The sequence below is a fragment of the Levilactobacillus sp. LN180102 genome, from assembly GCF_050106635.1.
Classification (GTDB): Bacteria; Bacillota; Bacilli; order Lactobacillales; family Lactobacillaceae; genus Levilactobacillus; species Levilactobacillus brevis.
Window position 1 is genome coordinate 1 of record NZ_JBNIIX010000014.1, and the last position, 57,671, is coordinate 57,671.

General features: G+C 46.2%; 50 protein-coding genes, 1 tRNA gene, 1 CRISPR repeat array and 2 riboswitches (1 of these 54 running past the window's edge). Of the genes, 13 read left to right on the forward strand and 38 right to left on the reverse strand.

Annotated features, from left to right (window positions below):
- Window positions 1-141: 141 nt before the first annotated feature.
- The 3 genes from ACP4IT_RS09025 to ACP4IT_RS09035 all read right to left on the reverse strand — a co-directional run bounded on the left by ACP4IT_RS09025 (window position 142) and on the right by ACP4IT_RS09035 (window position 4,783).
- Window positions 142-1,746 (reverse strand): oligosaccharide flippase family protein, encoded by a 1,605-nt coding sequence (locus ACP4IT_RS09025; protein WP_011668911.1) that lies wholly within the window; start codon window positions 1,744-1,746, stop codon window positions 142-144.
- A 429-nt stretch (window positions 1,747-2,175) separates the two neighbouring features.
- Complete coding sequence (locus tag ACP4IT_RS09030; protein ID WP_011668912.1) at window positions 2,176-2,538, reverse strand: helix-turn-helix domain-containing protein; 363 nt, start codon at window positions 2,536-2,538, stop codon at window positions 2,176-2,178.
- 274 nt (window positions 2,539-2,812) lie between these two features.
- Complete coding sequence (locus ACP4IT_RS09035) at window positions 2,813-4,783, reverse strand: S9 family peptidase (RefSeq protein WP_024855350.1); 1,971 nt, start codon at window positions 4,781-4,783, stop codon at window positions 2,813-2,815.
- 161 nt (window positions 4,784-4,944) lie between these two features.
- Between ACP4IT_RS09035 and ACP4IT_RS09040 the strand changes: the two genes are divergently transcribed.
- Window positions 4,945-5,874, forward strand: coding sequence for a ketopantoate reductase family protein (locus ACP4IT_RS09040; protein WP_011668914.1), 930 nt, complete (start codon window positions 4,945-4,947; stop codon window positions 5,872-5,874).
- A 180-nt stretch (window positions 5,875-6,054) separates the two neighbouring features.
- Window positions 6,055-6,339: a hypothetical protein gene (locus ACP4IT_RS09045; protein ID WP_011668915.1), complete on the forward strand. Its 285-nt coding sequence runs from the start codon at window positions 6,055-6,057 to the stop codon at window positions 6,337-6,339.
- Between the two features lie 131 nt (window positions 6,340-6,470).
- Here ACP4IT_RS09045 and spx read toward each other — a convergent pair whose 3' ends face one another.
- Window positions 6,471-6,869: a transcriptional regulator Spx gene (spx, locus tag ACP4IT_RS09050; protein ID WP_011668916.1), complete on the reverse strand. Its 399-nt coding sequence runs from the start codon at window positions 6,867-6,869 to the stop codon at window positions 6,471-6,473.
- Between the two features lie 526 nt (window positions 6,870-7,395).
- Here spx and ACP4IT_RS09055 point away from each other — a divergent pair.
- The 3 genes from ACP4IT_RS09055 to ACP4IT_RS09065 all read left to right on the forward strand — a co-directional run bounded on the left by ACP4IT_RS09055 (window position 7,396) and on the right by ACP4IT_RS09065 (window position 13,540).
- Window positions 7,396-9,474, forward strand: coding sequence for a Na+/H+ antiporter (locus ACP4IT_RS09055; protein ID WP_087609252.1), 2,079 nt, complete (start codon window positions 7,396-7,398; stop codon window positions 9,472-9,474).
- A 433-nt stretch (window positions 9,475-9,907) separates the two neighbouring features.
- The gene (locus ACP4IT_RS09060; RefSeq protein WP_011668918.1) at window positions 9,908-11,485 is read left to right on the forward strand and encodes a bifunctional metallophosphatase/5'-nucleotidase; all 1,578 of its coding nucleotides are present in this window, start codon (window positions 9,908-9,910) and stop codon (window positions 11,483-11,485) included.
- 351 nt (window positions 11,486-11,836) lie between these two features.
- Window positions 11,837-13,540 carry an aryl-sulfate sulfotransferase gene (locus tag ACP4IT_RS09065; protein WP_024855347.1) on the forward strand — a complete coding sequence of 568 codons (1,704 nt, stop codon included), beginning with the start codon at window positions 11,837-11,839 and terminating at the stop codon, window positions 13,538-13,540.
- Between the two features lie 112 nt (window positions 13,541-13,652).
- On the opposite strand, the gene ACP4IT_RS09070 is transcribed toward ACP4IT_RS09065, so the two are convergent.
- The 10 genes from ACP4IT_RS09070 to ACP4IT_RS09115 all read right to left on the reverse strand — a co-directional run bounded on the left by ACP4IT_RS09070 (window position 13,653) and on the right by ACP4IT_RS09115 (window position 22,051).
- The gene (locus tag ACP4IT_RS09070) at window positions 13,653-14,333 is read right to left on the reverse strand and encodes a YoaK family protein (RefSeq protein WP_114684668.1); all 681 of its coding nucleotides are present in this window, start codon (window positions 14,331-14,333) and stop codon (window positions 13,653-13,655) included.
- 125 nt (window positions 14,334-14,458) lie between these two features.
- The gene (gene rihA, locus ACP4IT_RS09075; protein ID WP_015474478.1) at window positions 14,459-15,391 is read right to left on the reverse strand and encodes a pyrimidine-specific ribonucleoside hydrolase RihA; all 933 of its coding nucleotides are present in this window, start codon (window positions 15,389-15,391) and stop codon (window positions 14,459-14,461) included.
- Between the two features lie 16 nt (window positions 15,392-15,407).
- Window positions 15,408-15,791 carry a hypothetical protein gene (locus ACP4IT_RS09080; protein WP_141373211.1) on the reverse strand — a complete coding sequence of 128 codons (384 nt, stop codon included), beginning with the start codon at window positions 15,789-15,791 and terminating at the stop codon, window positions 15,408-15,410.
- An 11-nt stretch (window positions 15,792-15,802) separates the two neighbouring features.
- Window positions 15,803-16,987, reverse strand: coding sequence for a NupC/NupG family nucleoside CNT transporter (locus tag ACP4IT_RS09085; RefSeq protein ID WP_021741592.1), 1,185 nt, complete (start codon window positions 16,985-16,987; stop codon window positions 15,803-15,805).
- A 24-nt stretch (window positions 16,988-17,011) separates the two neighbouring features.
- Window positions 17,012-18,172: an iron-containing alcohol dehydrogenase gene (locus tag ACP4IT_RS09090; RefSeq protein WP_024855344.1), complete on the reverse strand. Its 1,161-nt coding sequence runs from the start codon at window positions 18,170-18,172 to the stop codon at window positions 17,012-17,014.
- A gap of 13 nt (window positions 18,173-18,185) precedes the next feature.
- Window positions 18,186-18,812 carry a YczE/YyaS/YitT family protein gene (locus ACP4IT_RS09095; RefSeq protein ID WP_024526192.1) on the reverse strand — a complete coding sequence of 209 codons (627 nt, stop codon included), beginning with the start codon at window positions 18,810-18,812 and terminating at the stop codon, window positions 18,186-18,188.
- A 19-nt stretch (window positions 18,813-18,831) separates the two neighbouring features.
- Window positions 18,832-19,524 carry a phosphoribosylanthranilate isomerase gene (locus ACP4IT_RS09100; protein ID WP_024855343.1) on the reverse strand — a complete coding sequence of 231 codons (693 nt, stop codon included), beginning with the start codon at window positions 19,522-19,524 and terminating at the stop codon, window positions 18,832-18,834.
- Window positions 19,525-19,540: 16 nt separating this feature from the next.
- A complete protein-coding gene (locus ACP4IT_RS09105) occupies window positions 19,541-20,497 on the reverse strand; it encodes a PfkB family carbohydrate kinase (RefSeq protein WP_426855554.1) in 957 nt (318 codons plus the stop codon).
- Between the two features lie 257 nt (window positions 20,498-20,754).
- Window positions 20,755-21,843 (reverse strand): PfkB family carbohydrate kinase, encoded by a 1,089-nt coding sequence (locus tag ACP4IT_RS09110; protein ID WP_251933111.1) that lies wholly within the window; start codon window positions 21,841-21,843, stop codon window positions 20,755-20,757.
- Window positions 21,844-21,979: 136 nt separating this feature from the next.
- Window positions 21,980-22,051, reverse strand: a tRNA-Gln gene (locus ACP4IT_RS09115).
- A gap of 181 nt (window positions 22,052-22,232) precedes the next feature.
- On the opposite strand from ACP4IT_RS09115, the gene ACP4IT_RS09120 reads away from it, so the two are divergent.
- On the forward strand, window positions 22,233-23,210 hold the full coding sequence (locus ACP4IT_RS09120) for a LacI family DNA-binding transcriptional regulator (RefSeq protein ID WP_015474479.1): 978 nt from the start codon (window positions 22,233-22,235) through the stop codon (window positions 23,208-23,210).
- Here the strand turns inward: ACP4IT_RS09120 and ACP4IT_RS09125 are convergent.
- The 4 genes from ACP4IT_RS09125 to thiD all read right to left on the reverse strand — a co-directional run bounded on the left by ACP4IT_RS09125 (window position 23,202) and on the right by thiD (window position 26,129).
- Window positions 23,202-23,834: a pentapeptide repeat-containing protein gene (locus ACP4IT_RS09125; protein ID WP_011668922.1), complete on the reverse strand. Its 633-nt coding sequence runs from the start codon at window positions 23,832-23,834 to the stop codon at window positions 23,202-23,204. The two genes, ACP4IT_RS09120 and ACP4IT_RS09125, sit on opposite strands and share 9 nt — an antisense overlap.
- Window positions 23,835-24,259: 425 nt before the next feature.
- On the reverse strand, window positions 24,260-24,820 hold the full coding sequence (locus ACP4IT_RS09130) for a TIGR01440 family protein (protein WP_011668924.1): 561 nt from the start codon (window positions 24,818-24,820) through the stop codon (window positions 24,260-24,262).
- Window positions 24,821-24,837: 17 nt separating this feature from the next.
- Window positions 24,838-25,338 (reverse strand): ECF transporter S component, encoded by a 501-nt coding sequence (locus tag ACP4IT_RS09135; RefSeq protein ID WP_011668925.1) that lies wholly within the window; start codon window positions 25,336-25,338, stop codon window positions 24,838-24,840.
- On the reverse strand, window positions 25,335-26,129 hold the full coding sequence (gene thiD / locus ACP4IT_RS09140; RefSeq protein WP_011668926.1) for a bifunctional hydroxymethylpyrimidine kinase/phosphomethylpyrimidine kinase: 795 nt from the start codon (window positions 26,127-26,129) through the stop codon (window positions 25,335-25,337). The genes ACP4IT_RS09135 and thiD overlap by 4 nt, the downstream gene beginning before the upstream one ends.
- Window positions 26,130-26,250: 121 nt before the next feature.
- Here thiD and ACP4IT_RS09145 point away from each other — a divergent pair, with 121 nt between their 5' ends.
- Window positions 26,251-27,648, forward strand: coding sequence for a PLP-dependent aminotransferase family protein (locus tag ACP4IT_RS09145; protein WP_225367593.1), 1,398 nt, complete (start codon window positions 26,251-26,253; stop codon window positions 27,646-27,648).
- Window positions 27,649-27,654: 6 nt separating this feature from the next.
- Here ACP4IT_RS09145 and ACP4IT_RS09150 read toward each other — a convergent pair whose 3' ends face one another.
- From ACP4IT_RS09150 to ACP4IT_RS09170, 5 genes are all read right to left on the reverse strand, one after another.
- The gene (locus tag ACP4IT_RS09150) at window positions 27,655-28,815 is read right to left on the reverse strand and encodes an LCP family protein (protein WP_082265444.1); all 1,161 of its coding nucleotides are present in this window, start codon (window positions 28,813-28,815) and stop codon (window positions 27,655-27,657) included.
- A gap of 12 nt (window positions 28,816-28,827) precedes the next feature.
- Window positions 28,828-29,607, reverse strand: coding sequence for an ABC transporter ATP-binding protein (locus ACP4IT_RS09155; protein WP_011668929.1), 780 nt, complete (start codon window positions 29,605-29,607; stop codon window positions 28,828-28,830).
- Between the two features lie 16 nt (window positions 29,608-29,623).
- Complete coding sequence (locus ACP4IT_RS09160; protein WP_015474484.1) at window positions 29,624-30,433, reverse strand: ABC transporter permease subunit; 810 nt, start codon at window positions 30,431-30,433, stop codon at window positions 29,624-29,626.
- Entirely contained in the window at window positions 30,411-31,283 is an 873-nt protein-coding gene (locus ACP4IT_RS09165; RefSeq protein ID WP_047021131.1) for an ABC transporter permease subunit, read from the reverse strand. Before ACP4IT_RS09165 ends, ACP4IT_RS09160 begins: the two co-directional genes overlap by 23 nt.
- A 187-nt stretch (window positions 31,284-31,470) precedes the next feature.
- Window positions 31,471-31,634: riboswitch (M-box (ykoK) riboswitch) on the reverse strand.
- Window positions 31,635-31,790: 156 nt separating this feature from the next.
- Window positions 31,791-33,002: an FtsW/RodA/SpoVE family cell cycle protein gene (locus ACP4IT_RS09170; protein ID WP_011668932.1), complete on the reverse strand. Its 1,212-nt coding sequence runs from the start codon at window positions 33,000-33,002 to the stop codon at window positions 31,791-31,793.
- A gap of 165 nt (window positions 33,003-33,167) precedes the next feature.
- Between ACP4IT_RS09170 and ACP4IT_RS09175 the strand changes: the two genes are divergently transcribed.
- Window positions 33,168-33,341 (forward strand): winged helix-turn-helix transcriptional regulator, encoded by a 174-nt coding sequence (locus ACP4IT_RS09175; RefSeq protein ID WP_015474488.1) that lies wholly within the window; start codon window positions 33,168-33,170, stop codon window positions 33,339-33,341.
- 136 nt (window positions 33,342-33,477) lie between these two features.
- Entirely contained in the window at window positions 33,478-34,029 is a 552-nt protein-coding gene (locus ACP4IT_RS09180) for a hypothetical protein (protein ID WP_011668733.1), read from the forward strand.
- A 321-nt stretch (window positions 34,030-34,350) separates the two neighbouring features.
- Here ACP4IT_RS09180 and ACP4IT_RS09185 read toward each other — a convergent pair whose 3' ends face one another.
- The 4 genes from ACP4IT_RS09185 to scrK are packed head-to-tail and all read right to left on the reverse strand — an operon-like array spanning window position 34,351 to window position 37,440.
- Window positions 34,351-34,743: a VOC family protein gene (locus ACP4IT_RS09185; protein WP_047021133.1), complete on the reverse strand. Its 393-nt coding sequence runs from the start codon at window positions 34,741-34,743 to the stop codon at window positions 34,351-34,353.
- 1 nt (window position 34,744) lies between these two features.
- Window positions 34,745-35,494, reverse strand: a complete 750-nt coding sequence (locus ACP4IT_RS09190) for a hypothetical protein (RefSeq protein ID WP_035464285.1) — start codon at window positions 35,492-35,494, stop codon at window positions 34,745-34,747.
- A 51-nt stretch (window positions 35,495-35,545) separates the two neighbouring features.
- A complete protein-coding gene (locus ACP4IT_RS09195) occupies window positions 35,546-36,547 on the reverse strand; it encodes a zinc-dependent alcohol dehydrogenase family protein (protein ID WP_015474491.1) in 1,002 nt (333 codons plus the stop codon).
- 17 nt (window positions 36,548-36,564) lie between these two features.
- Entirely contained in the window at window positions 36,565-37,440 is an 876-nt protein-coding gene (gene scrK, locus ACP4IT_RS09200; protein ID WP_011668737.1) for a fructokinase ScrK, read from the reverse strand.
- A 358-nt stretch (window positions 37,441-37,798) separates the two neighbouring features.
- On the opposite strand from scrK, the gene ACP4IT_RS09205 reads away from it, so the two are divergent.
- Window positions 37,799-38,221, forward strand: a complete 423-nt coding sequence (locus tag ACP4IT_RS09205) for a hypothetical protein (RefSeq protein WP_011668738.1) — start codon at window positions 37,799-37,801, stop codon at window positions 38,219-38,221.
- 66 nt (window positions 38,222-38,287) lie between these two features.
- Here the strand turns inward: ACP4IT_RS09205 and ACP4IT_RS09210 are convergent, their stop codons facing one another.
- Window positions 38,288-39,397, reverse strand: a complete 1,110-nt coding sequence (locus ACP4IT_RS09210) for a glycerol dehydrogenase (RefSeq protein WP_426855559.1) — start codon at window positions 39,395-39,397, stop codon at window positions 38,288-38,290.
- 134 nt (window positions 39,398-39,531) lie between these two features.
- A riboswitch (guanidine-I (ykkC/yxkD leader) is annotated at window positions 39,532-39,625 on the forward strand.
- Between the two features lie 82 nt (window positions 39,626-39,707).
- Between ACP4IT_RS09210 and ACP4IT_RS09215 the strand changes: the two genes are divergently transcribed.
- Window positions 39,708-40,034 (forward strand): DMT family transporter, encoded by a 327-nt coding sequence (locus ACP4IT_RS09215; protein WP_011668740.1) that lies wholly within the window; start codon window positions 39,708-39,710, stop codon window positions 40,032-40,034.
- A 1-nt stretch (window position 40,035) separates the two neighbouring features.
- The gene (locus ACP4IT_RS09220; RefSeq protein ID WP_011668741.1) at window positions 40,036-40,350 is read left to right on the forward strand and encodes a DMT family transporter; all 315 of its coding nucleotides are present in this window, start codon (window positions 40,036-40,038) and stop codon (window positions 40,348-40,350) included.
- Window positions 40,351-40,354: 4 nt separating this feature from the next.
- On the opposite strand, the gene ACP4IT_RS09225 is transcribed toward ACP4IT_RS09220, so the two are convergent.
- The 10 genes from ACP4IT_RS09225 to cas9 form a co-directional block, all read right to left on the reverse strand.
- On the reverse strand, window positions 40,355-40,885 hold the full coding sequence (locus tag ACP4IT_RS09225; protein WP_024855339.1) for a GNAT family N-acetyltransferase: 531 nt from the start codon (window positions 40,883-40,885) through the stop codon (window positions 40,355-40,357).
- Window positions 40,886-40,961: 76 nt separating this feature from the next.
- Complete coding sequence (locus ACP4IT_RS09230) at window positions 40,962-41,795, reverse strand: histidine phosphatase family protein (protein WP_011668743.1); 834 nt, start codon at window positions 41,793-41,795, stop codon at window positions 40,962-40,964.
- Between the two features lie 211 nt (window positions 41,796-42,006).
- Complete coding sequence (locus ACP4IT_RS09235) at window positions 42,007-42,243, reverse strand: hypothetical protein (protein ID WP_011668744.1); 237 nt, start codon at window positions 42,241-42,243, stop codon at window positions 42,007-42,009.
- Between the two features lie 611 nt (window positions 42,244-42,854).
- Window positions 42,855-45,065 carry a glycoside hydrolase family 65 protein gene (locus ACP4IT_RS09240; protein ID WP_156646878.1) on the reverse strand — a complete coding sequence of 737 codons (2,211 nt, stop codon included), beginning with the start codon at window positions 45,063-45,065 and terminating at the stop codon, window positions 42,855-42,857.
- Between the two features lie 32 nt (window positions 45,066-45,097).
- Window positions 45,098-46,150 (reverse strand): alpha/beta hydrolase fold domain-containing protein, encoded by a 1,053-nt coding sequence (locus ACP4IT_RS09245; RefSeq protein ID WP_087609247.1) that lies wholly within the window; start codon window positions 46,148-46,150, stop codon window positions 45,098-45,100.
- A 61-nt stretch (window positions 46,151-46,211) separates the two neighbouring features.
- Entirely contained in the window at window positions 46,212-47,591 is a 1,380-nt protein-coding gene (locus ACP4IT_RS09250) for an MFS transporter (protein WP_043022289.1), read from the reverse strand.
- A gap of 655 nt (window positions 47,592-48,246) precedes the next feature.
- Window positions 48,247-49,404: direct repeats of the CRISPR family, unit length 36 nt; unit sequence GTTCTTAACCCTATTGATTTACCAAGATTCTAAAGC.
- A gap of 34 nt (window positions 49,405-49,438) precedes the next feature.
- Window positions 49,439-50,104, reverse strand: a complete 666-nt coding sequence (gene csn2 / locus ACP4IT_RS09255) for a type II-A CRISPR-associated protein Csn2 (protein ID WP_087609245.1) — start codon at window positions 50,102-50,104, stop codon at window positions 49,439-49,441.
- Entirely contained in the window at window positions 50,101-50,406 is a 306-nt protein-coding gene (gene cas2, locus ACP4IT_RS09260) for a CRISPR-associated endonuclease Cas2 (protein WP_065200952.1), read from the reverse strand. Before cas2 ends, csn2 begins: the two co-directional genes overlap by 4 nt.
- Entirely contained in the window at window positions 50,384-51,289 is a 906-nt protein-coding gene (gene cas1, locus ACP4IT_RS09265; RefSeq protein ID WP_087609244.1) for a type II CRISPR-associated endonuclease Cas1, read from the reverse strand. Before cas1 ends, cas2 begins: the two co-directional genes overlap by 23 nt.
- 211 nt (window positions 51,290-51,500) lie before the next feature.
- Window positions 51,501-55,559: a type II CRISPR RNA-guided endonuclease Cas9 gene (cas9, locus tag ACP4IT_RS09270; RefSeq protein ID WP_225364408.1), complete on the reverse strand. Its 4,059-nt coding sequence runs from the start codon at window positions 55,557-55,559 to the stop codon at window positions 51,501-51,503.
- A gap of 576 nt (window positions 55,560-56,135) precedes the next feature.
- Here cas9 and ACP4IT_RS09275 point away from each other — a divergent pair.
- On the forward strand, window positions 56,136-57,671 hold the 5' portion of the coding sequence (locus ACP4IT_RS09275) for a peptide ABC transporter substrate-binding protein (protein ID WP_141268087.1). The gene runs 108 nt beyond the window's last position; 1,536 of the gene's 1,644 nt are visible here — the first part of the coding sequence; the start codon lies at window positions 56,136-56,138; the stop codon falls past the right edge of the window.

Sequence of the window (57,671 nt, forward strand, 5' to 3'; positions counted from 1 at the left end):
TTGGAAAAACTTTGTTTTTCGTATTCAAATTGAATTTAAAATCAGATTAAAGAAAAGGAACCCCGTTCGCAAGTGAACGAAGTTCCACATAAACCCTCCATCAACACCCGTTGACAAAGAGCCCTTAAATGTGAACCAAAACTAACGCCGCACTGTCAGCGGTCGCTTAAAGATCAACTGTGCCACACCAAACCGGTTAGCCAACCAGATGTACAATCCAATGGCGAGCAAGCCCCAAACACCCACATAGATCATGGCCAAGAACTTTCCCGTAAAGAATAGCGGGCCGAGCCACCATTGCGTGCCATCAATCAGCCCCGTTAAGATGACCGCGAACCACACATTGAGCTTTACAATGGGCCAAAGTAGCTGTAAACGCAAGGCATAACTTTGACGGATAATGTGCCAACTACGCCAAATAATCCAGCCAAAGGCCAAGCTAGTTGTCAATAATGCCCCATAACCTTGCCACAAATAGACTAATGGCAATTGCAAAATCAGCTTAATACCTAAGCCACTTAATAAGTAGATGGTCGCTTTTTTACTCATGCGTAAAGCTTGCAAGGTGGTCAAGAGGTCCAGCGCTAATCCTAAGATTAAGCTTTGCCAGCCATTGGCAATCAAGTACGTCGCCCCGGCGCTGTCGAAATTAAAGAAAATTCCGTAAGTCGGATAGGCCAACAAGCTCACCAACACCACTAACGGCAGTAAGACGAAGGTTAATAATTGAAAATTGTTCGTCAACAGCGCCGTAATTCGCTGCCGGTTGGCTTTCAAATCGGCCAGTTGCCCCGCAAGTAACGGTAAGGAAGTTTCTGCTACCGCCATCGCTAACGAGACCAGTACCGTCGTGATCTTATTGGGATTGGCCGAAAAGATGGTAAACACATATTGGGTCATCGTCGCCGTTTGGTGCAGGATTCCTTGCATAATCTGCTTGAAAAATAATTGGTCCACTAACTGACTCAGGGTAATCCCCGATCCCACAATGACAAAGGGAATCGATTCAACCCCGACCATCTTCAAAAGATCCCGGCCAGCATGCTGCTTGCTCGTTTCACTTGCTGCCGCTAACTGGCGATAAGTATGTCGTTGCCGCCACAAATGACTGAGCAAATAGGCATAACTAGCCACCGCCCCCACAAATGCCGCCGCGACACTGATAAAGACGGCCAATACATAACTCTGTTGGCTCCGTTCAATAATCCAGTAGGTTCCTGCCAAAATCACAATGATCCGAATAAATTGTTCCCATAATTGAGAGATACCAAATGGCTTTAAATCACCATTGCCTTGGAACCACCCGCGTAAAATACTCATTGACGGTAGAATCACAATTGCTGGTACTAAACAACGAATCGCGATGGTGGCATTGGCAACCGAACTGACGGGACTATTAGCCGCCAAGATGGGCGCCAATCCATACAACAAAATACCACAAATCACGCCTGACACCGCCATAAAACCAAAACCCGTTAACGCAATTCGCTTGGAATTTAAAAAGCTCCCCTCACCATTAAAGAAAGCCACTCGGCGGGCAATTGCTGAGGGAAATCCCGCCGTTCCTAGTGCAATAAATAACGCATACGGCGTGTAGGCGGTATTAAATAACGCCTGTGCCACAGTCTGATGCTGAGGCGAACCGATCATTGCTAACCAAGGAATCAGGTAGACAACCCCCAAAACCCGTGAAAAAATACTACCAAACGAAAGCCAAAATGACCCCGAAATAATTTTTTTATCCATAAATAACTGCTCTCATATTTAATCTAGCGATTTAAAACCACCACTAGCCAGAATACCCCACTCCTTTGCCTCTGTACATAACCAACGGCTACCAAACGGGGAAGTATTGAGGTCAATGGCACTCCTAGGGCCAGCAAGTCAACTTTCTAAGTTTTCTTAAATTAATGTCTGTTTGCCAGCGGTTGTGGTTATCGCACACTTATCAGCTGTATTGGGCCCATCTTCCAGACACATGACTTCCAAGCTAAGATTGGTTGGAAGTGTTCTTGCCGGGCTTAACTCGTGGTACCATACCACACCACAGTAGCCCGGCGGAAAGCGGCAAATGAGCTCAGTACTGTCATTATCCTTAGGGCGCGTCAGATACATTCCAATTTATTTTATCTCAATCTAATGAGCGTCAGACACTTATTCCCAAACAAAACTGGTTTAATGACCAAAGAACACGCCAATCACGCCAGCCAGCGCCACTAATGCCCACCAGTAATTGGCCAAAAACTCCCAGAAATTCATTGAGTGACCTGTGGTTGCCCCTGCCGGTTCCGGCTGATCGAATGTCGTCTCAGTTTCTGTCTGATGGGTCGCGGTTGAGCGACCACTGACTAGTTCGTCCAGGCTCACCCCCAATACCGTAGCCAGACTAATCAGCGTATCTAAGTCGGGAGTCGTTTCCCCCTGTTCCCACTTTGACACAGACTGACGCGTTACAAATACCTGACTAGCTAACTGCTCCTGTGATAATCCCGCTTGTCGTCGTAACTGGCTTAATTGCGTATTAAACTTATTTTCCATTTGTCCCATCTCCCTTACTTTTCAGCAAGTATACCGGTTATCTTTCAAGCAACCTAGCAACGATCTGCTATTTTTTCGCAATTTGCCTGTGCTCATTGCGCACGTCACAGTTGCCATAATGGTTGCGCGCCTTACAGCAGCAAGCCATCACATATCTTCTTTCATCATACACTCACGAAACAAATATCTAATTTTAAATAACCGGTTAGGTCAGTCGCCAAAATAAAAAAGGCCGTGACCTTCGCCACAGACCTTTCAAAGCCTAACTGTAAACTTAGTGTTTAACTGTTGGGTGCGCCGTAAACCACTCTGTCATATCGTCTAAACGTTGTAGTCGCAGATTGGGCAACCCATTTCGTGACACCCCGTGGAAACTTTGGGGGTACCGAATCATGTCAGCATCCACGCCATGGCGTTTAACGGCGGTAAAGTATTCCTCCGACTGACTGATGGGACAGCGCATATCCCACTCGCCGTGTAACAACCGAATGGGGGTTGTGACCTGCTGGGCGTATGCCAATGGCGATTGCCGCCAGTACGACGCCACGCCACCTTCCGCAAAGAGGTCCGTTCCCAACTCTTCTGGATTGAAATAAAACCCAATATCACTGGTTCCAAACAAACTAATCCAGTTCGTCACTGGTCGTTGGGCAATCGCCGCCGCAAAGCGCTTGGTATGCCCAATCGCCCACGTTGTCATAAAGCCACCGTAAGACCCGCCGGCAATGTATTGGCGGTCCGCATCTAACTGTGGGAACTTCTGTAACGCCACGTCCAGACCCGTCATGACATCCGAAAAATCATGCTCGCCGTAGTGACCATTGACATCACTTTCAAAGTCTTGCCCATAGCTAGTTGACCCGCGTGGATTGAAAAATACCACGCCAAATCCGCGACTCGCGTGCACTTGAAATTCATGGAAGAAAGTTTCGCCATAGTTACCATGTGGTCCCCCATGAACGTACAACAGGACCGGTTGCTTCGGGGCCGTGGTTTGGGCCGGTAAATACCACCCCTCTAACGCCTGCCCATCAGCCGACTCGAAGTCAAATCGTTGGGGGTGAGCAAACGTATGGGTTTCTTCATAAGCCGCATTAGGATTATATAAGACCCGTTCCGTCTGTTGTGTTAAGTCACGGGTCACCAATACACTCGGTTGATCTTGATAGGATACCGCCAAGACCGCCGTGTGCGCGTCAACCACATCGAAGTCCACAATCTGCCGCGCCGTGTTATCTATACGGTCAATGCCATCGGTTGCATTGCCCACATACAGCTGGCTATGGGCATGATAGACTGCTGTGAAGACAACGCGATCAGAATCCAACCATCGTACCAGCTTGCTTCCTTGTTGCTGAATGAAGTCTGCCGCCATTTCCGGCGCTGGGTCAGCCGCTAAGTCTGCTGTCAGGTTTTGCATCTGGTTACCAGTCCGGTCAACCACATAGACATTAGCTACCGTATGCCGACCGAACGTCCCATCATCACCCACTAGTGCGACCCGTTGTCCATCTGGCGATAACGTGGCATCTTCAAAGCGTCCAGCGGCAATACTAGTTGTCAACTCGACGGTCTCGCCGGTTGTCGCATCATAACAATAGGCGCCTCGCGTAAAGTCACGATCGTTGTCGGGTTGGACGTCATGTAAGACTGTGACATAGCGTCCGGCAGCACTGACCGAAGTCACATCAAAGTCAAACCCGTGTTGAAATAGTTCCGTTACGGCGCCCGTTTCTGGCTGATAGCACCGCAAGCGATAGGTCACATTCAGCGGTAACCAACCATAGCCATCGGCCTTGTTGATGAGTCGGTCAACGTGGCGCGTTTGCGGAAAGGCCTGCGGACTAGGTAATTTAGGCCGTTCGGCAGTCGCCGTGGTTTTAAAATAGACATACTGACCGTCAGCACTCGCTAACACCGTCGTCACCGCTTCTTCAGCAGCGGTCGTTAACTGTTCCGGTGTCCCACCAGCTAGAGAAACTCGGAACAATTGGGCCTTAGCGTCACCTACATTGGCAGCATAGTAGACTTGGTCCCCCACAATTACTGGCTGGACAGCCAACTTGCCGGTCGTGGCAAGTGTTTGCTGGTGGCCTTGCAGATCAACGCGCTTTAGATCCGCTAAGTAACTGTTACTAGCCTGATCGACGCGGTTTTCCACAACCACAACTTGACCAGCAGCAACGGTCGGTTGGGTGACTGATTTTAATCTAAATAAATCCTGTGCACTGACGCTTTGTGACATACGTATCGCTCCAATTTTTATTTTCTCATTGTTTTCTCATCAAATAATTGTGTTTCATGTTAGCCCTGTCTATAAGTAATGTCAATTTTTATTTGATTACAGCGAAAATCCCCGAAACCTGCTACACTGAATCTAACTAACGACCTAAGGAGTGAGTTTACATGAAAATTGCAATTGCAGGTGCCGGCGCAATGGGTAGCCGATTTGGTGTCAAATTACAGGAGGCTGGTAATCAAGTCACGTTGATTGATAACTGGTCCGCCCATGTTGACCAGATTAATCAGGCCGGATTAACGGTTACTACGGATGATGGTGTCGATCACGTCTACACCATGACCGCGCAACATCCTGAAGCGGTGACCGATCAATTTGATCTCATTATTCTCTTTACCAAAACCATGCAGATGGACGCGATGCTCCAGCAACTCGCCCCTGTACTCACTAACCATCCTATCGTCTTAACCTTAGCCAACGGGATTGGCAATATCGAAACCATCGAACGTCACGTGCCCAAGAACCAAATTGTCGTGGGTACCACGGTCTGGTCTTCTGGTTTGACGGGGCCTGGCCACATCACCGTCACTGGAACGGGGAGTATTTCCCTACAAGCCGTCGTTCCCGATCAATTCCCCAATTTGGCTGACTTAATCACCACTTTAAATGCAGCTGGATTAAATGCCAGCGCCGCAGATAATGTCTTAGCTGCGATTTGGAAAAAGGCTGGCCTGAACAGCGTCCTCAATACCTACTGCACCCTGTTTGACTGCAATATTGGTGAGTTTGGGGCTCTCAAAAATTGGCAAACCCTAACGGCTACCGTCCTCGATGAATTCCAAGCGGTCGCCGACGCCGCACAGATTCAATTCAGTGCAGCTGCCGTAACTGATTTAATTGCGGCCCAATTTCCAGCGGCAGTTAACGGGAACCACTACCCGTCAATGCATCAAGATATGGCCAACCAGCGACCAACTGAAATTGATTTTCTCAATGGGTATGTCGCTAAATTAGGTCAACAACTCCATGTCCCCACACCTGCCAACGCCTTGTTGACCCAGTTAATTCACAGCCAAGAACAACTGAAACAAATCTAACAAAAAAGTAAGAGAACCACGCTCTGTGGTTTTGCCACTATATGTAGAAATTTAACTATTTTTTGCCCCATATGTAGTTGTTTTTTTCGCAAATTCATCGTACCATAGTTATAAGCTGATTTTGACGAACAAACATAATGCATCAATTAAGGTCTGGCAAACCTAGGAGGGCAAGGATAGATGGACGTCTTACGTAGATCACAGGCAACAATGACTCCCACCGGTCTAACCGTGGAGAATCGAGCAGGAGCACACACACCGTTTAACTCACGGCGCATTCACCAGACACTCACTGCCTTAACGAATGACCCCACTGTCGTTCATCGCGTAGAGAGTTTAACCGTTGCGCAATTGGCCGGCTTCGATGTCGTGGCAACGGGAACCATCGTTGCCACCATTGCCGAAACACTGGAACAATTGGGCTATGCTCACATGGCTCAGACTTACTTAAAACTCAATCGCTAACGCAAAAAGGGCGTAGCCGATCGAATTAATTTCGATCAGCTACGCCCTTTCACATCTCATTCTGTGGTTTACTAATTTTAACGACAATAAAAAAACCGACCAGCACTCCCCCGAGAACTGATCGATTCGATTTATGAGCTTAATTGTGATTCTAAATGGTGTAACTCTGCAGTCCGCACATCACGTGGTAAGAACCGCCGAATCTCTTCTTCGTTGTACCCCACTTCCAAGCGCTTATCATCAAAGATGATGGGGCGTTTGATCAAGTCTGGATACTTCACAACTAGATCAACCAATTGACTAACTGACAAGCTGTCCAAGTCGACGTGTAATTGCTTGAAAACATTCGAACGGGTAGAGATGATATCTTCACTGCCGTTCTCAGTTAACCGCAAAATTTGCTTAACTTCCGCAGCGTTCAATGGTTTGGACTTGATATTCCGTTCCTTAAACGCAATATCGTGTTCCTTTAACCAGGCCCGCGCTTTTCGACTGGATGCACTACTTGGTGCAATGTACAAATTAATCATATTCAGCACTTCCTTATCGTTGGATTGAGTAACGATAACAAACGACTTCAACTGATCCTGTTGCCGATTAATCACAAATCGTACAATAGAACCAACTTATATGTTACCACAATTGAATGAATAATCAACCCCTTTTTGGAAAGTTTCTAAATTAGCTCACCGTTTGTCAGGTGAGTTGGTTGCATTTCCCAACTAGTTCATCCTAAAGACCATTCTTTGTGCATCATTTGTGTAATGACTGGTACATCACTCAATGCCGTTATCACAAACTCGATAAACTGATGAAAGCAGTCTTTTCGGTGCTCCCATAATTAGGCAAATACCCAACCAGGCGTATCATTTTAGCTGTTTTGCATATTAATTTATTAATTATGAATTAATATTCATTAGCGAATTTTAGCCACTTTATTTCCACTAATTAACAATGAGCTCGCACATTCCCATTTTGACAAGAATTCACGTTCCCTTTATATCGCTGATAGCGTAAAATAAAGACCACAATTAGTAATTCTTGGAGGGATTTTTGTTGGCAGTCTTTTACGCTGTACTACTCTTAGTGCTTGCGACCATTGTCGCTAATACGGTTTATCCTTACTTTCCGATCATTCCGCAAGCCTTTTATCAAATCTTTGCTGGCGCCTTATTGTCTTTGGTGCCGCTCTATCACCACTTTGTCCTGGAACCAGAAGTTTTTATGCTCCTGATCATTGCGCCCCTCATGTTTTATGACGGCCGCAACGCCAACGCTAAGGAGCTTCGAGAAAACTTAGGCTCAGTCTTCTCAATGGCCGTTCTACTGGCTATTTTGACCGTTGTTCTAATGGGGTACCTCAGTCACGCTATGCTGACAACCATGCCATTAGCGTTAGCTTTTGCCTTAGCAGCGATTGTGACCCCAACGGATGCCGTTGCGGTTTCCTCAATTACCACCAACATGGCGGTTCCCCAACGCGTGATGGGAATGCTCGAACGCGAATCCCTCTTCAATGACGCTTCCGGCCTAGTCGCTTTTAGTTTGGCTCTAACCGCCTTTACCACTGGTGAATTTTCTTTGGGCAATGGCATTAAGCACTTCCTGATCGTCTTCTTTGGCGGGCTATTAATTGGCCTCATCTTGGGGCTAGTCGCCGTATGGACCCGGTTATATCTGGTTCGGACCGGTAAGGACTCCACCAGCGTCATTGTTCCATTTGACGTCTTGATTCCATTTCTGATCTACCTCGCCGCAGAACACCTCGGATTATCCGGCATCCTTGCCGTTGTTGCCGCTGGCCTGATCTACAGCCTTTCCAATAATCAGTTGCGTCTCTCCAGTACCCAGCTACAGCTTGTTTCCCGCTCGACTTGGCGGATTCTCACCAGTATTTTAAATGGCTTTGTTTTTGTTCTGCTGGGAGTGTCACTCCCCACAGTCTGGGTAAATATTCAACAGGATCATACGAAATCAATTCCTACCTACGTATTACTTGCCGTCATCTTGTATGTGGTCATGCTGGCTTTGCGCTACCTATGGATTCGCTTCGATTGGGCATTGATCCACTCAAAACCAACCGAACGACGCGAAAATGCCTTAATTGGCGCGCTTTCAGGCGTTCATGGAACCATCACGTTAGCCATGGCCTTTTCCCTGCCTTTAACGCTACATGGCAGTACCTTTCCTCTACGGAATTCCATGATTTTTATCGCCGCGGTCGTTATCATTTTAAGTTTACTGGTGCCAACTCTACTACTCCCATTCATTCTACCAACCAAGCAACTACCGGTTGACCCAGCTGAAGCGTTGCAAGAACGTAAAGCGCTCGTTGCCTATGCTACCGACCGGTTAGTCCAGGAAAATCCCGACTATCCAGAACAAGCCCAAAAGGTCGTTGAAATTCTGAATAGTCAAGCGATGACCGAACGACCCGACCGACGTAAAGTCCAGGAGCTGTTACAACAAGCGACCCAGATTGAGGTGGAAACCGTTCAAAAGTTGGCTGACGATGGTGTGATTTCCAGTGGTTTTGCCAACCGTTACGTGCGGATGTTGGTGCTAAAATCGCGGATGAGCAACAATAATCCCTTTACCAATCTAATCTTATGGCTACGCTTTGTGGGCCACCGGATTAGCCATAGTTTTGGTCGACACGGCCGGCGCAAGCGGCGCATTGCCCAACAGCAACAACGCTTACAACGGCACCCCGTTTCACCAGAACAGCAGCGGTTGATTCAGCAGCGGCTACAACAAGAGCAAGCCGCGCCTCATCACGGCCGGCATAAGCGTGACCCACAAGCTGACAAGCAACGTCGTGAAAGCTTCCTAAAGATTGAACAGGACGTCTACAATAACGTTATTGCCTTTCTCACCGATGTCTCGAGTATTGAGAATCAAGCCGAGGTCAATTCAGTACGAAACTATTACAATGCGCGTCACCGTCGCTTTATGTCGCAAGAAACCACGGATCAGCAAAATGAGTTATTTATTCAAGCCTTCCAGCACGAATACACTTATATTCGTCAAAAGCGCAGTGCTCAGGAGCTTTCACCGGCCATGGCTGAGGAACTTTACCAACAGGTTTCTACCGATCAAATGTTATACATGCAAGAAATTGCAGGTGAAAACTAATTTTTGCTGCCAGTGTCACACTTTCTTCACAATTTGCTGTTATTATGAGTCCATAACTTACGACCAAACAACCGAATAAGTTAATAATTTTACTCCTCCAAGTAAAAATTCGGACGGTTCTATTACGATAGACCGATCCACTCCAAACGTAAGATACGTTTTACGTAAAGCGATGACGCAGACAATTCAGGTCTGGTCATCGTTTTTTGTTGTCCGGCAATAATCGGTCTAAAACCTGATACCGTTCGTTTAAAATGAGAAAAATCTCAGAATTTCACAAATTTCGCCACCCTAAATTTACACTCAGGGCAAATTAGCTTATAATTTCTTTAACGCGTGAAAGAGCTAAGGCCTTTCACCAACGGTCTGTCAGCAACTGGTCTATGTGACCCGTGGCCAGCCAGACGTCCTAACTTGGAGGGTGACATCTAAAATGAAGCTGACAATTTTATCAACCAGTGATACCCACGGGTACGTCTATCCCACAAACTATGTCAAAAAGGGCAGTCATCAGGGGTTCGGCCTTGCTCGGGCTGCCACTGTCATTGCGCGTGAACAAGCCGCCGCTAAAGCCGAAGGTCCCGTGATCACCATTGAAAATGGTGACTTTCTGGAAGGCTCCCCACTGGCATACTATGTCGCCCGGGTCCGACCCGAACGTGATCCCCAGCCTTTGATGTCCATTTATAATCAAATCGATTATGACTGTGGTATTCTGGGAAATCATGAATTCAACTATGGCCAAGCCTACTTACAAGGCGCTATCCGTGATGCGAAGCGGACAATTCTGTGTGCTAATATTTTAGATCAAAATGGCGACCCCGAATACGGGCAGCCTTACAAGATTATCGAAAAAGATGGCCTTAAAATTGGGGTCTTGGGATTAACCACTCAGGCTGTCTATAAATGGGAAAAAGCCACTAATATTAGTGGCCTACAATTTGAATCCGCCTTTATTGCTGCCAAGAAGTACGTCCCCATCATCAAAAAGCAAGCGGACATCGTCGTTGTCTGTTACCACGGCGGTTTTGAGCGTGACTTATCAACCGGTCAACCTAATGACATTCACGTGGGTGAAAATGAGGCTTACCATATTTTGGAAGCTATCCCCGGCATTGACGCCTTGGTGACTGGCCATCAACATCGCCAATTAGCAACAAACGTATTCGACATCCCTACCACACAGCCAGGCTTTCGCGGGCAGGCCGTCGGAAAGATCACCCTTGACCTTCGGCGGGATGACGCCGGTCACGTCTCGGTCATCAACCATGATTCTGAGTTAGTCTTCACTAAAGACGCCCCTCTTGATCCTAAAGTTATCGCCGCGGCCGATGATCTCAATACAGAAGTCGGTCATTGGTTGGACCAACCACTCGGCCACATTCAAGGTGACATGACGTTTGATGATCCTTTTGCCGCACGCATGCGGGAAACACCCTATATCGAATTTATCCAAAAAGTTCAGATGGCTACGATGGGCGCTGACATTTCGGCAACGGCGCTATTCAACGATGAAGCGCGCGGTTTTGAAAATCCCATCACGATGCGTAATATCATGACAAATTACGTTTACCCCAACGGCCTATCGCTATTAAACATCACTGGCGCCGATCTCAAAGCGGCGATGGAAGTCAGTGCCCGTTACTTTAGCGTTAAGGATCATCAAATCGTGGTTAATCCGGCCTTTATTCACCCCAAGCGTCGTCAATACAATTATGACATGTATGAAGGGGTCAATTATCGGCTAAATATCGCTAAGCCAGTCGGGCAGCGCGTCGAGAATCTGACCTACCACGGTCAACCCGTGGAACCCGACCAGCCGCTGCGAATTGTGTTAAATCAATATCGGGCCGTTGGTGGCGGTCACTACAGCATGTTTGACGCCAGTAAGATTGTGGCAGAAGGTCAAGGGGGGATGAGTGAAATCATTGCCGACTACCTCCAAGAACATCCCATCATTGACGCCACGACTAATGATAACTTTAGCGTGGTTAACGACCCACAAGCATAAGAAAAACCAACCAGTGATAGTCGACTTAAAGTCGGTTGTCACTGGTTTTTTGTTAGGTCAAATGGTCTCCCCACCAAGCGTGCATAAATCACTGATACCATTGATTTAGGATTGTCTCCTTCCTGGCTGCAATTAGGCATTGAACAGTCACGGTTCTATTTTAGCTAAACCATTAACCTTATACCCGATTCACCTTTATTCATAGGATGTTCATAAATCATTCCTACTTTTTTCAGAGTTTGTTAACACGACTAATTTATATCTCGAGTATATTTAAGGTGTTACATAATCTTAGGGGGAGAGTGGGCTTAGGGCCAACTCTCTTCTTTTTTGGATAAGATACCGAAGGAGATGGCTCAATTGCAATTCAGACACCACCGTTTGACAGCGCTCGCCGTTGTCTCTCTGGCCGTTTTAACGGTCGGCTTAGCTGGCTGTTCCAGCACGAAAAGCGCTTCATCAAGTTACAAAATTAAGAACAACAAGGTGGCCTTAACGACTGCGCAGATCAAGAAAAATCTTGATACCCAGATCATTACGACCCGCCAAGATAAGCAAAAAAGCCTGACAGCTAAATACAAAGCTGCGGCCGAAAATAACAAGTACACGTTGGACTCACCATACGTCAAGGTGAGTCCTTACGGGTCCTCTCCCCTGTCAGCCTTAGTGACATTCAAGACGACCGAGGCAGTTAAGGTGACCTACACTGTCGTAGGCAAGTCTGACAAGACTTCAATCACCAACACGGTCAATGGCGGCTATACCAAGACCCATCAAGTGCCGGTCGTTGGCCTATACGCTGATTACGCCAATACGGTAAAAATCACCACGACCACCAAGACTGGCACGACTAAGACTAAGACGCTAAAGTTAACAACCAGTGCCCTGCCAAAATACATCAAGGACGCCACCATTACGACCAAAAACGTGAAGAAATCTAAGATGAATATTGGGAAAAATAAATTGACCATTATTAATCGAACAACTAAGCAACCCTTTGCGATTGATGCTGATGGCAATGTTCGGTGGTATGACACCAATTATTCGCAACACACCATTGAACAGTGGTCCAATGGTCACATTATGATCTTGTCAAAGAAAGATATTGATTCAGATGTTTACAATGATTTAATCGAGACGGACTACTTGGGTCGTGTTTATAATGAATATAGTTTTGCGAACAAGACCAGTAGTACCGATGGTGGCAAAGAAACGACCGTCATTCACCATGACTTGGTTGAGCTTCCGAACCATAACTTACTAGCCACCGTTTCTGATGGTTCAAAGTACAAGGAAGATACGATGGTTGAGGTGTCTCACAAAACCGGCAAGATCGTAAAGGTCATTGATATGAAGAAACTTCTGCCGAAGTCCATGTGGGCTAAGTATCAAAAAGGTTCCGACGGCAAGGTCGATTGGTTACACCAAAATGCCGTGGACTACGATAAAAATGATAAATCGATTGTGATTTCTAGTCGAAATCAAGATATGATTATGAAATTGGATTACAAGACAGATCATATCAAATGGATTTATAGTGGTAAAAAGAAATCAACTTGGCCCAAAGCCTACCGGAAGTATTTGTTAACACCGGCCAAAGGAACGACCGTGACCGGGGGCCAACACGGGCTGTACCTCTTAAACAATGGCGGTAACAGCTCCGCCAACAGTGAAAACTTTATCCTGTATGATAACAACATTGCGGTGACCAACGGGAATAAGCAGACCTCCGGTAAGTACTCACAAGCCGTTCAATACCACGTTAACCAAAAGAAGATGACCATCAAGCAGACTTGGGCTTATGGAAAATCACTAGGTAAGACCAACTTTACTAGTGTTATTGGTTATGCCGAGAAGCAAAGTAACGGTAACGTTCTGATTGATTTTGGTTACAAGAATGGTGGTCAAGAAAGTAACATTATCGAAGTGACTAAGAGTGGCGAACAAGTCTTCAATGCTACTATGAAGAATGCGGCAGCCAAAGCCTACGCTTATCGGGCCTACCGCGTGCCATTCTATGACTCAGCTTATAAATTCGATGCAACAAAATCTTAATTCGTCAAAAAAGGGTCTGAGACAAAAGTCTCAGGCTCTTTTTGCGTTTCTAAATATCTGGTGCCGGAACGTGCGCCAAGCGGCAACTAGTCCCACTCTCTTTTACTAGCCATTAATGCTTCCATTTTCGCTGACGCGTCTGTTCGTGTAGCCAGCCGATCAAACCACCGACAATCACGATGGGCACCGCAACACTATAGGTCCCTAACGACAAGTACAACAGTCCAACTAAAACGGCCCCAATCACAAAGCTTCCCATCAACATCAGGGTATCTTTCGCCTTTTGCCGCGCTGCGCGATCTCGGTAGCGAACACCGTCATAGAGTGCTTCCGCTACCGTCCGGAAGTTTCCCGTCATCATTAATGGCGTAAATGGGGCGCCCTTAATCTGGCGAAACTCTTGCAATTCAGCAGCAGCGGCTAACGACAGTAACGCCGTAATCACCATATCCGGTAGCACACGGGTGGTCCCAGCGACAACCACCAATAATCCTAGTTCCAGCCACAAAACCAGCGCAGGCTGATTAACGGCCCGATTTTCAAATACATGCTGTAGGCCGCGAACCAGCATCGTTCCCACCATAAAGGCTAACATTGCCGTCAGATAACGGCCGATAGCGGACAATTGGAGCTGTCCCAGATGGGTGCCGAGTAAAATTAAGTTACCAGTTTGTAACCCCGCAAAAACGGCCCCGTGAGCCAAGTAAGAATAGGCATCTAAAGCACCGGCGGTCATTGTCAGGCCACAACCAAATAAAAGCTGTTCATGGAGCGGATAAGCGCGTTGTGTCACTATTGTTCACCTCGATGAAATTTTCGTTCATCTAGTATAGCTTAAAAGCCGTGGCGACAAGTTAAGAAAATCTAAACGTACCACCCACAACCTGCTTCGTTGTCGGTGGTACGTCGTTTTACTCACTAGTTAAAGGTTTTTAAAGAATCCGTAATCAACCGAATAAAGGCGTCACGATCAATATCCAAGAGAACATCGGTATTCTTAGGTTTTTCGGTCAGCTCATAATAATCACAAACCGTTTCGCCCCGAACCAGTTCTCCTTGCGTTTCAACATCAACGTTCATTAGTTCACTGTGGAACATCTCTGGACGTAAGAGCCACGCAATCGTACAAGGATCATGTAATGGCGCGCCCTTAAAACCCCATTTAGGTGCTTCATGGTACCGTTCAAAGAAATTCAGAAGCCCGTAAAAGGCGTGGGCAACTGGATTGTTAATATCGCCAATCGCCTCAATTTCGGGTTTGAGAATCTGTGCTTGATGGGTCACATTTAATGGGGCCATCGTCAACGGAATGCCGGCATTCAACACGATTTTGGCAGCTTCTGGATCAACGTAAATGTTAAATTCCACGGAAGGCGTCCAGTTACCTAGCCCCATCGCGCCGCCCATAAAGACAATCCGCTCAATTTTATCAGTCAGTTCGGGATGAACCCGTAAGAATAGAGCCATATTGGTCATGGGACCCGTCACCACCAAGGTAACGGGCTCTGCACTAGCCCGCAATGTTTGCGCCATCAATTCGACAGCTGGTACGGGTTGAACGGCAAAGTCAGGCTCTGGTAACTCAGCACCATCAAGGCCACTCTTACCATGGACATTACCAGCCGTTTCCAATGGTTTCAACAGTGGTGTTCGATTACCACCCGCCACTGGAATCTCTTGATGTTGCATCAGTGTCAGCAGTCGCATCGCGTTATTCAGAGTCTTTTCTGGTGTTTGATTCCCCGCTGACGTCGTAACAGCCAGTAGGTCAATATCCGGACTAGCCAATGCCAGCATCATTGCCAAAGCATCGTCGTGGCCGGGATCACAATCGAGAATTATTTTTTTCATGGGTGAGACTCCTATCTTAACTAGATTGTTGTTTATTCAGCTGGCGACCGGTCTTGAACCAAAGCCCATTAACGAACAGTCCAACCAAACTTATGATGATAACTAAGCTTGAAAAACGACTGACTATAGCAAATTGTTTGATGGCAGTAATCATTAGGCTAAGAAAGCCACAACTATAGACCACAATGACAAAGTCCATTAAAACGCTTGCAAATCGTCGCTGCTGATAAACAATGAAGATACTCCAAGCATACAACATTAATGCAAATAATAGGGTATTAAATGTGGGGCGCCAATTGACGCTCGGTGTTCCCGTCTGCACACTAACCAGGGTTCCCAAGGAAAACAACAGCCATGAGCCGACAACTAATTCGATTAATCTGATCCATTGCCGTTTCACTTTAATCCCTCCTAGAAATACATCCCCACGATGGTTCCAGTCAATACTGATGCTAACGTCGCACCCAACAATAACTTCATTGAGAACTTAGCCACGTAACCACCTTGTTCTGCGCTAATAGATTTGATTGAGCCGGTAATAATCCCAACCGTCCCAAAGTTGGCAAAGGAAACCAGGTAAGCGGAAATAATGGCATTGGCTTTTGCACTTAATCCAGCGGCCATGCCATGCAAAGTTCCCATCGCCACAAATTCATTAGTAATCAATTTTGTTGCCATCAGACTGCCGACTTTCATCGCTTCATGCGCTGGCACGCCCATCAAAAAGGCCACTGGCGCAAAAACATAACCAATCAAATCCGTAAAGGAAATATGAATCAAAGCGATAAATGAGCTGTTCAAGAAGGTTACCAGTGCCACAAAACCAATCAACATTGCGCCTACGGTGATCGCTAAACTAAAGCCGTCCGTAATGTAGGTTCCCAAAACTTGGAAAAATGGTTCTTGTTTCTTCTTGGATACTTGAACCAACTCATCATTCGCTTCTGTTTCATAAGGGTTGACCACACAAGAAATAATCAACGCCGATAAGATATTCAAGAAAACCGCAACCACGACAAACTTTCCGGGAACCATCTTCATATATGAGGCCAACATGGCAGCGGAGACGGCACTCATTGCCGATGCACAGATGGTATACAGACGCCGTTCATTTAACTTGGGAATTTGATCCTTAACGGTTAAGAAAACTTCTGGTTGTCCCAAAATAGCGGTCGATACAGCAAAATAACTTTCTAATTCTCCCATACCCGCAACTTTATTTAGTGCCCAGCCAGTCCACTTAATAATAAACGGTAGCACCTTAATGTAATTCAAAATACCCACTAACGCCGAGATGAAGACAATCGGCATCAATACGTTTAGGAAGAAAACGGAAGAACCGGCTTTAATGCTGAATCCACCAAAGACAAAATTAACACCGCCAGCCGCTTGAACCATTAACCAATTAAAAAAGCTAGAAATGCCTGCTAAAGTCTTAACCCCACCAGACGTATGTAAACATAGAAAGGAAATTACCAACTGCAGACCAAATAAAATTCCCATTCGTTTATATTTAATATGCTTACGGTCTGTACTAATCAGCCAACTGATGCCAAAAACCAATGCTAATCCTGTTAACAGAAAAACAAAATTCATGACGTTCACCCTTTTTCGTTTTGATTAAGCCCGACAACCAAATCGTGTTAATAACTTTGTGGCGACTTGCTTGTTCATCTCTCCAGGTGTGTTTCCTGCAAATTGTTCATTTGCAACAGCCTCAGCATTCGTCACTAGTTCTTCTTCAGAAATCCCATAATCGTTAAATGGATGCAAGCCGACTAAATCATCTCGGAAGTGTTGGTACGCCTTAATGGCTTGATTACACCGCTCTGATAAGGTATCTGTTGGAGCGTACGTCACACCTAAGATTTGACCAATTTCAGCTACCTTATGGGGTAAGAGTGGGGCAACTTGTTCAAGAACCCCTGGCAAAGCATACGCAACGGCTTCGCCATGAACCAGATGATACTTAGATCCTAAGATATGGGCCATTGAATGTCCCGCATTCGTCCCAGCATTATTAAGCATCCACCCGGCTAAGGCAGCCGCTACCATGACACGTTGGCGAGCCTCCCGATCGTGACCATTTTCCACTGCTCGCGGCAGATAATTATAAAGTAAAAACATCACCTTTTCGCAAATCGCGTCCGTTACAGGACTTGCTAGCCGGGACGTATAACCTTCGGCCGCATGAGAAAATGCATCTAACCCAGTGGCAATGGTCATTTTTTTAGGCAAAGATAAGAGTAAATCTGGATTTAATATAGCATATTCACTAACGGCGTTATCCGCTAAAATCGCTACCTTTTTCTCAGTTGCCACGTCCGTCACAACCAATGCATTAGAAAGCTCACTACCAGTCCCTGAGGTTGTTGGAATAGCAATTAATCCCGGACATGGTTCAATCGACTTTTGCGTATCGGTATAGTCTAAAATATCGCCACCATTAACCCGAACAATATTAATACCGCGGGCGACATCAATTGAACTCCCCCCACCAATTGCAATTAAACTATCAGCATGGGCGGCCCCAAATGCCGTTACACCGTCTCGAATTGTTTGTGCCGGTGGATCTGATACTACCTGATCAAACACGCTAACAGTTATCCCACTTTTCTCCAATAAAGCCTGAGTTTCCTGCACCAATGGGACCTGTGCCAGAAAACTATCCATAACAAACAGTGGACGTTGATACCCTTCTGTTTGAAGAACCTCTAAAACAGTCTGCGCCAAGTGATCGGTGTCTAACACCTTAACGCGCTGCAGTAACTTTACATCCATCTGCAATTCCTCCTTAATTTTGTCTCAAGATAAGGCGCTTACGAAAAATACTACTTAATGCCTGAATCGTTGGTCCCGTCGTTAAGGCCGTTAAAATCGTAATAATGCCAAACTTACCGCCCAATAAAACGCCCATGATGATCAGAGCGCCATCAAATGTTATTTTGCTACGGCGCATGCTCCAACCGGTCTTATCCCGCAACGTCAACATGAACCCGCTAAACGGGTCCACACCAATGTCGGCCGCTACAAACAAACTAATTCCTAAGTAATATAAGGAAATACCGACCAAGCCACCTAACGATCGCCCAAGTAACGTCGTTGATGTAAAAATCATGGGATATAGAGCCGACCCGATTGAGACAAATACCCCATAAGGAACGAGATACATCAGGGTTCCCCAACTGGCATAATGACGACCCATGAAGAATAATCCGATAATCAAAACAACATTCAAATAGTTCGAAACGGTCCCCAACTGTGCTTGTTCTAAGTGAAATGTCGTTCGCAAACCATCATAAATAATGCCCACCGGGTCATTACCAAGCTGCGTATTGTTATTAAAAGCCACTCCCATGCAAACTAGGAAAATACCAAGAAGCGCTAATGCGATGGTCTTCGGTGTATACCTTGCTGACATTTCACCGCCCTCCTAATATTTATAATCCTAACTTTTCAGCTGCAGCATCTGCATTTTGACAAAAGGCCTTAACCTTATCAATATCTTTCTCCATATTACCGCCCTCATACTTGATACTCGTCTTAGTCAACGAATCAACCCCGTATGGTCGAATCTTTTCAATTGCGGCCGCAACATTATCAGGTCCTAAACCACCAGCTTCAATCACCGGTACCTTAACTTCCTGGACAATCTTGGCATCGATGTTCCAATCATGGGTTTCTCCGCTAGCACCAATACCGGTATCATGCGCCAAGCCAGAATCTAAGAGAATATAGTCAACAAAATCTTCAAAGTGTTTAGCCCGATCAATGGCACCTTCATTGTCCACTAACACGGCCTGCATGAGTTCTGTATGTGGTGCCACTGCCTTTAGCCGCTTAGCAAATTCGGCATCAGCAGCATAACCATCTCCGGCAATATGCAAAATATCTGGCTGAACCTTTTCAGCAATGTCAATCATCTCTTGGGGATCATTCGTCAACATAATGGCAACGGAGGTCACGCCACGGCGCTTGGCTTCATCGAAGATTTTGTGGACGCGATCCAACGGTACCCGATGAGCAGGAACGCCACCGTGTTGCATCGGTACTAATCCGATGTTATCGGCACCGGCCGCCATCGTCTTAACAGCTTCGTCATATTGAATTAAAGAATAAATTTGCTTAATCATAAAAAATCGCTCCTTCTTAATTTAAAATTGTGAGTGCTTCTAATTTTTGGCTAACTTGATGCGGGGTAATATCTGGCACCGACTTTGTACTTTCTAATGCAATGCTAGAGGCTGCTTGAGCAATTTGCCCAGTCGCCTGTAGCTCACGTTCCGGATTCGTAAAGTAACTCCAAGTAATTGCTGCCATACCACAGTCACCAGCACCATTGGCATTAACAATATCGGTTTTTAGAATCGGCACGTGGACCATTTCACGCTGGTTGGCACACAGAATACCATCTGCTCCCAATGAAATAAAAACGTTTTGCACACCCTTATCCAACAAGACAGCCACTGCTGCCTCAGCAGATCGTGTATCCGTAACTTTCACGCCACTCAGCAGTGATGCTTCTAACGCATTGGGCTTTAACGTATGCAGCTTATTTAAAATGTGCTCGAAGTGGTGCGCCTTGGTCACTGATACGGTATCTCCAAATAATGGAACCGTTACATGACTGCCAAGCCAATCAATGGCTTGCTGGGAAATATTGGCATCAATCAAACAAATATCAGCGTGATTAATGAAGTCTAACTTAGTTGCTAAGAATTCCGGCGTAATCTGTTCGCAAATCGCCATGTCATTCACACCCACTAGCATATCACCATGCTCATCAGTGATGTACATGTAGGTTGAGGACCGACCTCCTTTGATCTCATGTGCCTGATCTAATGAGATATGGTTCTCTGCACAAGACTGTTGCAACAAAGCCCCGTTATAATCATCGCCATAAACGGTGACGAGGTAGGTTGGTACCTCAAGATGTGCTAAGTTTTGCGCAATGTTTTGACCTACACCACCAACGGCCATGCCAATCTCGCCAATATTGGAATCACGTTCAATTACCTTTCTGTCTGGCATTCCGAAAATATCCATATTCATTCCGCCAACCACAACTACATAACCCGTTTCACTTTGTAATTTCTGACTGTTCATGTAGATTGCCTCCCGTTTAGTTAAAAGCAATTTATAAACAATTGTTTATTCATATAGTCATTTGACACTTAGATAATATAATCATTGGGTAGGGTTTGTCAACACCAAATGTATCCGCTTTCAAAAGTACTTGGAGTTTGCTCATTTTTAAATCTGCCAGTATCACCTATTGTTCAGTATTTAACAGCCATATAATCTCTGACTTTCACAAAACAAAAAAATGGCATCTCCTTTCGGAAATACCATTTTTTAAGCGACTAATTTGAAATTTGTTGTTGTTGCTCAGTTAGCTTAGCCAAAGCCATTGTTTGATTAACTGCATCATATGATTCGGTGGTAATATAAGCCGCCGCCACACCAAACTTAGCCGTCTCCAAAAAATCTTGATGATTCACCCGCGCCCAAGCTAGGCCCGCAATCGCAGCAGCACCTGCACCATTCGTATTACGAGGAATCTTTTCATCATCTTGAAAAAAGTAGGCTTGCGTCTGGCTTTGATAAAGAATACCCACTTCATCGATATAAATAAAAACGTTCTGGACACCACGTTCCAGCAATCGTTCCGCTGCCATACGTGCTGTTTGTTCGTCAGTAATCGTTACTTTTGTCAGCACGGTTGCTTCAACTGCATTGATGACCAACGTATCCAACCGATTCATGCCATCATAAAGATTCATCATCTTATTACGACCAACGGCTTTCGCAAATATCGGCACTTGCACATTATTATAAAGCCACTTAATGCTACGCTTAGGCAAATTAGAATCAATGATAATTAAGTCGGAATTATTAATGACTTGTTCCTGTTGCATAAGATATTCCGGCGATAGATAACTATTAATCGCCATATCATCAATTCCGACAATACGATCTCCATTGGGTTGATTCACATACATATAGGTCGACGTTGCAGCTTGATTAACTTGCGTTGAATGACTAATATCAACACCATTTTTTAAAGCATCTTCTTTAATTCGTTCGCCATTGCGATCATCACCTAATGCTGTAATTAAATAGGTCTTTAGTTCTAACTTACTCAAATTAACAGCCGCATTGCGACCAACTCCACCTAACTTATAGTAAATATTACCTGGATAAGAACTTTGATTTTTAATAGGTTCTTTAGCAACACCAAAAACATCCATATTGGCGCCACCAATTACCGTCACATATTTAGGTGGTGTAATCACATAACCTTTTCCTTGAATATAGCCTTTTTTCACTAGGTTAGAAATATGCGCAGCCACACCAGAACGGGTAATACCAGCTAACTTGGCCAATTCGTTTTGTGAAATCATTGGATTTTGCTTAATCCACTCTAAGATTTGCTGTTCTCTACTGATCACCCATCGTCACCTTATCCTTCCGTTCATGATAGTCTCTATACCTATCATACCTAACTTTAATGAGAAATGACCGTTTCTGTACAAAAAATCCCATCAGTCATAATTGACCGATAGGATTCACCATAAATTTCTCTAATTGGGCTAGCTGGGTTCGAACCAGCGCATCACGGGATCAAAACCCGTTGCCTTACCACTTGGCTATAGCCCAATAAGTGGTCAATACCTGACCCCCAACAAGAAATAATTTTAGCATTACATTAGGGGAAAACGCAAGACCTTTTGTAAAAAAAATCGTTGAATCTGGCTTGCGTCCACCGGCTTGAACCGCTAACATAATATTAATAGCTACGATACATGGCCCATAAAATCAGGTGACGAGGTGAATTTTTATGACTGGAAAAGTAACGATTAAGGATGTCGCTAAGGCTGCAGGGGTGTCCGAAGCAACGGTTTCCCGCGCGCTGACTCACAGCCCACGAGTTAAACGCGATACGCGCCAAAAGATTCAAAACATTGCGAATAACTTAGGCTATCACCCCAACGGCCTTGCTCGTAGCATTCGACTCCAACATACCCATACCCTTGGGGTCATTATCCCAGATATTTTAAATGCATTCTTTACTAAACTCAGTCGGGCCATTGAAGACGCCGCAGATAAAGCCGGCTATGATGTTGTGTTGGTCAACACCGATGAGAGTCTCGCCAAAGAGGCCAACGCACTCAGTCTGTTATTAGAAAAACAAGTTGATGGTATTATCATCACCAGTGCTGGTGGCCCCACTAAGTACACTGATATTTTGGGCAACACACCAGCTGTCTTTGTTGATCGCATGCCGCCCGTTACTGGCCAACTAGCTTACGATCGCGTGCTGGTTGACAATATCCAGGGCACGCGGGCTGTTGTCACTGAGCTTATTCATCAAGGCGCCCAACGAATTGGAATCATCAATAGCGCCGTTTCCTTTACAGCGACGGAACGCATGACCGGTTACCGAGAAGCCCTAACCCAGGCTGGCTTCGAGCCTGATGCTGCTATTGAGGCAACGGCGCGAACGGACAATAGTAACGTACAACAGATGACCCGCCAGCTACTGGTTAATCAAAAATGCGATGGCCTCTTCGTTGCCGACAATACCATCATGGAAGAAGTTTTACGCAAACTTCCAGCGCTTGATCTCCCACCCATTCATTTAGGTGGCTTCGACGATCAAGATTGGTTTGACTTCTTACCCCAACCGATTGTCACGGCGCGGCAACCCATTGCTCAATTGGGGCAAACAGCCATCGACCGTCTGTTGGCTAAGATTGACGACCCCGACTTACTCCCGGAAGAGATTCGTCTCGCGGCCACAACCATTTCACGCTAACTGAACCCCTAAAAGCTGTTGCGCGAAATACGCCGCCTGCTCGGTATTTAAATGACACCCGCGCAAGTCATTGGCCGTTAGCCGTAACTCATCAAAGTCACACGTACTCAGATCAAGGGCCTTTAACCCAGTACCAGAAAAATCGGCCTGATTCAAATCACAGCGGGTCAATTGAGTCTTAATCATCACGCTGTCGAGGCAATTAACTTCTACTAATCGACTTGCTATTATCTTGACGCTAGTGAACTTAACCTCATTAAGATTGGCCAATGATAAATCACAGTCCGTGATGACCACGTCTCTAAATACCGCGTGGTCAAAGGTGGTCCCGACCAACTTACAATTCTGCAGTTGAACCCGGTACAGGCTGGCCGCTTCCAACTGACAGTTAACCAATGTACAGTTCTTAAAAATAACATCAGTTAACTCTGCACGATAGAAGTTATCATTAATAAACGTCGTCCCTTCAAATAAACACTGATCAATCAACGGATGCTCCAGTGACTGGTCGGCAATCGTCTGCTGTTGTACATGGGCCATTTGTAGCTGCCGGTCTTCATCAGCTGTAATGGCTAAAAAGCTCTGCGCAGTTAATGTTGCGGGTAAGATTCTCGGGTCGTTCATGAAAGGTCCTCCTTAATCAGTGACCTTAGTATACCGTAAGTATGTTCCCAAATTAAACCGGGCTTCACCATCTGCCAAAATTGGCAGTGCTGAACATTAAAAATAGCGGCTACTGATCAGTTATTTCCGTCAGTAACCGCTACTTTTATTAAAATTCATTCTCTTTAATCTTGCAGCAATATCAGTTTTAATCCAACAAGACTACCATTCCTTGCCATCCAACACCGCCGTAGCCCAGCGGGAAGCGGCAAATGGGCTCAGTACCGTCGTTATCCTTAGGGCGCGTCTTTCGTGCGCTTAGGATAAGACCGAGCTTTAAGACAAGTGGGGTGCTTGGCTTAAAGTCGTGTCCGGGACGTTCCAGCCCATTTACCGCGACCAGAGGGCGGACAACAATCACAAACACTCACCGCCAGTTGGAGAACCTACGCAATCGGATCATAATTAGCCCGGGGACCGCCAACATATTTTGGCCGTGAGCGGAGGGCCGTCACGTGAGCCCCGCCGAGTTCCAAAATACTTGGCCGAACGGGAACCTGAACGAACTTCACGTGCATCCCAATTGCTGTATCACCAATATCTAAACCGGCTTGTGCCACAACGTGTTCGACTTCAATTGGGTCGGTGAACTGCTGAAAGGCTGCAATGGAACAAGCCCCACCCGCGTGTAGCGCGGGCACAACGGTTACCTCTTCAAATCCTTTATCTGCGGCTACCGCACGTTCCACCACGAGGCTACGATTGATGTGCTCACATCCCTGCACTGCCAAATGAATCCCCTGCGGGTCCAACTGGGCACGCAACGCCCGAATAATCGTCGTGCCCACCGCCAAATCAGAATTCTTACCAATGTGTCCACCCACGACCTCACTAGTTGAACACCCCAAGACAAAGACATCCCCACGATGTAATTTTGCCGCCGCCAACACGTCTTGAACAATCGTTGTAACCTGCTGTGTTAAGTGATCTAAGTTCATTTCTGTCATATTAAACGCTCCTATTTTTATACTAAATCTGGTTTCAACCGCGTCAAAGGCCCCACAATTGAGAGGGTTACCCCTGCACCAAAACCAACTTGAACCACATTACCAAAGATTGATGCCAATCCGGCTGGCCAGCCAAATAGCAAGGTCGTGGCCAAACAATACCCAATCACCATTACCAAGCTCCCGACTAATAGCGGTAATAGCATGCTCCTAATACCTTTATGGTGTCGCGGAAGCAACCACCCAACGACTAGCCCCTGCGTGCCGTGGATCACCAGCGAGAAGAGACACCAGACTGGATAGCCCGTCAAAATATCAATTAAAAAGCCACTAGCGCCACCAACTAATAAGCCCATTCGCCGACCGTACAAAATAGCACTGGTATAGATACCAACTTCGCACAAGGTAACAATCCCTTTAGTCGCCGGAATTGGAATGACGACGAGAATAGATAGCGCCACCGTCATGGCAATTAATACCGCTGCAATCGTGTTCTCTTTTAAGCTTCCTTTGGTCATTTCGTCACCACCTGATGCCAGCCACCAGGCCACACACTACCATAGTCATGACTAATGGCAACGCCGTGTGTAATGGCAGCATGCACAAATTTTTTAGCAAACGTCACCGCTTCAAGTAGCTCCTGGCCTTTTGCCAATTGCGCGGTAATTGCGGCTGAGAAGGTGCAACCTGCCCCATCGCTGGCTGCATTCAAGATGATTGGCGCTTCTAACCACGTCACGTCATCCCCAATCAACAAGCAATCCGGGGCCACTGACCCACCCAAGCGACTGCCACCCTTGATGACCACATTAGGGCACCCCAGCGCTTGAATCTGCCGAGCTGCTGCGACCATCTGTTCACGATTGGTAATGGTTAATCCACTTAGCTGCTGGGCTTCCAGCAGATTGGGTGTGGTGATCGTGGCCAATGGCAACAGTGTCTCTTTCAAGGCCGTTAAATACTCGGGCGTCACTTGCAACGGCCCTTCCTTAAAGACCATTACGGGATCAACGACCACCGATATTTGGGATGAACGTAAGCATTTGACTGCCAAAGTAAGCGCTGTCAAATTACCGAGTAATCCTGTCTTAACGGCCTTAATCGGGACCTGGTCAAAAACGGATGTTAACTGTGTCGCCATAACTTCAGCCGGCAACTGAAAAGCCTTCAGTTCATCCGGGAGCACACTCACGACACTCGTGAGCACACTCAGGCCAAAAGTATGTAATTCTTCAAACGTTTTTAAATCGGCTTGTATACCGCCACCAGCTAAGCTATCCGAGCCGGCAATGGTTAAGACATTTTCCATCTGATCGCCCCCACGCTCTCCAGTATCGGTCAGCTGTGACTCAAGTACAACCACCAATTGGCTTGTTTTAAAACCAGCCAATTATGCTATGCTAGAAGCAACCACGAAAGGATCTGGACGTATGCTAAATTGGTCACATCTGCCCGCCATCAAGCCTAAATACCTCGCCATTACGCAATTCATTAAACAGGCCATTCAAAATGGTGATCTGCTCCCCGGCCAACGTCTGCCAGCTGAACGCGAACTCGCAACGTTATTGCACGTTGATCGGTCAACCGTTACCCGCGCTTTATTAGACCTGGCTGCCGTGGGTATCTTGGTCAAAAAAAGAGGCAGCGGGACGTTTGTCGCCCAACTACCTCACGTCAATCAACTGGCTAATAAAGTTAACTGGCAAGCCTTCTTGGAGAATACTACTGCCACCCGACACGCTACGTATCAACGAAAACTAGCCAAGGCTCGAACTACCGCAACGGTTCCCCTCATTGACGCAGCAGCAAATGAGCTGCCAACCAACCTCATTCCCCAATTGGGAACCTTAACCTTAGACTGGCAGGGCTTTTTGACTGCCCAACAACAAGAGGAACGTACGGGTTATCTGCCGCTCATGCAAACCATCAATCGCTATCACACCGCACGGCAGCAATTCACATTGGACCGCCAGTCCCTGATTATCACCGGTGGCGCCCAGCAAGCGCTCCTCCTCATTCTTAATAGCCTGTTACAACCGGGAGACGCGGTAGCCTTCGTGACCCCGTCATACTTTAGTGCCAGTGCGGTGTTCAGCGCCGCCGGGGTACGCGCCTACACGATTCCAACGACCACCCTTGGTTTAGATTTGACGGCGTTAGAGACCGCCATTATTAAACACCGGATTAAACTACTTATCCTAAATCCCACACTCCAAAACCCAACTGGGCGCATCCTCCCCTTAGCCGAACGTCAGGCTATTCTGGCACTATGCCAACGCTATCAGGTCGCCATTGTTGAGGACGATGTCTTCGGTTGGCTGGTTGATCGTGACATCGCAGTTCCCCCATTTAAGGCCCTCGCACCAGACAATGTGATCTACATCAGTTCGTTGTCTAAGCTGCTGGGGTCTAGCACCCGAATTGGCTGGATTGTCGCTCCACAAGCTATCGGTGAACGCATTCGCCAGGTTCAAAAAAACTTGGATTTAGTTCCCAGTCTATTGGCCCAGGTCATGGCCGATCACGCCCTAAACAGTCCGGAATTTTCGCTCGGCGTTACCCAGCTCACCACTCAGCTCGCCCAGCGCCGCCAAAATGTGACCGCCATTCTCCGACAATTACGCCCCGATTGGCACTTTGTCACGCCCTTGGGTGGCTTTTACCTCTGGGTAACACAAGCTGACCGCAATGTCTTTGAGCATTTGCTTGAGCAGCACCTCTTAGTAACGCCGGGACCGATCTATGGCGCTGATCGTTCGGCCTTTCGCTTTAACTTTGCAGGGCTGGACTATCGCCAACAACGGCTGCTCATCCAGCGCCTTTCTTGACCCGCATTAATGGTCGGGATACGCTGTTGACGTATGGTCCGATTGCCGAAAACCATTCGTTAGTGGTACTTCTACTGGTAAGCGTCCCGTCTTAGTATTACCCGGCTCTCCAATATAAACGTGTGGATTACCATAATCGGTGTCGGCTTTGGCTTCGCTGGCCGCTGACTGCACCGTCTCGTCACTATTGTATAAATAGTGCCCGTTGGTAACAAATGGCCCTTGCGGTAGTGGTGCCCGGCGTCCGGCGGCAGCTTGTAATTCAGCAATGGTGTGTTGACGGCTATCTGGATAAACTTCAACCATACTACGCCCGGCCGTATCAAAGGTGCGCCACTGAAATGTCACGCGTTTGACTCGATAGTGCTTTAGAACCGTTCGGTATTTAATCAAGCTCAACATATCTCCTTCTGACATATTGGTTCGCACTTGTCCTTTCACATCCCCCATTATCTGACTTCCCTTAGCGACTAATGCCCCTTGATTGAGTCGTTTAAGTAACGCATACAACACCGCCTGTTGTCGGAAGCCACGATATTGGTCATTATCGACGTGGCGCTCCCGGGCATAAGCCAAGGCGCGGGCACCATTCATCTCCTGTAGTCCCGCTTTAAAATGAACAGCGTGTCCCCAATAGTTTTGACCAACAAAAGCACGATCGACGCGAACGCTTAATGGTCCAATATCATTAATCGCTTGAATAAAACCATCCCAGTTTAGCGTCACGTAGTAATCAATCGGTAGCTTCAAGAAATGCTCGACCGTTGCAACGGCGGCCGCATCACCACCGTACGTATAGGCCGTTTCAATTCGCTGATAGCCATGATATTGTTGCGAATAGATCTTCGTAAACGTGTCTCGCAACAAACTGCACAACGTTATTGTCTTAGTCTTATGATTCACGATAACCACCATCATGCCATCCGTTCGACTAGTTGATAACTTTCTTTTCCCACTGTTATCCAGTCCGAGTAACAAAAATGTGCTGACTGATTTGTTAGCCAAGTCTTGATGGTGCTTGATAACCTGTTCTTCTTTAAACGAACGTAACGTCTGAAAAAACTGAACGCCTTCAACCGTCACGGCGATTAATACGATCACCAAGCAGACTCCCACTAACCAAACCAATCGCCTTACTCGAAAATGTTGGCTCTGCCCATGCTTCATTAGTTACGCCTCCTACCTGCGATTCATCTGCTTGAAATATTGCGTTATTTCAAGTGTTTTGCGCATAATTTGTGATGCCGTCCGTTGTTCAACGGGCGTTTTAAGTCGATACACGCGGACTAAGGTTCCCGGAGACCCATTCATCACATAGATGACATTAGACAATCGAACCGCTTCGGAAATATTATGCGTAATCATCACCAACGCTTTCATATTCAGGTCACCTTGTCGCCACAAGGTCATCAAGTCTGAACTTAATTGCTCCCCCGTTAACACATCTAATGCTGAAAAGGGTTCATCCAACAGCAATAATTCAGGGTCCACCGCCAAGGCGCGGGCAAATCCAACACGTTGCTTCATGCCACCGGATAACTCATACGGATAAGCTGCTTCCAACCCTTTCAACCCAATCAGGTTGATTAGGTCACGCACTTTCTGCTGAATCTGTCCCTGATTGCGTTTCCGACTATTCTCTAACCCAAACGCAATGTTCTTCTGTACTGTGAGCCAGGGAAACAGCGCAAAGTTTTGAAAAACCATGCTGATTCGCTGACTGGGCTTAACGATCTGTCTCCCAGCAAAATCAATCGTCCCCGTACTCGGCCGGCTAATACCAGCCATCATGCGTAACAACGTTGATTTACCCACACCTGATGGACCTATGATACTGATAAACTGTCCCGGTTTAACAGCAAGATTAATATCCGTCAAAACTGGCCGAATGCCTGATTTTTCTGCGTGTTCAAACTTCTTAGAGACGTGTTTGACATTTAATAATTCGCTATTTGTCATGATGCTACCTCCCCGATTAATAATGAAATCGTCGTTCTGCAAACCGATACAGGGGCTGCCAAATAAAGATGACACAGATCCCTACCAACCCACAGATAATCAATACCCCAGTGGCTTCCGCTGGCTTATTGTCCGTATTACCCGCGATATACGCCCCTAATCCCGCAACGGAAAATTGCTTGGTTCCCCAAGTAATCAACTCAGCAGCAATATCCGCATTCCATGCAGCACCAGCCGCATTGATGATTGCTGTAATTAGGTAGGGGAAAAGTGAGGGAAATAAAAATCGCGTCCACCAGCGCCAACCTTTTAGGTGAAAGACTTGTGTGACTTCTTGGATGTCAGCGGGGATTGCCAAGTACCCCGCAATAACATTAAAGAAAAAGTACCATTGCGTACCGGTCATAATCAGTGGAATCACCCACCACTGATGCGTGGTCCCGGTTGCGACAATAAGTAGGGCCACCACCGGGACATACACGTCCGCAGGAATCGAGCCAATAACTTGCCCCCAGGGCTGGATTCTATTTAATCGGCGCGGATTGCTAGCTACCCAAACTGCTAACGGGATAAAGATCAGCGCCGATAATACCACCGCTGCTAACACCCGGCCAGTTGTTAAAAGTGTCCACCAAATGAGTGTTTGCCAATTGAGCCATTTTAAATAAGTCGCTAAAAATCCGATTAGTCCTACCATGGCACAGCCTAAGCTGAAGTACCACAGCGTCAACCAAAGCTTTAGCCACTTATGCAACCACTGCATAAATTGTGGTAATCGCAGGTTTTCCCAAACCTGGGGTAAGCTAAGCAACCACCACGTAGACACCTGATGTCCCCCACTGATGCAGCCACTTAGGTAACTTAGCGTGGCTCACCAGATCGTAGACTCGTGACTGCGGCGGTAACTGATTATCTGTGCCCGTACTGTATTTATAGTGAACCGTCCCCTTTATTAGTGGCTGGAAAAGACACACATTAGTAAATAACACACAGACCAGTAAGGCACCCAGCGCCGCAGCGACCGCGCCAAATTTCGACCTATCCAAAGCAATCTGGATATACGACCCGATCCCGGGAAGAATTAAGGTCTCTGTCCGTGGGAACGCCACGGTGGCTTGTTCACAGGCAACTAAGGCAAACCACGCGGCTGATTGTGAAATAACCATATTCCATAAGATTCCAGGAACGGCATAAATAAATTCTAGCCGCCAAAACCGTTGCCAGCTATTACAGCCAAACTGATCGGCGACCGTCAGTAATTCTTTCGGCGTCACCCGCAGCGACTGATATAGTACCAACATAATATTCCAAGCCTGGGCCGTGAATACGCCAAAGATGGCGACGGCTTCAACACCCAACACATTATTGGGAAACCATCCCATAAACCAAGCCGTGGTAAATGTGAGAAAGCCCCGTAATGGTACCGATTCTAATAAATTAACGAGCGGCAAGATAAAATACCGAGCCGTTTTGTAACGCGCCGCCATGACGCCAAATACTAAAGAAAACGCTAATGACCACAGCATGCCAATAAACAAGCGGGTCATTGTTCTTAACGCCGCTTCGACAAGTTGCGCGAACGTGAAATAATTCTTAGATCCCAGCACATCTAACTGTTGTTGTGTCGGTAACTGACTAAGTGGGCGGTTCATTTGCGTGAGGCACCACCCCATCATTATCAAAATTCCTAAACCAATCCCGCATAGCACGAGATTTCCAACTACCGGTTGCCACTTCCTTGGTAATTTTAACCACGTTATAAGTACCCCTTCCTATCATTAAATTGCGCTTAGTTCAGCGACTAAAAGGCCCATCAGCAAACTGCAGCTGATGGGCCTAAACTAAAATGGATTGCGAGTATTATATCGACGCATTCATTGAGTTTTAGCACTTTAAGACGTAAGAACTAGTCTAGTTGTTTTGAAAAAGCCTTAATTCGGCAGTTTCTGCTTTACTCATTCCTGTCTCTCGACATTTCTGGGCAACAACCTATGTTCTTAAAGTAACCTCACCTAATTGCAATTTATTTTTTGAGTTGATTCACGAATCAACAACTGAATTCTAATCGTAACTATTAGAATAGTCAATAGTTAGCCATTCATATTCTCCGTAACGCTACCAATTATTATCGTTATTTAAGCTTCCTTTAGAATTCTGTCACTTTACTTAGGGGACCCGCACTGTTAATAAAACTTATTGGGTAGTGAAAAGATAGATCTAAAGCTCCGATATTGTGCTGAAAGCACTAGCCCAATTCCCATAAAATTACCGAGCAGCGCCGACCCGCCTTGACTCATAAAGGGCAAGGGGATTCCTGTCAGTGGTAACAGCCCCACCGTCATGCCAATGTTTTCAAACATATGAAACGTCAACATGACGGCCACGCCAATTGAGACATAGACGTATAACAATTGATGACTCGTCAACGCCGCTTGCACCACTAAATAAATTAAGTACATGAAGATACCTAACACGACCACGCTACCAACAAATCCAGTCGTTTCGCCAATCACCGAAAAAATCATATCAGACTCTCTGACGGGCACATAAACGGATTGGTGGTGAAAGCCAATTCCCCAGATGCTTCCAGAACCGATCGCCGTCATACTTTGCCACAATTGATAGCTTTGCCCTGAAGTATCCCCACTGGGGTTAATCCAAGAGTTAATTCGTGCAAATTGATAGGCTTTAAATCCCAGATGCGTCAGTAACTGTTGCCCCCCACTGGAAGTGGCCGCCCAAACAAGGCCCGCGCCAACTGTACCCGCGGATAAGAAAAGCCGCCACAGAAACTTACTGCGACATTGCGAGACAAGTAAACACCCTGCTAGAATCGCCACGAATACCATTGTCGTCCCCAAATCATGAATGAACTTCAACAAGATAATGATGGGTAAGGTGTAGCCCAGCATTTTCTTTAAAAGCCGCCAGTCGTCTTGGGCACGCTCATGCAAGCCCCGATGATAATCTTCTACCAATAGGCGGCTCATCATCAAAATATAAAATGGCTTCATCACTTCTGCCGGTTGAAACGTCAAGGGCCCAATCGCAAACCAACTTTTGGCTCCCGTCTGAATAAAATAAGCTCTGCTGTAAAAAAACAACACTAAGACTAACCCCGCTAATCCACAGTAGTAACCAACAGTGGTCCACTGCAACAACTGCCTTTCACTAACGTGCATAATGAGACTAGCCAATAGACTCCCTAAGAGATACCATATCATCTGCAGTCCAACTGTTTTAACTGGACTGGTAGGATTTAAGTCACGACTACTCGCAAAATAAAGCGCCCCCATACTCAGACAAAATAACAGGATGAGACACAGCACAATCCCCCAACCATAATCGCAGATTCGATCGTTGGTCTCAACGCTATTGACGGCTCTTTTATCCATTTTTTCTCCTCCACTAGTAACCCTAAAGATGCCCTTAGTATAACGACATAGAGAATTATTTCACTAGCTAATGGACTTTGTTTAATCTTTATTAAAGGCCTTAATCAGATTATAAAATTTACGAATGCGACGTTAATTCTCAATATCACCTAACCGATTCAATCCTTGCAGCTCAAGCAACTGGAACATGACCAAATCATCTGCAAGGAGGTCGATAGAACTTACGTCCCAATCAAAACCAGCTATCATTTATCTCCGCTGGGTCAGTCGTTGGTTCCCCTCATTCGGGCGATGGATACTTGGAGTCGAGATTATTTACAAATCGTGGCAAATAACTAGAAACGTTAATTTATACACTAACGGACTAGTGCTACTTTAACAATTACCCGATAATGTATCCCATTGGCACTTATATTCAGTTCCCCTATCCGGTATACTAATTAACAAATACAGCGGCAAAGGATGAAATACATACATGAATTTCCGAAAAACTAGATTACTGTTACTCCTCGTACTCATCAGTGGATTATCGCTGACACCCCCTGCTTTCGCTGATAAACACCTTATTGCCGCTACGTCGCTTAATGCTAGTCACTCAGAACAACTAGGGCGTCAATTCACCGAATTAGCAATACCATTACACCTCAATAACCGCTTAATGCCGACGGCCGCGTCCAGCAGTCAGCCAACGTCAACTTTTTATGAGAAGTGGGTTAATGGTGGGTTAAATACATTTGCACCAAATAAATCGGCCTTGGTGGCCCTGCATACCTATTACGGTAAGATCGCAGTTTCTCTGATGCTGGGGGGTCCCGCTGGCGGTGCTTTAGTTGCTGGCCTACCGGGCGCAGTTGTGGGGACTGTTGGTGGCAATCTGATGGCTAACCGCTTCAACACCGCACAAGCTGACATTGGCGAATTGATCAATGCCGGTGCCACTCAGGGTGGTTGTCGCATCACCTTAGTTGACGAGTTTCCCATCGCTAATCTGTCTTCTCAAATACAAGCCACCACTCAAAACCGTTAGGAGCGCTATTTCCCATGTATTTTTTAACACTCATTGGTCTAGTTATCCTACTACTGGCCCTTGTAATTGGATTCATCAGATATCGTCATGACCACACCCATAAGCGCCACTTACTATTTTCAATCCTATACGGGTTATTTGGTCTCTTCGTGATAATGTGGTCTTTTTTACCATAAGTACACAAAAACCGGCAAACCGCTCTCGTAATCGAGACTGGTTTGCCGGTTTTTTGGTCATGCCTAACTAAGGTTTTGACACAACTTTTGCTGATTATCCGTGTCCCCCCAACGGCCCTTCGCTAGGCTCCGGGCCGGAGACCGATTAGTTTAAGATCTCACAGAACTCAATGGTTTCGTGATTTGGACCGAGAATATTAAAGAAGCGAATACCCTTATCCCAAAATGACGGAATCGATTGAATTTCAGTATTCACCAGGTGTAAGCCTTGTTGCTTAGCAGCAGCAAACGCCTTTTCCACATCCGTGGTGTTTAATGAGATATGATTGATTGCGCCTGCCGTGGGATTCGTGGGATCACCTTCCCACGTTTCAATCGTTAAATTGCCCAAGCGCATGAAGGCACAGCGATTTTCACCATTGTGAAAGAGGCCAGCCCGTTCAAATCCTAGTGACTGATAAAACGCCATCGTTTGCTCCAAATCTGCTGTGGGAATACCTACGTGTTGAATGCCCGTAATAAATTCTTGCACTGCCATATTAAGACTCCTTTACTTGACCAACGTCAACCGCTTGATGCTTCAATCTTGGGAAGATCACCTTATCCGCGATACCCGTAATCCCACCTTGTGCTAAGAAAGCAAAGATGGTTCCCAGCCCAAAGTTAGTAAATGTTCGGGTAATCACCAGAGCAACAATCGCCATGATGGTTGGTGGAATGTATGAGGCCCACATCGCCTTGGCTGCATTGCCCTTAAAGTACCGGAACCGAAGAATCTGCATCAAATCATCAGCCGGATGTAAAACCAAGTTAACCCGTTGGTAAATCGAGATTGCCACCGCAATAAAGGCCACGCCAAGGAAGTTCAAGCCGACATATAGGATCACCATTCCCAGACTACGGGCTTCCGGTAATCCACTGAACAACGCCGGATACTTACCATCAAAGAAATCTTCAAAAACTTGAATCAATGCGGAGAATGGGACCATAAAGACCATGTTTCCTGCGATCCGTTTCCAATCCCAATGATGAATCAAAATGGCATTTAAAACGGCCGTGAGAAACCCCATAATCAGGAATGCCCAAAAGAGGTTCCAATGAAAGGCGGTTCCCAAGTTCGCTTCGGCTGCGGACCAATAGGCCGCCCCGAGGAAAGAAGGGTGAATCTTCGCACTGGTTACCAGCGTTAAGACGTTACCCGCCGAATTAATCACAAGGGAGAGTGCAAAGTACGCAATCGCCTTGCCCATAGAAATGGTGCGCCCACTGTTAACTGCCATCGTATCCATCCCATCGTTTGAACGAAGTGCTTCAGCTTTCACAATAATCCCTTACCTTTACTAGTCGCTGACCTTCACAACTGCCTTGCTGACATGTTCCACTTTGCCGTTCAAGACATCTTCAACTTGTTCCAGACTAACTTCGTGGCTGATCAAAGATTCCACGTCCAATTGCCCACTTGCCAACAAAGCAATGGCATCTTCAAATGCATATGGGTTGATGAAGGCCCCTTGGATCTTCAATTGCTTTTGGTAAACTTCATACGTGTTCATTGAGAACGTTTGGTTAGGCTTACCGACCCCAAACATCAGCACTTGTGCGCCCTTCTTAGTGGCTTCAACGGCTTGTTCTTGCGTTTGTGGCAGACCAACCGCTTCAATCACAACGTCGTAGTCGGCTGGAATGCTGTCACGAGTGGTGTTGTATGTGTTAGTGACGCCAAATTTTTCCTTGTTAAAGGCTAATTTTTCATCAACAATCCCGGCGAAATCAACTTGGTGAACGCCATAGGCTTGCAGTAATTGGACAAAGAGTTGTCCCATAAAGCCATCCCCAATAACCAAAGCCTTTTGATAAGGGGTGAGATCAAGTAACTTGACTCCGTGAACGGCACAGGAGATTGGTTCAACCGTGGCCGCTGCCTTCAGTGAAACACTGTCAGGAATGGGGTAAACAACGGAAGCAGGAGCTGTGAAGCTTTCTTCCAAACCACCATCACGTGTCACCCCAACGGCTGATAAGTTGTCACATAATTCTGGACGATCAGTCCGGCAGTATTCACATTCGCCACAGTAGATGTTAGGGTCAACAGTCACCCGGTCGCCCACCTTCACGTTGGTCACGTTACGACCAATTGCGGCAACAATTCCGGAATTTTCATGACCCAAGACAATTGGTGGCACAGCATCCGCAGAACCAGGAAGACCAGCGTATAAGGCCCGGTCAGTCCCACAAATCCCTGCATAGGCAGTATTCACTAAGACTTCATCGTCTTTGACAGTTGGTGTCGTGACATCTTGCATCTCAAATTGTTTTGTACCCGTTAGAACTAAAGCTTTCATCAGTAAATCTCCCTCTCTTACTTGTTGTATTCGTTAAGTGCTAGGGCAAAATCCCCCAGCGTGGCTGACCCATTGTCCTTGACGGCTGGCATCACAATGTAATCTGTGAGCTTACCGACATCGACATAGTGGTTCAATAACTGGTCAAATTCGTGGCGGACCTTATCCAGAAAAGCTTCACTCACCACACCGCCGCCAAAGACAATCTTGTCAGGCCGCATCATCAAGGTGACCTGTAAAGCGGCTTGGGCCACGTAATAGGCTAAAATATCCCACACGTGATCCGTCAGTGGCACGTCCTTACCAGGTTTCCCTAGCCGCGCGTCGAACGTGGGACCACTGACTAAGCCTTCTAAACAGTCACCGTGAAAGGGGCAAATCCCAGGAAAATCTAAATCGTCGGGGTGGCGTTTCAATCGGACGTGACCCATCTCGGGATGACCGAGGCTACCAACGAAGTTCCCGTCGATGATGGCACCCGCACCCACGCCGGTTCCAATCGTGAAGTAAACGAGTGAGTTAATGTTTTCGTTGAATAGCGTGGACATCACGTACTCACCATAAGCCGAACCATTTACGTCAGAGGTCCAATACATGGGCACATCTAGTTCCTGCTTGAGGCGACCGACAAAGTCCGTATTGGCCCAACCAACCTTGGGCGTATTGGTAATGTAACCATATTTAGGTGAATTGTGGCGCAGTTCAATCGGTCCAAAAGACGAAATGGCAATCGCCTTTAAATCCGGGAACTGTTTAAAGTACGCGATGGTCTGACTGAGCGTTTCTTCTGGGGTGGTCGTCGGGATTCGGACCTTATCCTGTGTGCGATAATCCTCGTTACCGATTGCACAAACAAATTTGGTTCCCCCTGCTTCAATACTTCCGAGTTGCATATTGCTAACCTCCATATTTACGCCGGGGGCCGTGACCCGCGGCACCGTTTTGACTAAATGTTATCTGACTGAGACAGCCATCTTTAATTCGAGATTAGTATAGCAAGCTAAATTTGTGAAAATAAGGGCTTTTGGATTTTTATTTTTTCAGAAAATACGCTTCCATCCCGATAATATTGCAATACAATCGATTTCATTTTTCGTGAAATTGGTCACTTATGGGCGATTTTAATACCATTTTCTGTAAGCGCTTACTTTTAAAAATAAATGGCTGAATCTAGCCGTTTCATCCTTTACAGACCCCTGGTAAAACTGGTATAAAGAACGTAACACTTTAATCAAGAGAGGAACTCAGCCCATGCAACGAAAATATCGTGATTATTTTGCCTACCTAAAAACCATTAACCCTGATCCCAACGCCTCCTTCATCGCCGTCAGTCCTGCAAATGTGCAGAAAACTGACCCCGATAAATTCGCCACACTAACGGCGCGGGCTGGCCGCCGATGGGGCGTTATTCTCTTCCACGCGCTTTATGGAAATAAAACCACGAAGAAAACCAACGTTCCCTATGCGGTAGTCCATGAGGATTCCTTCGCCCGTGACTGGGACGGCATTGATCGGGCCGAATTCGATGAAGATGTCGCAATCCTCGTCCAGTGCCACATGCTCCAAGTCAAGGAGGTTCAAGGACTCACGCGTCTAATCATGCGCTACCCGGAACCATTAGCCAGTCTGGCTGACCTGCGAATCAAAGGTATTGACCAAATCAACCCTGGATAATAAAAAGCTGGTTGCGGGTCCGCTTGTATTTATGCGGACCCGCAAACAGCTTTTCTAATCTTTTAATTACTTTTCATGGCGTGCCTGGTAAGCGCGACTATAAGCATCAACGCCGCGCATGGCTTGGGCAACATCATCTGGCGTTACCTTAAATGGCATACGATCCATGGTGTCGGCCGGCGCAGTTGCTTGCTGACCAACCTTCAACAGGTCTTCATCCGTGACATCTGGAATCTTCAAGTCAGCTAAGGTTGTCGGTAACCCTAATGACAAATCAAAGGCTAAATAGCGGTCAAATTCCGCTTCACTCCGACCTTCCAAGAAGAGTTGGGTCAACGTGCCATAGGCTACTTTTTCACCATGAGTTAACTCATGAATCGGTCCATCCAATGCCGTTAGTCCGTCATGGATGGCGTGTGCCGCAGCCAAACCACCACTTTCAAAACCAACACCACTCATTAATGTATTGGCCTCCACTATCTTATTGAGCGCTGGCGTCACAGCATGTTGTTTAACGGACTCGAGGGCAAGGTGACCGTAAGCAAACAAGGTATCTTCACACTTCTGGGCAATCGCGTTACCGACCAGCGTTTGTTTAGCGCCCAGCATAGTGGCATTATCCCCCTTGGCAACTGCTTGAGCCTCAACATTGGTGGCTAACGCATCCGCAATGCCCGATGCTAATAACCGAGCTGGCGCACCGGCCACTAGTCGGGTATCTACCAACACGAGGTCAGGGTTTTTGTCGTAAAAGCGGTATTCTTTGAACGAGCCATCTGCATGATAAATAACCGATAAACGTGAGCACGGCGCATCAGTCGACGCTAACGATGGCAAGATGGCTACCGGCAACTGTAGATTATCAGCAATTGCTTTGGCAGAATCCAGCGTCTTGCCTCCGCCTAAACCGATAATCACCTCTGCCCCAAACTCCCGACCAATGCCAGTAATCCGGTCAATCTCTTCAGGAGACGCTTCTCCACGGAAGATCACCTTATGGACCGCTATGTGGTGATCATCAAGATACGCCTTGAATCGGTCTCCAATAATTTGATACACCACTGAATCGGCCATTAATAGGGCTTTGTGACCAAATTTTTCTAAATAAGCGATACTGTCAAATAGGACATCTTTACCTTGTACGTATGAAGCCGGACTACCAAACATCTGGGTCATTTAAATCGCTCCTTACTAATCGTGATTATTTTCACAACACCATCATTATACGATGTGCTATGGACAACCGCAAACATTCCGGTTGCCCCCATTTTTAAGATGTGCTAAGCTATGGCTACATTATCAAGTCGCATACATTTGTTCTCTAGGGTTCCGCCACACGGGTCTGGTCCGAGAGAGAACCTGCGGGTCAGTCCGTAGACACGGAAGGGAAAAAGCCTGGGAGATTTTGTCAGTCATTGACAAAATTTCTCAGGCGCTTTTTTTGATAATTGCTGATTTTAATTAAGCAACTAGGAGGTTTTTGATGATGTGGAAACATTGGTTAACCGTCGTTTTGGGCGCGGTTTTTGAAGTTAGTTGGGTGGTCGGCTTTAAGCATGCCACGACCCCCTGGGAATGGTTAGCAACCGGTATCGCCATCTACCTCAGCTTCTACTTTTTGATTCGGGCGAGTCGAATTCTGCCCGCCGGAACCGCCTATGCCGTGTTCGTGGGCCTAGGAACACTTGGAACCACCAGCATTGGCATGTTCATCTTTGGCGAACCGATTAGCTGGTTAAAAATTGCCTTGATTCTACTGCTACTGGTCGGTATCGGCGGACTGCAGTGGACAACCACAAAGGAGGCCAACTAAGATGGCATGGTTATTTCTCATTGGCGCCGGCTTAAGTGAGATGTTAGGCGTCACCTTGATGAATTGGGCACTTCACCGCAAGACGTGGTGGCTGTGGGTCCTGATGATTCTCGCATTTACCCTGAGCTTTGGTGGCTTGGAACTCGCGTTAAAAACCTTACCGATGGGCACCGCCTATGCGATTTGGACCGGAATTGGGGCCGCCGGTGGCGTTCTTACCGGCATGCTATTCTTCGGTGAATCAAAAGACTGGCGTAAACTCGTCTGGGTCGCTGTGATTCTGAGTGCAACGTTGGGTTTAAAATTAATTAGTTAGTAACTTATCGCTTGTGCCACTCTTCTCGCAACACCCCATACTTTACTGAATCCCAATAACGACCTTGCCAGTAGCGAACCTGGCGCACCCGGGCTTCTTCACGTAAGCCCAGCGACTCAGCAAGATGACACATTCGCCGATTACCTGACCACGTGGTTAGTCCAATGTGGGGGAGCGGCGTTTGAGTCCATAGCCAATCAATCCATTGTGATAATGCGGCTTTGCCAATCCCTCGTTGCCAGCGGTGTTGGTCATAAATGGTTATGCCGACATCTAGCCAACGGTTGAGCGGCGCATCATCGTAATATGCAAAAACCATCCCCACCATTTGACCATCTACCCAAATCACCTGGCGCCAAGGCTGGTTCACGTAGTCTTCGTGGCCGGGGCCCGTCACAAATTCTGCATAGGTCGGCACGTGATCGTGAAAATACGGGCCATTCCACTGTGTCCATGCCGCCTGCGGATCACGAAAGGCCAATTGCCAAAACGCCGCAACTTCCTCGCGCGCTAGGGGTTTTAACGTTACTTTCATGCGTATCATCTCCTTAATGGCTTCTAGTATAAAAAAAGATGCCCCCACCACAACCTCAGGGTCATCTTCTAGTCATCTATTTAGCTAACTTGGCGCCTTTATCCACGTATGTCATGGAACCAATCGGACCACTAACGGCTAATTTGCCGTGTTTATAAACTAATTTCGTTACCGCAGCATTCTTCAGCGGTGCGCCGGTGTACTTGCTACCGGCCATGGTTGAGAGATATTCGTTAATGGACATCCCGGAACTAACGACCAATGCGTTACCGCCGCCCCGCTTTTGCGTAGCCTTGGCGATGGTTAACAATTCCTTAGCCATCCGCTTTTGTACTTGCTTAGAACTTTCTGCTCGGTCACTAGCCACCAGATTGGTCTTTTGGCTATTTTCCTGATCAAGTTTGTAGTAGGCATCCTGTAACAGATTCCAGTAGTCTTTACCTTGCTTGGCCATCATTTCATCACCGGACTTGAAGCCGTAAACACCGGCAATTAAGGCATTGTCAGCTGCAATACTGTCACCTTCAAAGCTGCCGTAGCCGCCTTCACGTAAGTATTTGGACACGTTGACCTTAACCTTCTTGTTTCCCGAGTACTTGAGCGCTTGCTTGGCCGTCACTTGTTGCCGGGTCAAATTCCCAGCATAGGCCACTTTGAAAGTCTTGCCCTTCAAGCCGCGTCCCAAGTTGTTGGCAACGGCAATCCCATTGCTGGTCAGTGGGAAGTCGCTCCATCCTTGAACCCGTCCCATCACGTTTCCAGTCGTTTCACCATGCCGCGTTAAATAAATCGTCACGGGTTTAACTGCTGCTTTCTTCTTGGTCTTGGCCTGCGCATTGCTGGGTACCGCCACTAGGGCCAATGCACCAGCAGTCACAGCTAATAGACTAACAACTTTCGTCAATTTCATGGGTGATCTCCTCCGAATCTGAAATGATGTTGCATGGTTAGCGATGCTCTATTTGACGAATGACTAAAATTGCCAATAAGGAATCGCTTACATTCTAAAATGTAGCATATTCGCTTGACGAGAACAACCATTTTTTTGCGGTCTTGTGGTTCGACCACTTAACGTTTAGGAATTAACTAGCGAGCATGGCGTTCGCCGATTTAAACCAAAGCTACCATGTTCCAACAATCACAGGAACATGGTAGCTTTGACTGGACTTTTCAAGATGCTTTGCCATAATTTGAATCAACAACAAGGCCGCATAAGCTAACGTAAACGCCCCCAAGACACTGAAGCTGGGGCGTGCCTTAGGTAAAAGCAAGTAGCGCATCCAAGCCAACGCGAGTATTACCGAATTTACCAACAATATGACCCGCTCTTTTGATAGCGCGACATCTGGTAATAACATGGTTCATTCCCCCTTATTGCTGGCATCGTACTGTTTACGTGACCAAATCGCAATAATTACTTAGCAGATGATTTATTAAATGCACGCAACCAAGATCCCTTGTGACCCATATGGGTTGACCGCCGTTAAATATCATATATAATATGTTTATCAATACAAAAAGTGGCGACCGTCCGACCGGCCACCACAAGTTCGCAAGTCTAGTGCGGTATTGTGGGGGCTACTTCTTTTTAGAAGTAGCTTTTTTTATTATCCGATATGCTCTAGCCAAATTGACTATCGCTAAGGATAATACGTAGGTCGCCATGGCGAACGCCACGCCCCCAATACCTTTCTCACTAGTATCGTCATGTTCACCGCCCCCTGGTCTAGAATGTGGGAGGGCGTAACCGACTATCTTGCTAAGTCGTGCTCCGGGTAATTACGCCTTCGCTTGACTGTATCCATTACTATATAGTAGCCACTACGAATAAGCAATACATTTTATACTGTATCTTTCCGTTACCCAGCTAGCCTAGCATCCTAGAAAAGGCAACGACTGACGGTCTAAGTTTCCGCAATCGTTGCCTTTTGGTATTACTTACCTTTCACATCTACCGAGCCACGCCACTTCAACGCACTTTCTTGGCTAGCGAAATCAACTGGCCATTGACACTCACACCATACGTTGGAATGGGGCCACTAATCACCACCACCGTGGTCTCAGTGGCCGTCAGCTTAATCTCCAACACGCTTTCGGCAATCTTCATCCGGTAGGTTAGCTGCGTCAGTTCTGACGGCAGATGATTGGTAAAGTGAACCACCTCGTCTTGCACGTAGAACCCCGAGAAGCCAGCGACTAAAGCCAACCAACTGCCGCCCAAATTAGCGAGATGCAGACCATCTGCCGTGTTCTTTTGCAGATTGACCAAATCCATTTGTGCCGTATCCATAAAATAGCGATAGCCCTTCTCGACATCCCCCATCCGTGCCGCTAAAATACTGAAAATCGAACGCGACAAAGAAGAATCATGCGTGGTCATGCCTTCATAGTAATGGTACTCCCGCTGCAACTGCTCTGGCGATAAATCCTCTGGAAACAGGTAATCTGCCAGCAACGTGTCCGCTTGTTTGGCAACTTGGTACCGATAGATTGTCAACGGGTGATAGTGGAGCAACAAGGGAAAGTTTTCCGGTGTTGACTGCGCCACCGGCCAGCGTGGCTTGCTCAGAAAACTATCATCTTGCGCGTTGATCTGCTGTTCAGTACTATAAGGCAAATACACGTGCTCTGCCAGATTTTGGAAGGCATCAATATCGGTCGCATCAATCCCAAATTTAGTTAAACCATTGGGGTCCACTTTCAAAATCTCCTGTGCCAGATACGTAACGAGTTCAAAGTTGTGTTTAGCTAAGCGATTGGTATAGTAGTTATTATTGACCAACGCCGTGTACTCATCGGGCCCAGTAACGGTGTGAAATTCAAACCGCTGACTCGTACCCACCTGATGCCAGGAACCAAACGCTTCCCAGAAATGCGCCGTTTCCAAAACCATTTCAAAACCACATTGCTTGATAAAATCAATATCGCGGGTAATCTCGTAATACTTACCCACTGCATAAGCAATATCGGCATCAATGTGGTACTGTGCGGTTCCTGCTGGGAAATAAGCCGAGGCCTCTTCGCCATTGATTGTCCGCCAAGCAAACAAGGCGCCTTGGTCGACCCCCAGTGTCCGGGCGCGTTGCCGGGCCTGTGGCAGTGTTTGGTACCGATAGACCAGTAGCTGACGGGCCATCGGCTGATTGGTATAGATGAAGTACGGGAGCATGTACATCTCGGTATCCCAGAAGTAATGGCCCTCGTAGCCGGAACCACTGAGTCCTTTGGCCGCAATATTGGTCCGTCCATCACGTCCAGCCGCCTGATTCAATTGAAAGAGGTTGTAGTGAATCGCGAGATCTAACTCATCGTTGCCCCCCACCGTGACTTCACTGCGTTGCCAGACATCTTGCCAAAAGTCACGGCTGTCGGCCAACAGTGCGGTTAGAGCCGTTGCCGGAAATGGGAGGGCGGGATCGATGGTATTTTGTTGCCCCATCTCCCCTACATAGACTTCATAGCTCAGGTGGTGCGTTGTATGGTCGCTCAAGTCTACTGGCTGCCGCAAGAGACTCCCCGGTGTTGTCAACATCCCCAAATAGATGGTCACCGATTGCTTGGTCTGCCGCGTCTTAACGTGATACTGCTGCAAGTCTTTTGCCATAAAGGTGGTTTCACAAATGGGCAGCCCGGCGAGTCGCGTCTTGCGGGGGTCAGCAGATGGTAAGCTTTCGGCTTCGGCGGGAACCGCAATCGTTTTATTGACGACTAGGCCACCAGCATAATTGCCGGCGAGAAAGCCATAATTGACCGCCCAAAAAGCCGTCTGCGTCTGCCCAATCACAGACTGAACACTCATTGCAATCGTTTCACCCTGCCGTGTTTGCAGTGTGTAGTGTTCCGTGAGTTCCCCCGTTGCCAAATCCAGATCAACTTTCGTCCGCTCACTGCTGGTAAAGCTGTGCCCGGTCGTTGTCGCCACGTTGATATGGCGAAAGTCGGGTAAGTTAAGAATCGTTTGGTGGGCCTTCGCGTACCCCACACCGGCTTCGCCATACGTAATCGGTGCCGTTTCATAGAAGCCGTTGATGAGCGTCCCCACAATTGGATTTCCCGTAATGGGGTCATTGGCTCGTACCCCGAAGTGCCCGTTGGCTAAGGAAAAGACGGTTTCCAAATAAGCCGGTTGGTGATTGGCCACATCGTGTAGTGTTAAATGATAATCTTGTAACGTCAACATGATCTCCCCCAGTTGTCGGATTTGCACCCGGTTTAAATGAATTTTGCCGCTGTCATCAACGCATCTTCCACGGCTGGGACATTGCCCGTAAAGTTCAAAAAGGCATGGCTGATGCCGCCATAACGGAAGTAGTTAGCATCACCATTGGTGTGCCCCACACGCTTGATGAAGGCTTCTCCCTGTAGGCGGAACGGATCATATTCGCCCACCAGTAAGGTCACGTTGTGAAAGATCGTTGGGTCGGCCAACAATGGCGATAGAAGTGGGGCCGTCAAATCAACGGCTTGATCCGCCACATAGTAACCACTCATGATGGCATCGAGTTGCTCGAACAACTGGTAACTCCGATGTAACGCCGCCCGTTGCTCCGGAACAATCGTAATCTGGCTATCGTCCCACAGTGGGCCCGTCAACTTAGACCCTTGAATAACTGTTGGGTAGAACAACACGTGACTGGCAATCTCACAAATTCCCATGGACTTGCAGAGTTGGCTAACGCCTAGGGCAATCGATGCTCCAGCAGAGTCACCGCCCAAAGAAATATGAGCGTATTCAGCAGTCATCGCTGCCACCACAGCCAAGCCATCCAGAATGCCGGCTGGGTAAGGCTGTTCGGGGGCCAAGGCGTAGTCGACATTATAAACCACGCAATTGGCCTGTTCAGCCACAAATTTCAATGCCAGTAAAACATCTTCCGGCGTGCCGCCGTAGTAGGCACCACCGTGAAAATAAATATAAGCTTTGTCCGCGTTCAAATGATCCTCACGGGCAATACGGATGACCCGCACTCGCCGATTCATCGCCACAATCTGTTGCATTTCAACCTTCATGGCTGTTGTGGTCAAGTCCCGCTGACCAGACGTTTCCGTCCCCTGGCGCAAACTGAACAGGTCGGTGGGCAACTGCGGATTGGCTTCAATCCCCGCAACGGTTTCCCAAACTAACGGTTCGAAGGTGTGCAGTGGGTCCCGTTCTTTAACCCAACTGGTGACTCCATCAGCGATATCGGTCACACCAATCCCCTGTAGTCGGCGTAACTCATCGCTGTAGCCCAATGACTGCTTGGTCGTTGTATCATTTAGCATCTTGATTACCCCTCTCGTCTGACACAGCCGTCAAGACCTGACGGCGATTCCCGAATTCAGATTAAGCGTCTTCTTCGCTTAATTTCTTCTCGGCTTCTTTAGCCGCTTTCGCTGACGCAATCTTAGATTCATCTAATTGGTACCACAGGTAGAGAATCCCACCGATCACTAGGGCCAAAACGACCGGTACCCAGATGAAGTTAGTGGCAATGGCAGTAACGGCTTTAGCACCTTGCACCTTAGCCGCAGCGTTAAAGCCACCCCAAGACAGTAACCAGCCAGAAATCAAACCGGCCAGGCCCATCCCTAGCTTAGCGCCAACCATTGGTACGGCAGATAAAATCCCGGGTTCGTCAATGTGCAGTTCGGAACGCGAGTACTCAACGGTATCGGCAATCATGACAAAGGCAATCGAGAAGGCCGCACCCATCGCAACTAACGCGATAACATTTCCGATAAAAAGTAACGGAATGTTCTTAAAGGCCATCAGCAATTCCCCAAAGGCAAAGGTTACCATGGCTAAGATCATGACGTTACGGTGCTTCATGAATTTACTGAGGAAAGGCACCGAGATATTCCCAATAACCGCCACAATGACTAAGCCGTTAAAGGCCCCAACTAACGCTGGTTGATGAGAGACATACGTCAGGTAGTAAACCGCGGTCTGTAGCCGCATCATCCAGAAGGTCTGTAATAAGATAAAGCTGGCACTCAAGATGAGCCATGGCTTATTCTTAGCGGCCCCTTTTAAAGAGTCTTTGACTGATAGATGCCCTTTGATTTCAGGGGCGTCTTCGGTTTCAGCTACGATATCATCCTTTTCACGAAGGTTAGCAAAGGCGCCTAGGAATAGCGCGATAATGGCGATCCCAATGATGACACCCCAAATTAGCCAACCTTTTTCAGCGTTCTTGCCGCCTAGTTGAGCTACCATCGGCAACGTAATTGCGCCAATTACGGCGGTCCCAATGTTTGTCATGACCATCCGCGCACTGGCCAGATTGGTCCGTTCATCAGGGTCTTTGGTCAAACTCGGTAAAATCGCCGTGATTGGCGTATTAGCTCCGGAATAAACTAAGCTAAAGAGCGTGTAGACAACGGAGACCCACGCCAGTTGAATGACTTTGTTGCCGCCAAATGACGGGTTAAAGAAGAGTAACATGGTCAAAATTCCTAGTGGAATCCCGAACCACAAGAAGTACGGCCGTGCCTTCCCAAATTTGGAATGCGTGTGGTCAATTAAGAATCCATAGACCACACCATCAAAGGCATCAATGATCCGCACGACAAAGAACAGGGTGCCAGCGAAAGCGGGCGAAATCCCCATAACTGTGGTGTAGTAGAACAGTAGATATAGCCCCACAATTTGCCAAATCAGATTTCCAGCCATATCAGTGGCCCCATAGAAGAACCGCTGTTTCCATAATTGCATCTTACTCATGATAAAAACCTCCCCCAAGATTTGTTAACCATTGGTGTAATCGCTTACATATAAAGCATACCGAGGCATCCAACGGCCGTGAATCCCAAATTCCGACCGCTAACTTACCTTTTCTAACGTCTTGTCACACCTAGCTGAGTTCGTGCGCGTCGCACTACTTCTAGCTATCGTCTCTATCATACGCGGTATGGTGGCCTAAACATGAGTGAGGCCCCTCACTTTGTTGGCCCAGCTAACTCACTTGGACTGCTAAACGCTGGTTGATTGGATTGAGATGATACAGATTTAAGGATACGTGAGATCAGATAAAAGGCGAGCATTATCAGCAGTGGCGGTTGCGGGCGCTCAAGTTATGCCGCGTCTTGTTAAGTTACCAATTTTTTATAGTCTGGTGGTTAAACTGCCGTTATTGTTTAGGTTAACTGAAGTACCTCGCTGTCAAAGCTAGTGATAATTCGTTTGCTAACAAAAAGAGTTCAATTCGCAAGTTGAATTGAACTCTCATGTTTACGCCCACTGGTGCTAATTGACAGATCTATAGACCATTTTTTACAAGGTCATTTAATATCTTCAAAGAAGTTATCTCGCTCTTATCAATGAGCCATTTTATCAAAATCGTAAGACACCATAGCACCTAGCAGCATTGCTAGTGGGTATTCTTGATCCTATTGATTTACCAAGATTCTAAAGCTGCCTTCGTGGATGGTTCGCCTTACATTAAGTTCTTAACCCTATTGATTTACCAAGATTCTAAAGCATGCTTGGAGTTGCATTTGTTGGTAATTGTGTTCTTAACCCTATTGATTTACCAAGATTCTAAAGCTAAATTCGATGTAGTCGTTGATTTCTTGGCGTTCTTAACCCTATTGATTTACCAAGATTCTAAAGCAAGGCGGTTTATACATTAACGCCTCAATGAGTTCTTAACCCTATTGATTTACCAAGATTCTAAAGCTCGGGATCATTTAATGATTTACCTTTGGGAGTTCTTAACCCTATTGATTTACCAAGATTCTAAAGCTTCAGCGATCGTTATCTATGGAGGCAGCCAGTTCTTAACCCTATTGATTTACCAAGATTCTAAAGCACATGGGCATATCAAGATTGGAAAACAATTGTTCTTAACCCTATTGATTTACCAAGATTCTAAAGCTCTCGAGTGGCTTATATTCTTCCAGCTCATGTTCTTAACCCTATTGATTTACCAAGATTCTAAAGCTTAAACTGACTGCTTAAATCTTTGGAACTTGTTCTTAACCCTATTGATTTACCAAGATTCTAAAGCGAGATTCCTTCCAAAGCGGCAATCAACAAAGTTCTTAACCCTATTGATTTACCAAGATTCTAAAGCAGCCACGCCGGATGAGTTAATACAGCTGGCGTTCTTAACCCTATTGATTTACCAAGATTCTAAAGCTACTTGGTCAGTTTCTTGGTTAAATAAAATGTTCTTAACCCTATTGATTTACCAAGATTCTAAAGCTAGTCGACTAATTCCATGTTTGTGTTGCTCGTTCTTAACCCTATTGATTTACCAAGATTCTAAAGCTAGTCGACTAATTCCATGTTTGTGTTGCTCGTTCTTAACCCTATTGATTTACCAAGATTCTAAAGCTAGTCGACTAATTCCATGTTTGTGTTGCTCGTTCTTAACCCTATTGATTTACCAAGATTCTAAAGCAAGTCTGCAATATTTGTTTTAGCTTTAGAAGTTCTTAACCCTATTGATTTACCAAGATTCTAAAGCAAAATGGACTTACCACAGGGACTAGAAGAAGTTCTTAACCCTATTGATTTACCAAGATTCTAAAGCCGACATTTTCACACCATTATCTCACCTTGAGAATTTACCACAACACAAAATCGCTGTCGATGTAGTGATAGTCACAATTTCTGAAATAGTCTGATTGCTTGGTGGATGAAAATTCAATTAGAAGAATTGGTAAATCAATATTTGCCATAAATCTTACCAACGATTGAAGTTGGCTGACCTGAAGATAATGGCCGACATTGGTCAAAACCACCATTCGGTGATCATTCAGTTCTATCAACGCCTTAACTAGTGTCTCTAGTATACCATATACGTCATCTCTTAAATCAGGTACTAGTTGAATACCACTAAATTTTATCAGCTTTGCTAGTTCTGGTGTCTCTGGCAACTCCAATGGAACATCCATCAAGTAACTATCCGCTAATAGTTGAGATAGCAATGATTGCAGCCCATCCACTAAGCCCACCGTTTGATCATCAGCTAAGACTTTCAACAACCTCGTTTGCAGTTTTCGTTGAAATAACGCATTTAAATCCACGTTTAACAGGGGATCTCCATACCACTGTGCGCCCTTCCCTACTGTGACCGTGGTAAAGTTGTCATCACTAAGTTTCACAGTGTCTGTTCTATCTTGCAATCCCAAAATTATTTCTTGATAAATATGCGGGGAACCCGTTGCCAACACGACTACTTTTCCTGGCGTAATCTTGAATGGCTGAAAACCATAGTAAGTTAAATTCATATCATCACGGTTCTTTCTGCGGAATTTAGCAGATCCTGATTAGGTTGTCCAGCAATAAAGTGCATCGCCTGATACTGCTTTTCCGTCAGCATAACTGACTGAACCAATCCATTAGCCGGTGCCAGAGCAGCTATCCGCTTTTCTATCGCCGCTGCACCCGCTGAATTCGGGCATACCCGTACATAGACTGAATACTGCATCATAAAGAATCCTTCTTGAAGCAAGGCCTTACGAAAATGACGATAGTGCCGTCGGTCTTGACTGGTCTCCATTGGCAAATCAAACATAATCATTAATCGCATAATTCGATACCTCATCTGGCACATCAACCTCAATTCTAATTGTCTCTGTCTCTTCACTTAAGTACTTTAAGCACTGAACAATCACCTTCTCAACAACATTACTCAAAACCTCTTGTTTACCGTTATACCTCATATCTAGCTCGAACAACCGCGCCAAACCAAATTTTACATCCGGCGTTAAGTCCAGAATATTTTGTTGGGCAACCCAATAATCTATGATCGGTCGAAAGGGTTCCATCAAATCTGAAGCTAAATTAAAGGCATTACCGGCATTATCGTGATGGATTCCAAAACATGTTAGATAGCCCCGTGAAACAATAATGCGATTGACCAGGGACAATAGAATTGAATAACCATAGTTCAATGCCGCATTAATTGGTACGAGATCTGAACGCGAAAAGTCTTTACCAAAGATCAACGGAAAATATTGTCGTGCGACAACCGCTTCTCGATTAGTCGCGTCATTAAGCTCTAACTTCTCCAATTCGCCACTTAAATCCATCGTGGACACTTCTAATAGATTACCAACCGCTATTTGATTCTGTATCTTAGCAGCAACTACCCGTGTCCATAAATTCTCAATTCGCCCTTCTGACCAGCCAACTTGTTGTCTAACTAACGCTGCCGTTCGCGCATGCGGATAACATTCCGCTGTCTCACAGATTGGTTGACCATCCCGACCGGTAAAAATAATCTTCGCATGCGCTTCCGCTAGCGCTGCCACTGCCGCCGTCGTTATTACCACTTGTAACGACTGAATTAGTAAGACGTTAATATCTCTAACCGGAGTATGATATCGATCTGAATCTGTCTGAATCACCAAATTTCCCGATGTCAATGAAATCTTAGCATGCTGGCTAATTAATAATGTTCGCCATCCCATAGAATTTTGCCTCCCTTGCATTGTGCCTAACAACATGATATTCTGAATGTGTCGAGTTGACCTACTTGACCCTATTGATTTACCAAGATGCGTTAAAGTCAAACAAGGTGATTCGTCACCAAGTTTTACCTTTTGAGCCCGTTATCGGGCCATACATAATTTTAGTCAAAGGGCACTTCACTGAACCTATCAGCGAAGTGCCCTTTGTTTTTTAACTTTCTGGATCAATGCGCACTTCGCGTTTAAACAATCCAGTTGGTGATTCCATAATCATTTTAGCAGCTAATCCTAATCGAATGCCATTACCTTCCTGTAAAAGACCAAATGATGTTTTAATACCTATAACTTTCAAATCCTTACGTTCTGCATTAGCATGTAGCCCTCTCATAAGTCGACTAATAATTTCTCGTTTGCCTACTTGCACTAGCTTTCCGTGATCATCAATAACGTTGGTGGTTGGTAGCGCAACAAATTGACTGCGACTGTTTTGCAGTGCCTGCCGGAAATTATTACGCTCATACAAGCTAAAGTATCGTTGAGCTTGCTCGCAAATTTGGTCAAAAACTCGCGTCAACTCTCCATCTTTAGCATCCTTCTTCAATAACACTTGTTGGCTTGACAGCGGTAACCACAATTGCTGAAGATTGCGGTAATAGGTGCTCGATCTCAAGGCAAACTGATGAACTTCTCCATAAACTTCATCCTCAATCCGCTGCTGTAAGTACACATGCGGCCGGACAACTTCAAAGTCGATTGTGCCGGACTTCTTAGTAAATTGCGGCAAGAAAAGTTTCTTCAAATAGGCTTTTTCGGCGGCCAGTCCTAACTTACGCTGCTGGTTCACCTCAGACACAACTCGAATTGGCACCGCCATAACTTTTAAATAGTCCACTTTATCGTGAACCTTTACGATTGCTAAATAGGCTGTATTTTGACCCGAATAGCCGCCGTAGATTGCTGTATCTCGCCCTTGTTTCGTTGGTATCAATTTTTTATTTTGAGCTTTCCGCGCCGGATAAATTGTCTGATCAAACAACGCACCGTGATCCTCAAATACTTCATGTGTCACTAACAAATGTTTTAACCCGTTCAAATGCTCTAGGTACTTGATATCAGCTTCGCGATCCCACAATAACTCACCGGTATCAGGATTAATCACCTGCTTATCTGAGACTAGGTCGTGAATAAAGTTAAAGCGTCGTAAGTCTAACTGTGGTGCTACCTTGTATTGGCCGTAGACGAAGAAACGTTCCAGTTTAGGGTAACGTTTTAATAAGTACGTCCCAATCCTAGCTGCCAAGTAGGCATCAAGTGCGTGGTGATAGTCATTTAATTCCCGTAATTTGGGTAGTTTCAGTTCAGTCCGTAATTGATGAGATAGCGCAGCTTTCACTGAGATTAATTGTGTTTTCTCTGGGTCATAGAGACTGCTCAATACGTCCGTTGTTAACTTAATAACTTGTCGTGTTTCCACTAACTGACGATTAACAAACCCTGTTGCATACTTATTAATCTCATCAGCCCGCATCAATAGATGCCGCAATTTACGCGCACTAACTAGCCCGGCTGAACGCCAGAGTTCCCACGTTCCTTGCATCTTGCTAGCGTATAAATCCGCAGCAAAGCTATCATTTTTATCACGGTTAATCCGTTGCTGAACGAGTACCCGATTGTCTAACGAATCATCTTTAATCAATGACTGTGGCAAAATATGATCAATATCATATTGGGACAGCCGATCAATATTTAATTTTTCACCGGTGTACATATCACGTCCATTTTGTAAGAAATATAGCAGCAATCGATCAGTGAATTTGGCTTTATCGGCTATCTGGTCTTTTAGTTCCTCAGTGACGGTCTGACTCACAATCTCTTTGGCCCGATCGGCAAATAAGTCGGTCAATTGCTTTTGCCGACGCCGCGTTCGTTGTGGGTTGTTATCCATCGCGCCTCGAGCCGCCTCAATAAAAATCCGACTTGGTACCTGCCCGTGACGCGCTGCTTGAATGTCTCTGACCACCGCAACAATCTGGCGTAAAGCTTTCTTATTCTGCGGTGACGTATATAACTCATCAATCGTTGTTTCCAACGTTCGGTCTTTGAACCCAGCTGCGTTAATCGCAGTAATTGCAGCAGCATAATCTGGTTCATGCACAATTTGCATAAAAGTATGTTGGGTTTGCCACAGTTGATCCATAATCGATTGTCCTTGTGCGTCTTGAATCTCTGTCAGCAGCCGTGCTGATAAGCGTCCCCAACCGCGGTACCGCTTAGCGCTCAACCGATTACGTTGTGTATCCGTCAACCAGCCGATTTCTTGTAACTTATCTTTGAAAATTCGCTGGTCTTCAAATACCGTTGACCAATTAACAATCTTTTCAATATCGACCTGGCGTTTAGGATCATCCACTGCCGTTGACAAAATAGCTTTTAAGTCCTGATACGTAGACAAAGAACTATTAAAGTTCTTCGGATCAGCTAGGCCCTCAATAACTGGACGCTTGTCAACATCGCCATGGTTTACCAGATTTTCTTGAATCGCTTTAATACTAACCGTTCTGCGGGTCTTAAAAACTTGATTGTACAATCGCTGTTTTTGATCCCGCCGTAACCGCTCACCATTAACTCTGATGCCATTTAATTCATTCAGCACCATAAAACGTTGATAAATCAGGCTTTGTAACGGCAATACATCTTCACCAATTAAGTACGTATCAGTCGTCTTCATTCTAGCGATGAAGTTCGTTGCCGAAGCAACCCGGTCGACCTTCTTGTCAAAATTCCAGACTGTAATGTCACCGGGTTCTTTACGGACCATCCAGGCAAACTGACCCGCTGCAGTTTTGGCTTGTTCTTCAGCCGTGATCATCGGTCCCACATAGTATGGCACTCTAAAATGAACGAGTTCATCCAGCTTATAAGGTTGTTCTCGTCGGTCTTCAACGACTGGATTAGGCGCCGCAAGAAATGGATAATAATCTTTTTGATTTTCAATAATGGCGTCTAGTTCCTGCTGATGAACCTGATAAGGAATGACCCCATTACCTTTGGTACGTTGCTTAGGCATGAACTTTTCTAGCTCGATGGCATTCATCATCTTCTGGGCCAATTCACTTGTATCACCCTTCAGCAATCGTCTCAATTCATTGTAAAAATCACCTGTCGTCTCAGCCTTCCCCTTATCATTACCATCAATATAATGGTCATAAGCCAATAGGACCTTGGTCCGTCGCTGTTCGTCAGTCTGGACTGTCGCATATTCTTTCAGCCAGCATAAATGTTCTTTGTGGTTGACGTAGCTTTGCACCATACTCTCCGAAAAGCCTTTCCCATCAGGCATAATCTCCGTTAACTGAATGGCCGCCTGTAGGTCAACTAGCTTTTCCAGCAGGGCCGTTTGCTTTTCATCCATTAGCGCCGCCAAGTCATCTCGATGATCCTCGATATCTGCTAGGCTGAAGGTTAATGATTTCTGATCCTCTTTAGCAACATCCAGTCCCAAAACCAGATATACTTGCGCCTTTAATCCTAAGATTGCCTTACAAAATGCTGTCAGTATTGGCTTCCATGACTTTTGGTTACCAGTCATTTTCATAAGTTGCTTGACCAAATCACGCTGGCGGTCTAGCCGGCTACGAGTAGTATCTAAAATGATCGCCGTCACGTCTTCCAGATCTTCTTCTGGTAGCTGGGGAGCTAATTCATCAAAAACTCCCAACCAAGCTTGATTAATTCGTGTGAAGCGCTCATTAAAATCCAACTTACCCGGTTGGAACTTTTGTGGATTACCGCTTCGTAAAAAGTTTCCGCGATACTTAACAATATGATGAATGGCCAAGTAAATCTCACGTAAGTCAAACTGCCGATGCTCGGTCATTAAGGCTTGGCGTAAATGATAAATGGTCGGGTATTTTTCATAGAATTCCCCATCACTTTGATCCGAGAATAGCCGATAAGTGGTGACGAGCTTTGTATCCTTAGGTGATACATTCGACGCTTTCTGACGAGCAAAGAAGCTTGCATCAATTGCTGATATCGGCTCATCAAAAATCTCCCGTAATAATCGCAGTCGCCACCGTCGTCTGCTTAGGCGGCGACGAGTTGTTCGGTAACCGCGGCGTTCTGCGGCCGCTTGTCCTTCTTCAAACAAGCGGACCCCCAGACCAGTTTGCCCCTTCACCCGTTTAATTCGACCGTTCATGTCAACGACACTCCACCCGATCGAGCTAGTTCCAATATCTAATCCAATTCCGTAAGGTTCTTTATCCACGGCGATAACGCCTCCTAGTTTTATCAATCGTTCTTCGACACCCGAAGTCATTGTACTGGCTTAATCTCATTTTATGCTGAATTGTAAACGCTGTCTATACTCTTTATGTGATGAATCATTTATAACCCGTCTGGCTATCAAGTTGAGAATTTTGATGAGTATTTTATCATTTTAAAAAAAGACTTCTCTTCCATAAGTACCCATCATCCCCGTCACATCAGCATCAAAAAACTTTCAACTCCCCCATTGACAAATCTAACGGCCATCGCTATTATTAGAGTCACATTAGAAATACATGAACGCATGACTAGGAAGAGTAGCTGTTCTCGCTAAGACAAGAGACCACCGGTAGCTGAAAAGGTGGCTTACAACTGAGCGGCGAAGATGAACCTAGGAGCAAGTCACCGGTGGAAGCTGGTGGCTCGGGTTGAAGCTCGTTACCGCTTCCGACTTTTGGCAACAGAAGTTACGGAGATGGTGGATGTGAATCCACCATGAATCAAGGTGGTACCGCGAGTGAAATCGTCCTTATGTTTTTACATAAGGACGATTTTTATTTTGAGGAGATGTTTTGGGATGCAAAGAAAAGGAACCATTTTGACCGTTGCAGCACTTAGTTTATTAACCCTAGCAGGTTGTGGGAGTCAGTCCAGCAGTTCGAACAACAGTGGCAAGTATGCCGCTAAGCAAGTCCTGAATTGGACCGAATCTTCTGAATTGGCGACCACCGATCTTGCTCAGGCCACCGACACCCTAAGCTTCAACGTGCTACAGAACACCCAAGAGGGCCTGTATCGCTTGAACAGCAAAGGAACGCCGGCTAAAGCCCTCGCTACCAGCACTAAGGTCACCAATGGTGGTAAGACCTACACCTTTAACCTCCGTCATGGCGTGAAGTGGTCCAATGGCGATCCCGTCACTGCCAAAGATTTTGTGTATTCTTGGCAACGAACCGTTAGCCCAAAGACCGCTTCTCAAGACGCCTTTTACCTCTACCAGGTTAAGAACGCCGAAGCCGTCAACAAGGGCAAGAAATCTCTCAGTGCTCTAGGCATCAAAGCCACTGGCAAGTATACCTTGACCGTCAACCTGACCAAACCTGTTTCCTACTTCAAGAAGCTGCTTGCTTGGCCCCTGTTCTACCCGGTTAATCAAAATGCCGTGAACAAATACGGTAAGAAATACGGGACCAGCTCTAGCACAACCGTCTATAACGGCCCTTACCGGCTTACCAAATGGAACGGGACCAGCAAGTCATGGACACTTGCCAAAAACAAGACTTACTGGGATAAGAAGGCTGTCCATTTGACCAAGATCAACGAACAGGTCACCGAGAGCACCACCACTAGTTACAATCTTTATAACGCCAAAAAGGTTGATGAAACCTTACTGAGCGGGCAACAAATCAAGAACAACAAAAACAGTAAGGACTTCGTCAAGCGCTTGCCAACCGGTTCACAACGTCTTGACCTCAACGAAAAAAAGGTTAGTGCCTTCAAGAATGTTAATATCCGTAAGGCCCTCTCCTTAGCCATCAATCGGACACAACTCGTTAACGACGTGCTGCAAGACGGTTCCGTTGCCTCCAAGGGCTTTGTTCCTGCTGGCATGGGTAACAATCCGAAGACCGGCGAAGCCTTCAACCAAGAAGCTAGCATCAAATCCGCTGTTTCATACAACGTGAAACAAGCTAAGACCTTACTAGCCAAGGGGTTGAAACAAACAGGTGATAAGAAGCTCAACGTCACCCTTTCCGTTTCTGATACCGACTCCAGCAAGCAGACGGCTGAATTCATTCAAAGTTCCCTAGAAAAATTACCAAATGTAACAGTCACGATTAAAACCGTTCCTTACGTTCAATTGATTACTCAGCAAAACAACGGAAATTACGAGTTAACTTTAGCTGGCTGGCAATCCGTCTTCGCTGACCCAATCAACTTCCTCGATGTCTTCGAAGCCGATTCTAGCTACAACACAACCGGCTGGAAGAACAGCACTTATGACAAGCTTCTTAATGAAGCCGAGAACGTTTACGGTAACCAACCAGAAAAACGGTGGGCCAAGTTAGTTGCTGCTGAGAAGGTATTGATGAACAACCAAGGCACCATTCCA

Bases quoted from the DNA above. Each gene is read 5' to 3' on its own strand.
- cas1 (WP_087609244.1), bottom strand. From the start codon at position 51,289: ATGGGATGGCGAACATTATTAATTAGCCAGCATGCTAAGATTTCATTG.
- ACP4IT_RS09095 (WP_024526192.1), bottom strand. From the start codon at position 18,812: ATGTCAGCAAGGTATACACCGAAGACCATCGCATTAGCGCTTCTTGGT.
- ACP4IT_RS09220 (WP_011668741.1), top strand. From the start codon at position 40,036: ATGGCATGGTTATTTCTCATTGGCGCCGGCTTAAGTGAGATGTTAGGC.
- ACP4IT_RS09195 (WP_015474491.1), bottom strand. From the start codon at position 36,547: ATGAAAGCTTTAGTTCTAACGGGTACAAAACAATTTGAGATGCAAGAT.
- ACP4IT_RS09060 (WP_011668918.1), top strand. From the start codon at position 9,908: ATGAAGCTGACAATTTTATCAACCAGTGATACCCACGGGTACGTCTAT.
- ACP4IT_RS09045 (WP_011668915.1), top strand. From the start codon at position 6,055: ATGGACGTCTTACGTAGATCACAGGCAACAATGACTCCCACCGGTCTA.
- ACP4IT_RS09145 (WP_225367593.1), top strand. From the start codon at position 26,251: ATGCTAAATTGGTCACATCTGCCCGCCATCAAGCCTAAATACCTCGCC.
- ACP4IT_RS09065 (WP_024855347.1), top strand. From the start codon at position 11,837: ATGGCTCAATTGCAATTCAGACACCACCGTTTGACAGCGCTCGCCGTT.
- thiD (WP_011668926.1), bottom strand. From the start codon at position 26,129: ATGGAAAATGTCTTAACCATTGCCGGCTCGGATAGCTTAGCTGGTGGC.
- spx (WP_011668916.1), bottom strand. From the start codon at position 6,869: ATGATTAATTTGTACATTGCACCAAGTAGTGCATCCAGTCGAAAAGCG.
- ACP4IT_RS09240 (WP_156646878.1), bottom strand. From the start codon at position 45,065: ATGTTGACGTTACAAGATTATCATTTAACACTACACGATGTGGCCAAT.
- ACP4IT_RS09170 (WP_011668932.1), bottom strand. From the start codon at position 33,002: ATGGATAAAAGAGCCGTCAATAGCGTTGAGACCAACGATCGAATCTGC.
- scrK (WP_011668737.1), bottom strand. From the start codon at position 37,440: ATGCAACTCGGAAGTATTGAAGCAGGGGGAACCAAATTTGTTTGTGCA.
- ACP4IT_RS09030 (WP_011668912.1), bottom strand. From the start codon at position 2,538: ATGGAAAATAAGTTTAATACGCAATTAAGCCAGTTACGACGACAAGCG.
- ACP4IT_RS09215 (WP_011668740.1), top strand. From the start codon at position 39,708: ATGTGGAAACATTGGTTAACCGTCGTTTTGGGCGCGGTTTTTGAAGTT.
- ACP4IT_RS09085 (WP_021741592.1), bottom strand. From the start codon at position 16,987: ATGAATTTTGTTTTTCTGTTAACAGGATTAGCATTGGTTTTTGGCATC.
- ACP4IT_RS09210 (WP_426855559.1), bottom strand. From the start codon at position 39,397: ATGACCCAGATGTTTGGTAGTCCGGCTTCATACGTACAAGGTAAAGAT.
- ACP4IT_RS09250 (WP_043022289.1), bottom strand. From the start codon at position 47,591: ATGAGTAAGATGCAATTATGGAAACAGCGGTTCTTCTATGGGGCCACT.
- ACP4IT_RS09205 (WP_011668738.1), top strand. From the start codon at position 37,799: ATGCAACGAAAATATCGTGATTATTTTGCCTACCTAAAAACCATTAAC.
- ACP4IT_RS09100 (WP_024855343.1), bottom strand. From the start codon at position 19,524: ATGATTAAGCAAATTTATTCTTTAATTCAATATGACGAAGCTGTTAAG.
- rihA (WP_015474478.1), bottom strand. From the start codon at position 15,391: ATGAAAAAAATAATTCTCGATTGTGATCCCGGCCACGACGATGCTTTG.
- ACP4IT_RS09180 (WP_011668733.1), top strand. From the start codon at position 33,478: ATGAATTTCCGAAAAACTAGATTACTGTTACTCCTCGTACTCATCAGT.
- ACP4IT_RS09155 (WP_011668929.1), bottom strand. From the start codon at position 29,607: ATGACAAATAGCGAATTATTAAATGTCAAACACGTCTCTAAGAAGTTT.
- ACP4IT_RS09130 (WP_011668924.1), bottom strand. From the start codon at position 24,820: ATGACAGAAATGAACTTAGATCACTTAACACAGCAGGTTACAACGATT.
- ACP4IT_RS09025 (WP_011668911.1), bottom strand. From the start codon at position 1,746: ATGGATAAAAAAATTATTTCGGGGTCATTTTGGCTTTCGTTTGGTAGT.
- ACP4IT_RS09150 (WP_082265444.1), bottom strand. From the start codon at position 28,815: ATGAAGCATGGGCAGAGCCAACATTTTCGAGTAAGGCGATTGGTTTGG.
- ACP4IT_RS09090 (WP_024855344.1), bottom strand. From the start codon at position 18,172: ATGGATGTAAAGTTACTGCAGCGCGTTAAGGTGTTAGACACCGATCAC.
- ACP4IT_RS09120 (WP_015474479.1), top strand. From the start codon at position 22,233: ATGACTGGAAAAGTAACGATTAAGGATGTCGCTAAGGCTGCAGGGGTG.
- ACP4IT_RS09135 (WP_011668925.1), bottom strand. From the start codon at position 25,338: ATGACCAAAGGAAGCTTAAAAGAGAACACGATTGCAGCGGTATTAATT.
- ACP4IT_RS09245 (WP_087609247.1), bottom strand. From the start codon at position 46,150: ATGCTAAATGATACAACGACCAAGCAGTCATTGGGCTACAGCGATGAG.
- cas2 (WP_065200952.1), bottom strand. From the start codon at position 50,406: ATGCGATTAATGATTATGTTTGATTTGCCAATGGAGACCAGTCAAGAC.
- ACP4IT_RS09225 (WP_024855339.1), bottom strand. From the start codon at position 40,885: ATGAAAGTAACGTTAAAACCCCTAGCGCGCGAGGAAGTTGCGGCGTTT.
- ACP4IT_RS09230 (WP_011668743.1), bottom strand. From the start codon at position 41,795: ATGAAATTGACGAAAGTTGTTAGTCTATTAGCTGTGACTGCTGGTGCA.
- ACP4IT_RS09040 (WP_011668914.1), top strand. From the start codon at position 4,945: ATGAAAATTGCAATTGCAGGTGCCGGCGCAATGGGTAGCCGATTTGGT.
- ACP4IT_RS09105 (WP_426855554.1), bottom strand. From the start codon at position 20,497: ATGAACAGTCAGAAATTACAAAGTGAAACGGGTTATGTAGTTGTGGTT.
- ACP4IT_RS09165 (WP_047021131.1), bottom strand. From the start codon at position 31,283: ATGATGGGGTGGTGCCTCACGCAAATGAACCGCCCACTTAGTCAGTTA.
- ACP4IT_RS09125 (WP_011668922.1), bottom strand. From the start codon at position 23,834: ATGAACGACCCGAGAATCTTACCCGCAACATTAACTGCGCAGAGCTTT.
- ACP4IT_RS09190 (WP_035464285.1), bottom strand. From the start codon at position 35,494: ATGGATACGATGGCAGTTAACAGTGGGCGCACCATTTCTATGGGCAAG.
- ACP4IT_RS09035 (WP_024855350.1), bottom strand. From the start codon at position 4,783: ATGTCACAAAGCGTCAGTGCACAGGATTTATTTAGATTAAAATCAGTC.
- ACP4IT_RS09235 (WP_011668744.1), bottom strand. From the start codon at position 42,243: ATGTTATTACCAGATGTCGCGCTATCAAAAGAGCGGGTCATATTGTTG.
- csn2 (WP_087609245.1), bottom strand. From the start codon at position 50,104: ATGAATTTAACTTACTATGGTTTTCAGCCATTCAAGATTACGCCAGGA.
- ACP4IT_RS09185 (WP_047021133.1), bottom strand. From the start codon at position 34,743: ATGGCAGTGCAAGAATTTATTACGGGCATTCAACACGTAGGTATTCCC.